This window comes from Streptomyces triticisoli, from assembly GCF_003270085.1.
Lineage (GTDB): Bacteria > Actinomycetota > Actinomycetes > Streptomycetales > Streptomycetaceae > Streptomyces > Streptomyces triticisoli.
In genome coordinates this window covers 1-44422 of sequence record NZ_QFDQ01000081.1, presented here as the reverse complement: position 1 = coordinate 44422, position 44422 = coordinate 1, and the positions used below count along the sequence as shown (strand labels likewise).

Here is a 44422-nt window from a genome sequence, read left to right as displayed (position 1 = left end):
GACCGCGCCCGGGACCGGCACCACTCCGGCGACCGCGGCGCCCAGCCCCTCCGGGCGGGCGGCCGGGACCCCGGTGCGGGCGGCCAGGGTCAGAACCAGCCGGGCGGCGGTCGCCGAGACGACGGCGGCGAGCGCGCCCCGGGCCCAGGAGTCGTCGTAGGCCCGGGTCAGGGCGGCCACCTGGGCGAGCAGGACGAGGACGAGGGTGATCACCCCGAAGGGGCCGATGTCCGACTGCTTCATGATCCGCAGCGCGTCCTCGGCGGGCTTGCCGCTGCCCAGCCCGTCCGCGGTGTCGGCGAGCCCGTCGAGGTGCAGACCGCGGGTCAGTACGGCGGGCACGGCGACGGTGGCGACGGCGGCGAGCGGCGGGCCGGCGCCCAGGAGGAGCAGCAGCAGTCCCACGGCCGCCGCGGCCAGCCCGACCACGAGCCCGGCGAGCGGTGCGCAGAGCATGCCCGCGCGTGCGGCCTCGCGGTCCCAGCGGCCGACCCGGACCGGCAGCACGGTGAGGGTGCCGAAGGCGAACCGCAGTCCGTGCGGCGGAGGGACCGGCCGGGGGGTCGTGGACATCCGGGCAGAGTACGGGACGGCCCACGGGAGTGCCGCGGGCCCCTCCGCGGGCGGGCGGCGCACCGGCGGGCGCGGCACACTACACCCATGGGGCACTGGCTGGAGCGCAACATCATCGAACCCGGCAAACTGCCCCTGCTCCTCGCCCTCGTCGCGTTCATCCTGACCTTCGTGATCACCCGGACCATCACCCGGCTGATCCGCGCCGGAAAGGGCCCCTTCGGCAACGTCAAGGCCGGCGGCCTGCACATCCACCACGTCGTGCCCGGCGTGCTCCTGACCGTCCTCGGCGGTTTCGGCGCGGTCGCCAGCAGCAACGGGAACAGCTTCGGCGCGGCGGCCTTCGCGGTGGTCTTCGGGATCGGCGTGGGCCTGGTGCTGGACGAGTTCGCGCTGATCCTGCACCTGGACGACGTCTACTGGACCGAGGCCGGCCGCAAGAGCGTCGAGGTCGTCGTCCTCACCGCGGCGGTGGTCGGGCTGGTGCTCGTCGGCTTCTCCCCGTTCGGCGTCAACAACCTGTCCCCGGCCGAACTGCAGAACCGCGGCGTGGTCATCCTCAGCGTGGCCGTGAACTTCCTGTTCGCCCTGGTGGCCCTCAGCAAGGGCAAGGGCCGTATCGCCCTGTTCGGCGTGATCATCCCGTTCATCGCGCTGTTCGGCGCGATCCGCCTGGCCCGCCCCGGCTCCTACTGGGCCAGGCGCTTCTATCGCCGCCGCCCGCGCGCCCGGGCCCGTGCCGGCCTGCGCGCCGACCGCCACGACCGCCGCTGGTCCGGTCCCCGCCGGGCGTTCCAGGACTGGATCGGGGGCAAGCCGGACGAGCGGCCGGCCCGCCTTCCGGGGCACAGATGACCCGTGCCACCGGCGGGCCGTCCAGCGGCACGGCGCCGACAGCCCGCACCCCGGCACCACCCCCAGGACCGCGGCCAGGTGCTCCTTGCCGGCCAGGTTCTCCTTCAGCGCCGCCTCCAGCGCCATCGCCGCGGTGACCGCGACCGCGGTGACGTACGCCCCGTGGCGCACCGCGAGGCCCACCACGGCGGCCGACGGGCCGGCGTCCACCACGCGCGCGTCGGTGGCGGGCAGGCCCAGCGGGAGAGGTGCGGGCCCGGCCCTCGCCCGACGGGCCCTCGACTGCTTCCCGTCCGCCCTCGGCTACTCCTCGCCCTCCTTCTCCTCCGGCCCGTCCCCGTCCCCCGGGCGTTCGGGAAGCTCCGCGGCCAGGGCGGCGGCGGACTGGACCAGGGGGAGGGCCAGGAGGGCGCCCGCTCCCTCGCCGACGGTCACCCCGTGGTCGAGGAGGGGGTCCAGGGCCAGACGGTCCAGGGCCTTGGCCTGGCCCGGCTCGCCGCTGTTGTGGCCGGCCAGCCACCAGTCCGGGGCCCGGAACGCCACCCGCTGCCCCACCAGGGCGCACGCGGCCGACACCACGCCGTCCAGGATGACCGGCAGCTTCCGCACCGCGCACTGCAGCAGGAAACCCGTGGTCGCGGTGAGGTCCGCCCCGCCCACGGTCGCCAGCAACTGCAACTGGTCGCCGAGCACGGGCCGCGCCCGGCGCAGCGCGTCCCGGATCGCCGCGCACTTGCGCATCCACGCCAGGTCGTCGATGGGCTCGCCGCCGCGCCCGGTCACCACGGAGGCGTCCGTCCCGCACAGCGCGGCGATCAGCACCGCGGCCGGTGTCGTCCCGCCCACGCTGACATCGCCGAGCACCACCAGGTCCGTACCGGAGTCGGCCTCCTCGTCGGCCACCGCCATCCCGGCCCGGAAGGCGGCCTCAGCCTCCTCCGGGGTCAGCGCGTCCTCCACGTCGACGCACCCGCTGCCGCGCCGCACCCGGTGCCGTACGACGTCCTCGGGCAGCGTCTCGGGCGCGCAGTCCAGCGCCATGTCGACCACCCGCACCGGCACGCCGAGCCGCCGGGCCAGCACGGACACCGGACGGCCGCCCTCCAGCACCGCCCGCACCAGCTGCTCGGCACCGCCCGCCGGCCGGACCGAGACACCCCGCCCGGCGATCCCGTGATCACCGGCGAACAGCACCACCCGCGGCCGTTCCACCGGCCGCACCGGCACCGCGCCCTGCGCCGCGGCCAGCCACTCACCCAGTTCGTCGAGCCGGCCCAGCGCCCCGGGCGGCACGATCCGACGCTCCCGGCGCGCCTCCGCGGCACGGCGCACACCGCCGTCGGGACGCTGGATCAGATCGGTGAAGTCGTCGAGATTCAGCGAGCTCATTCGCCGAACAGTACCGGCCCCGCTCGAACAGGGCGGTGCCACGTCGGCACCACACCCGTACGGCGTCTTTCCGCCCGGAATCCCGATCCCCTACGTTCCTTTGCGCCATCTTTGTGGTGAATTCTTCAGTGGATTGTTCAACGCACCGCTCAACGCACCGCTCAACGAACTGTTCTCGCCCCCGGGAGCCGCCCATGCCGTCCCTGCCGTACGCCCCGCGGTTCTACGACCCGCGCCGCATCGCGTACGCCTCCGAACTCGCCCAGGGCACGCGCCGCTTCCAGGAGCCGCCCCGCGAGGACTGCCCCTGGTGCGGCTCCCGGCGGCTGCGCACCCGGCTGCGCGCTCCGGACCTGCTCCAGCACAAGCCGGGCACGTTCGCGCTCCACCAGTGCCGGGACTGCGGCCACGCCTTCCAGAACCCCCGGCTCACCCCGGCCGGACTGGCCTTCTACCACCGGGACTTCGACGAGACCGACCCGGAGGGGTTCGCCGACCCGGCGCTCGCGGTCCGCCGCAGCCACCGGCGGCACCGCTGGGACGCACACCTGATGCGGGGCGTCGGGGAGCCGGAGGCCTGGCTGGACGTCGGCACCGGCCACGGCCACTTTCCCCGGGCCGCGCAGGAGGTGTTCCCGTACACCTCCTTCGACGGCCTGGACCCCACCCCGCGCGTGGAGCGGGCCCGCGCGGCCGGCCGGGTCGAGGAGGCCCACGTCGGCCACCTCGCCGACCCGCACGTCGCCGAGCGCCTGCGCGGCCGCTACGACGTGGTCAGCGTCTTCCACCACCTGGCCCATGTGCCGGACCCCCGCGCCGAGTTGCGCGGCGCCCTGACCGCGCTGCGCCCCGGCGGCCACCTGCTGGTCGAACTCCCCGACCCGCGCTGCCTGTCCGCCCTGCTGCTGGGCAAGTGGTGGCTGCCGCACGGCCAGCCGCGCCATCTGCACCTGCTGCCCCTGCGCAACCTGCGCGCGGAACTGGAGTCCCAGGGCTGCACGGTCCTGGTCACCGACCGCCGCACCCCGCACACCCCCGGCGACCTGTCGGCAGCCGTCGCCCTGGCCCTCGGCCACGCCCTGCCCGCCGCCGACGCCCCCTGGCACGACGCCCCGCCGACCACCCTCCGACGCGCCCTGCGGGCCGTGCTGTCCACCGCGACCAGCCCCCTGGTGGACGCCGCCGCCGTCCTGGACCTCCTCCTGTCCCCCCTGCTGCGCCGCATCCCCGGACTGTCCAACGCCTACCGCGTCATCGCCCGCGCAGCGTGACGGCCTGGCCCGCCACCACCAGCAGGACCTGTTCGCACTCCGCCGCGAACGCCGCGTTCAGCCGGCCCAGTTCGTCGCGGTAGCGGCGGCCGGAGGCGGTGGCGGGCACGATGCCCGAGCCCACCTCGTTGGAGACGGCGACCACCGTGCGCCGCGTCGTGCGCACGGCGTTCGTCAGCGCCGCCACCCGCTCGCGCAGGGCGCGCTCGCCGCCGTCGGCCCACTCGGCGTCGTCCCAGGCGCCGACGGAGTCCATCGCGTCCGTCAGCCACAGGGACAGGCAGTCCACCAGGAGCGGCGGCCCGTCCTCCTCCAGCAGCGGCACCAGGTCGCACGTCTCCGCGGTGCGCCAGGAACCCGGTCGCCGCTCCCGGTGCGCGGCGACCCGGGCCGCCCACTCGGTGTCCCCGCCCCGGGACCCGCCGGTGGCGACGTACAGCACACCGGGGAAGGCCTCCAGCCGCCGCTCGGCCTCCACCGACTTCCCCGAGCGCGCCCCGCCGAGCACCAGCGTGCGCCGGGGCACGTCCGGTACGTCCTCGTACGCCCCGACCACCAGCGTCGTACCGTCCGGCACCGCCCGCGCCCCCGCCGCCGCCAGCCGCCGGCCCAGCTCCGGTCCCGGCGGCACGTCGTGGTCCAGGTGGACCGCGACGACGTCCGTGGTCGGCCCCACAGACCCCACCGCCCGCAGCTTGGCCAGGGAGTCCGGGCGCCCCACGACATCCGCGAGCACCAGGTCGTACGACTCCGCCGAGCCCTCCTCCAGACCGGCCGGCGCCCCGCCCGGCGGCAGGTACAGCAGCCGCAGCCCCTCCGGGCCGGTCACCGCGTACCCCGTGCCGGGGACGTCCAGCGCCACCGCCCGCACCCGATGCCCCGTCAGCAGCGCCAGCTCCCGTCCGTCCGGCACCCGCCCGGGCTGCGGCAACCCCGCCGGCACCTCGACGGCCGGCCCGTCGTGCGGATGGGACAGCAGCACCTGCGCCACACCGCCCAGCGAACACCCCGCCCGCGCCGCCGCGAACGCCGCGCCCGGCGTCAGGTCCAGCAGCAGCGAGCCGTCCACGAGCAGCGCGGTCGCCGCCCGCGCGTGAGCGCCCAGCGCCGTCGCGCAGGCCGCACAGGAACAGTCGGGGCGGGGCAGTCCCGCGGGGGCACCGGTGCCGAGCAGAGTCACGTCCACGGACCTGATTTTCCCGTGTCGCCGCAGGTCTTGCGCATCCGGCTAGGCTGCGGGGGCAGGAATGGGAACAAGATCCGGCTTTCGCTGTGCAGTGTGCACACCAGGGAGGCGTACATGGCGGCATGGACGTGGCGGTTCGAGACGGCCGACGGGACGGAGGTCCAGCCCGCGGTGCAGCCCGAGGAGTTCACCGTGCAGGGCGACGCGGAGTCCTGGATCGGGGAGAACTGGAAGGCCCTGCTCGACGGCGGCGCGGACCAGGTACGGCTGTTCGAGGACGCCACCGAGATCTACGGCCCGATGAGCCTGCACGCCCACGAGTCCTAGGGACTTCTCCGGGCCGGGGGCGGTCGTACTCGGCCGCCCCCGCTCACTGTTCGCCCAACGTCACCTCCACCGTCCTCCGGCTGCCGCCCCGCGTGAAGGTCACCGAGGTCCGCTGCCCCGGCTTGTCGGCGGCCAGCGCCTCGGACAGCGAGGTGATGGTCGTGATGGTCGTACCGCCGAGCTCGATGATGATGTCCCCGGACCGGATGCCCGCCTTGTCCGCCGCGCCGCCCGCCTTCACGTCGACGACGGCGACCCCCGCGGGCTGGTAGTCGGCGTTGACGACCGTGCGCCCGGTGATGTCCAGCGCGGCCCGGCCGGAGTGGACGACCCTGCCGTAGCGGACGATCTGGCCGGCGATCGTCTTCACCGTCGACGCCGGGATCGCGAAGCCGATGCCGGGCGCCGCGGAGCCGATCTGGGGCTCGGTGGCGGCGAGCGTGGGGATACCGATGACCTGGCTGTCGAGGTTCACCAGCGCGCCCCCGCTGTTGCCCGGGTTGATCGCGGCCGAGGTCTGCACCATGTTGGCGATGGTCGCCCCCGTGCCGCCGCCGCTCTGCCCCTCGCTGACGGTGCGTCCGGTCGCCGACACGATGCCCTGGGTCACGCTCGACGACAGCCCCAACGGCGAGCCCATGGCCAGTACGATCTGCCCCACCTCCACCTTCGCGGAGTCGCCGAAGGTGGCGGCCCGCAGCCCGTGGGGCACCTGGTCCAGCTTCACCACGGCGAGGTCCTGCTGGGGGTAGGAGGAGACCAGGTGCGCGGTGAGCGCCGTCTCGCTGTTGGCGGTGGTCACCTTGAAGGTCCTCGCGCCGCCCACCACGTGCGCGTTGGTGACGATGTGTCCCTTGTCGTCGTACACGACCCCCGAGCCCAGCTCGCGGCCGGTCTGGATCTGCACCACCGACGGCAGCGCGTTCTTGATCACCCGCAGGTAGTCGCTCTGCAACTGGTCGACCTTCGTGGGGGCGTCGGCCCGTCGCTGTCCGCCGTCCCCGGTGGCGGAGAGGTCCTTCGTGCCCCGGGTCTTCGGGACGGCCGAGCCGGTGCACCCGGACAGCAGCGCGGCACAGCAGAGCCACGCGGCGAGGAGAGCGACCAGCCGGGAAGCACGGGCAGCGCAGAGATCCATGCCCCGAGTCTCCCCTCGGGGGTTGGCAGCTGCTCGCTAAGGAGTGTGCACGAGGTCGGTTTAGCTCGATCGTGTGATGGTCGGCTTCCGGGCTTGCGGTGTGCTGGGCCGGTCGGGGTAGCGTTGCGGTGCGATCTGGGACGCCGGGTGCGGTGCCAGCGTGCGGGGCCCCTGCTCCACCAGAGAGATGGTTCAGGGCCTCCCCGTCGCCTCTGGCCGCATCCATATAGCCAGGTCGTGAGGGACTCCGCCCGCCCGGCCCGGACCACGGACACGATCCGTGTCGCCGCCCGGGATGCGAAAGCGGACGACCAGTGCGCCCACAACCGTTCGGGGCGTGCCAGTGCGCGGACTCACTCCCGCTCACTGCCCAGGAACGGTGAGGGACCGGCTTGCCGTACTCACCCGAACGAGCGCCCGCAGGCTCTCAGCCGCGCACCCCGCACAGGTGCAGCAGCGCCGCCACCGCGCGGTACGGGTCCGTGCGCCCCGCCCGCTCCTCGGCCGCCAGCAGCGTCTCGGCATCGGCCGGCGTCTCGGCGTCGTCCGCCGCCGTGTCCGTGAAGACCCGCACCCCGTACCAGGTGTGCAGCGGCGCCCCGATCCCGGCCAGCGTCGCCGTCAGGTCCGCCAGCCGGTCGGCCCGTACGTCCAGCCCCAGCCGGTTCCGGTACGCCGTCGTGTCGAACGAGGTCAGCGTCGTCGCCCAGTCCCCGGACAGCCCCGGACGCAGCGCCAGCGCGTCGCCGTTGCGCACCAGCAGCGACAGCAGGCCGCCCGGCGCGAGCATCCGCGCCAGCCCCGCCAGCAGCGGGTCCGGCTCCTCGACGTACATCAGGACGCCGTGGCACAGCACCACGTCGAAACTGCCCGGCAGGAAGTGCACCCCGGTGTCCTGGCCGTCGCCCTCGACGATCCGCATCCGCGCCCGTATGCCCTCCGGCTCGGCGGTCAGCGCCTCGCGGGCCACGGAGATCATCGTCGGGTCCCGCTCGATCCCGGTCACCTGGTGCCCGGCCCGGGCCAGCCGCAGCGCCTGCGTGCCCTGGCCCATCCCCACGTCGAGCACCCGCAGCCGCTGCCCGACCGGGAACCGCCCGGCTATCTGCTCGTCGAGCTGCCGGGCCACCAGCTCCTGTCGTACGACATCGCGCAGCCCGCCCAGCTTCTGCAGCCACGTGTTCGCGGCATCCCCGGAGAAAGCGGTCGTGCTCAGGGCCGCTCCCCGCGCTTGACCTGCGGCTTGGGCAGCCGGAGCCGGCGCATCTGCAGGGAGCGCATCAGGGCGTAGGCGACCGCGCCCCGCTTGTTCTGGTCCGGGAATCGCTCGTTCAGGCGCTTCTTCAGCCGGAAGGCGGTGGCGATCGAGTCCAGCACGATCATGACGATCACCACGAGCCACAGCAGCAGCGCGATGCTCTGCACCTCGGGCTTCTGGATGATGCTCAGCACCAGGATGACCACGGCCATCGGGAGGAAGAACTCCGCGATGTTCAGCCGGGAGTCGACGAAGTCCCGCGCGAACCGGCGCACCGGGCCCTTGTCCCGCGCTGGGAGGTAGCGCTCGTCGCCACTGGCCAGCGCCTGGCGCTGCCGCTCCATATGGGCACGGCGCTCGTCGCGCTGCCGCTTGGCGGCCTCCTTGCGCGTCATCGGCGTGTTGGCGACGCTGCGGCGCCGGGTCTGGGCCTCACTGCGCTTGGGCGTGGGCCGGCCCTTGGGGGCCTGAGGGTCACGGGGCTGCTTGGAGTCGGTCACCGGCGCCTTGTCGGCGGCCCGGGCCTTCTCTTCCTTGGCACGGCTACGGAACACAGGACCCAAGGGTACGGGCTCGACCCGCATGGACCCCAGCCCGGTGGGGAACGATCCGGCAACACCGATCGTCTGTAGAGAGACAGGCAGAGAGACAGGCAGAGGGACAGCAGAGGGACAGAAGGGACGATCCGCCCGCCCTGGCCCGGCGGTCCTCGGGGATGAGATCCTCCCTGCGCCGGAGCGGAAGCGGACACAGTCGTCCTTGGGGATGACCGCATCCGTTCCCGAACAGTGCGGTAATGGAGGCAGGGCCCGTACTGTGGGTTCTGTCGCAAGCTGTGTGAGCTGGAGTCCGTCAGAAGGGGGCGCGCGAAGCCCATGAGCGGTGTCATGAAGCGTATGGGGATGATCTTCCGCGCGAAGGCGAACAAGGCCCTTGACCGGGCCGAGGACCCGCGCGAGACCCTCGATTACTCGTACCAGAAGCAGCTGGAGCTGCTGCAGAAGGTGCGGCGCGGTGTCGCGGACGTGGCGACCAGCCGCAAGCGCCTGGAGCTCCAGCTCAACCAGTTGCAGCAACAGTCCGGCAAGCTGGAGGACCAGGGCCGCAAGGCGCTCGCGCTGGGCCGCGAGGACCTGGCCCGCGAGGCGCTCTCCCGCCGCGCCGCGCTCCAGCAGCAGGTGACGGACCTGGAGACGCAGCACTCCACCCTCCAGGGCGAGGAGGAGAAGCTCACTCTGGCGGCCCAGCGCCTGCAGGCCAAGGTCGACGCCTTCCGTACGAAGAAGGAGACCATCAAGGCGACCTACACCGCCGCCCAGGCGCAGACCCGGATCGGCGAGGCGTTCTCCGGCATCTCCGAGGAGATGGGCGACGTCGGCCTGGCCATCCAGCGCGCCGAGGACAAGACCGCGCAGCTGCAGGCCCGGGCCGGCGCGATCGACGAGCTGCTCGCCTCCGGCGCCCTGGACGACCCCTCCGGCATGGCCAAGGACGACATCCAGGCCGAGCTGGACCGGCTCTCCGGTGGTACGGATGTAGAGCTGGAGCTGCAGCGCATGAAGGCCGAGCTGGCCGGAGGCACGTCCGCCGAGCGGCAGGCCATCGAAGGCGGCCAGGACCAGGAGCAGCCCCAGCAGCAGCCGCAGGACACCCCCCGCTTCGACAAGCAGTAGGACGACAAGCAGCAGGGCAAGCAGTAAGCCACGTCGAGGCACGCCACGTCACCGACAGCCGGGGCCACGCCGAGGAGGGCGGACATGATCGTACGGATCATGGGAGAGGGACAGGTGAGACTGGCCGACAGCCACCTCGCCGAGCTCGACAAGCTGGACGACGAACTCCTGGCCGAGATGGAGAACGGCGACGGCCCCGGCTTCCGCCGCACCCTCTCGGCCCTGCTGTCCAAGGTCCACGAGCTGGGCGAGCCCCTGCCGGACGACTCCCTGGAACCGTCCGAGCTGATCCTCCCGGCCGCGGACGCGACCCTGGAGGACGTACGGGACCTGCTGAGCGACGACGGCCTGATCCCTGGGTGAGGGTCACCCAGGGGGACGTGGCGCTCCTGACCCCCGCAGGAACCCCGGACCGTACGCGAACGTGACCACCACCCCCCTCGACCGCGCCCGCTGCCGTCTCAAGGCGCACCCCCTCGCCCTGGACGCGGCCCTCGCGGCCGGAGTGCTGGTGTGCATGGTGGCCGGCTCCTTCGTGGACCCCCACGGGGAGCGCGGCGTCAGCTGGGCCGTCCGCCGGCCCGAAGTGCTCAGCCTGGTCCTCATGGCCCTCGGCGCCGCCGCGCTCGTCCTCCGCCGCCGCGCCCCGCGCACGGTCCTCGCCGTCACCGGCACCGTCTCCCTCGTCGAGTGCGTCACCGGCGACCCCCGCGCCCCCGTCGCCATGTCCGCCGTGATCGCCCTGTTCACCGTGGCCGCCACCACCGACCGCCCCACCACCTGGCGTCTGGGCCTGACCACCATGACCGTGCTGACCGGCGCCGCCATGCTCGCCGGGCCGCAGCCCTGGTACGCCCAGGAGAACCTCGCCATCTTCGCCTGGACCGGCATGGCCGCCGCCGGCGGCGACGCCGTCCGCAGCCGCCGCGCCTTCGTGCACGCCATCAGGGAGCGCGCCGAACGCGCCGAACGCACCCGCGAGGAGGAGGCCCGCCGCCGGGTCGCCGAGGAACGCCTGCGCATCGCCCGCGACCTGCACGACGTCGTCGCCCACCACATCGCCCTGGTCAACGTGCAGGCCGGAGTCGCGGCCCACGTCATGGACAAACGGCCCGACCAGGCCAAGGAAGCCCTCGCCCACGTCCGGGAGGCCGGCCGCTCCGCGCTGAACGAACTGCGCGCCACCGTCGGACTGCTGCGGCAGTCCGACGATCCCGAGGCCCCCACCGAACCGGCCCCCGGCCTGGACCGCCTCGACGAACTCGTCGGTACCTTCCGCAGCGCCGGCCTGCACGTCGAGGTCGCCCGCACCGACCAGGACACCACCCTGCCGGCCGCCGTCGACCTGGCCGCCTTCCGGATCGTCCAGGAGGCCCTCACCAACGTCCAGAAACACGCCGGCACGACGGCGAAGGCCGAGGTCAGCGTCGTACGCGTCGGACCGCACGTCGAGATCACCGTGCTGGACGACGGAGCCGGCACGCGCGGCGGCCCGCAGCAGGGCGGACCGCAGGAGAGCGGCGGGCACGGGCTGCTCGGCATGCGCGAGCGGGTCACCTCCCTCGCCGGCACCCTCACCACCGGGCCCCGCTACGGCGGCGGCTTCCGCGTCCATGCCATCCTGCCGGTCGACGCCCGCACCAGCGCCCCGGAGGAGCCCGCATGACGATCCGTGTCCTGCTCGCCGACGACCAGGCCCTGCTGCGCAGCGCCTTCAAGGTCCTCGTCGACTCCGAGCCGGACATGGAGGTGGTCGGCGAGGCCTCCGACGGCGCCCAGGCGGTACGGCTGGCCAAGGAGCGGCGGCCCGACGTCGTACTGATGGACATCCGCATGCCCGGCACCGACGGCCTTGCCGCCACCCGCATGATCAGCGCCGACCCCGCCCTCGACCAGGTGCGCGTGGTCATCCTCACCACCTTCGAGATCGACGACTACGTGGTGCGGTCACTGCGCGCGGGCGCCTCGGGCTTCCTCGGCAAGGGCAGCGAACCCGAGGAACTGCTGAACGCCATCCGCATCGCCGCCCAGGGCGAGGCGCTGCTGTCCCCGGCCGCCACCAAGGGCCTGATCGCCCGCTTCCTCGCACAGGGCGACCCGGCCGGCGACGACCACGACCCGGCCCGCTCGGCCCGCCTGGACACGCTGACCGTCCGGGAGCGCGAAGTGCTCGTCCAGGTCGCCGGCGGACACTCCAACGACGAGATCGCCGGACGTCTGGAGGTCAGCCCCCTGACCGTGAAGACCCACGTGAACCGGGCCATGGCCAAGCTGGGCGCCCGCGACCGGGCACAGCTCGTCGTCATCGCCTACGAGTCGGGCCTGGTACGGCCCAGGGCGGAGTGAGCGTACTGCGCTCGGAGTAGGAGCCGGGCGCGGAAATGGACCAGGGGCCTACGGATCGCCGCCCGCCCATGCCCGAAGGTGTAGGGGTGGCGCCCACTGTGCGCCCGCGCCGTTCGTATCGTTCATGACCCTGTGCCGCTCGTGCCGCTTGTGCCGTTCACAGAATCGAGACCCTCACCCATGTCCTGGCTGTCCAGATTCAGCCTCGCGCAACGGGCCCTGATCGGGCTGATGTCGATCGTCGCGCTCGTCTTCGGGGCGATCGCCATACCCCAGCTCAAACAGCAGCTGCTGCCCAGCATCGATCTCCCCATCGTGTCCGTGCTGGCGCCCTACCAGGGCGCGTCCCCGGACGTGGTGGAGAAGCAGGTCGTCGAGCCCCTGGAGAACAACCTCAAGGCGGTCTCCGGCATCACCGGCGTCACCTCCACGGCGAGCGAGGGCAACGCCGTGATCATGGCGTCCTTCGACTACGGCAACAACACCAAGCAGCTCGTCGCCGACGTCCAGCAGGCCGTCAACCGGGCCCGCGCCCTGCTCCCGGCCGACGTCGACCCGCAGGTGGTGGCCGGCTCCACGGACGACATGCCCACCGTGGTCCTCGCCGTCACCTCCGACAAGGACCAGCAGGCCCTCGCCGACCAGCTGGACAAGACGGTCGTACCGGAGCTGAAGAACATCGACGGCGTCGGCCAGGTCACCGTCAACGGCGTACGGGACCTGCAGGTCACCGTCGTCCCCGACGACAGGAAGCTCGCCGCGGCCGACCTCACCTCCGCCGCCCTCGGCGAGGCCCTGAGGGCGGGCGGCGCCACCGTCCCGGCCGGCTCCTTCGAAGAGGACGGCGCCAACCGCACCGTCCAGGTCGGCGGCGGCTTCACCTCGCTGCGGCAGATCCAGGACCTGATGGTCACCGGCACCGGCACGGGCGCCGGCGCGGGTTCGGGCGCGAAGAAGCCGGTGCGCCTCGGCGACGTCGCCACCGTCAAGCAGGAGCCGGCCAAGGCCGACTCCCTCACCCGCACCAACGGCAGGCCCAGCCTGGCCGTCGTCGTCACCATGGACCACGACGGCAGCGCGGTCGCCATCTCCGACGCGGTCAACGACAAGCTGCCCGACCTGCGCGAGACCCTCGGCTCCGGCGCGAAGATCACCGTCGTCAGCGACCAGGGCCCGGCCGTGGCCAAGGCCATCGAGGGACTGACCAGCGAGGGCGCGCTCGGCCTGGTCTTCGCGGTCCTCGTCATCCTCGTCTTCCTGGCCTCGGTCCGCTCCACCCTGGTGACCGCGGTGTCCATCCCGCTGTCCATCGTCCTCGCGCTGATCGTGCTGTGGACCCGCGACCTGTCGCTGAACATGCTGACGCTGGGCGCGCTGACCATCGCCATCGGCCGGGTCGTCGACGACTCGATCGTGGTCCTGGAGAACATCAAGCGCCACCTCGGCTACGGCGAGGAGCGCCACACGGCCATCATGACCGCCGTGCGCGAGGTGGCCGGCGCGGTGACCTCCTCCACGCTCACCACGGTCGCCGTGTTCCTGCCGATCGGCCTGGTCGGCGGCATGGTGGGCGAGCTGTTCGGCCCGTTCAGCCTCACCGTCACCGCGGCCCTGCTGGCCTCGCTGCTGGTGTCGCTGACGGTCGTGCCGGTGCTGTCGTACTGGTTCCTGAGCGCGCCCAAGGGCACGCCCGCCGACGCCGAGGAGGCCCGCCGCCTGGCCGAGGAGAAGGAGGCCAGGAGCCGCCTGCAGCGCCTCTACGTCCCCGTCCTGCGCTTCGCCACCCGGCGCCGCCTGACCAGCGTGCTGATCGCGGTCGTCGTCCTCATCGCCACCTTCGGCATGACCCCGCTGCTGAAGACGAACTTCTTCCACCCCGGCGACCAGAAGGTCCTCAGCATCAAGCAGCAGCTGAAGCCGGGCGCCGGCCTGGCGACCACGGACGCCGCGGCCCGGAAGATCGAGGACGTGCTCGCCGGCGTCAAGGGCGTCAAGGACTACCAGGTCACCATCGGCTCCTCCGGCTTCATGGCGGCCTTCGGCGGCGGCACGGACACCAACCGGGCCTCCTACCAGGTGATGCTTCAGGACTCGGCGTCCGCCGACGACGTACGCGCCCGCATCGAGAACCGCCTGGGCAAGCTGTCCGGGATCGGCGCCACCACGGTCGCCGCCGGGGACGGCTTCGGCTCCCAGGACCTGAAGGTGATCGTCAAGGCGGGCGACGCCGACGTGCTGCGCCAGGCCTCGGAGCAGGTCCGCAAGACGGTCGCCGGCCTCGACGACGTCGCCGACGTCACCAGCGACCTGTCGCAGAGCGTGCCGCGCATCTCGGTGCGGGCCAACTCCAAGGCGGCAGCGGCGGGCTTCACCGACCAGACCCTCGGCATGGTGGTCGCCCAGTCGGTCAGGGGCACCCCGGCCGCGAAGGCGATGCTGGACGACACCGAGCGGAACGTCGTCATCAGGTCGGCGAAGCCGGCGCAGACGCTGGACCAGCTGAAGAACCTGCGTCTCGGCCCGGTGAAGCTGGGTGACGTCGCGACCGTCGAGCTCGTCGACGGGCCGGTGTCGATGACCCGGATCGACGGCCAGCGCGCCGCCACGATCACGGCCAGGCCGACCGGGGACAACACCGGCGCGGTCAGCGCGGACCTCCAGTCCAAGCTCAGCGACCTGAAGCTGCCCGCGGGCGCGAAGGCCGAGATCGCGGGCGTCACCGCCGACCAGGACGAGGCCTTCACGAACCTGGGCCTGGCCATGCTGGCGGCCATCGCGATCGTCTTCATGCTGCTGGTCGCGACCTTCCGCTCGCTGGCCCAGCCACTGATCCTGCTGGTCTCCGTCCCGTTCGCGGCAACCGGCGCGCTCGGCCTGCTGATCGCCACCGGTACGCCGATGGGCGTCCCCGCGATGATCGGCATGCTGATGCTGATCGGCATCGTGGTCACCAACGCGATCGTGCTGATCGACCTCATCAACCAGTACCGCGCGCGGGGCCACGGCATCGTCGAGGCGGTCGTGGAAGGCGGCCGCCACCGCCTCCGCCCCATCCTCATGACGGCCCTGGCCACCATCTTCGCTCTGCTCCCGATGGCCCTGGGCGTCACCGGCGAGGGCGGCTTCATCGCCCAGCCGCTCGCGGTGGTCGTGATCGGCGGCCTCCTCACGTCGACCCTGCTGACCCTCCTGCTGGTCCCGACGCTCTACGCGATGCTGGAGCTCCGCAAGGAGCGCCGCGCGAAGAAGCGGGCGGCCAAGCGCGAGGCGAAGGCGAAGACGGAGGAGCTGGAGCCCGCGGGCGTCTGACGCCGTGTGACAGTGCGAACGGCCGGGTCTCCTGGGAGACCCGGCCGTTCTCCTACGCCTTGAGGGCGTTGACGAACGCGTCCCAGGCGCCGACCGGGACGACGACCACGGGGCCGTGGGGGTTCTTGCTGTCGCGGACGGGGACGGCACCGGGGAAGTCCTCGGCGATCTCGACGCATTCGCCCCCGTTCGCATTGCTGTAACTGCTCCGGCGCCAGCGGGCGGAGATCAGCTCAGGGCTGTGTCGCATGGCTTGTAGTCCTCCATCGCCTGTCGGATCAGCTCCGCCGAGGCGGCCGGCGAGAGGGCGTTGGCGCGGAGCACCTCGTAGTGCCGTCGCCACTTCTTCACCGAATCCCGGTCCTCATACAGGTGACCGACCTCGATGCCCTCTTCGTAGGCCACGGTTGAGCCGTTGGGAAGGGTCAGCAGGGTCAGGGCACCGCCCATCAGATAGTGAGCACCGGCACTGAAGGGCATCACCTGGACCTTGCTGTCCGGAGTATCCAGCTGTTCGAGCAGCGAGGCCAGTTGCCCGTACATGCCTTCCCGGCTGCCGACGGGGCGCCGGAGCACGGACTCGTCGATGATGGCCCACCGCAGCGGGGGCCGGGCCGAGCGGATCCTCTCCTGTCGGGACATCCGCGCGTTGACACGCTCCTCCACCTGCTCCGGCAACAGCTCCTCCCGCAGACTGAGTTGAGCGCGGGCGTACTCCCTGGTCTGCAACAGCCCCGGGAGAGCCTGCGTCCCATAGTTCTCGACGACCTCCGCCTGCGCCTCGAAGTCCATGAACCGCCGGTACTGGTCCGGGTGGGCCTCGCGCTTGGCCAGCTCGTACAGCCCGTGGAAGTGCTTCTCCGTGCCGAACGCGGCGTCGAGCCGGTCCGGCAGGTCCGGCGGCGGCATCAACTCCGCCGTCTCGACGCGCGCCAGCGTGCTCTTGCTGGAGTTGAGGATGCCCGCGAGCTGAAGCAGCGACAACTTGGCGGCCTCGCGGTGACGGCGCTGCTCGGCGCCGAAGTAGTGGCGGGCGGAGAGATAGGGAGTGAGGGTCTGCGGCTTGAACGTCATCGGTCACGCCTCTCTGACGGATCGTCCCGTTCCCCACGCTGGGACGCGGCGCTCCTGTCACCACCCCGTGCCTCAGCGCGACGATTACGGCACAGAAGGTAATGACCGGAGATCCGGCCCCGCAGCGAAATGGACGGATCCCACCGAAGGGAGCGACGCGATGATCCGCGACGGACGGGACGGTACGCCGCTGCGGTTGCTGCCGTGGACGACACCGGAGGGCGCCCCGTGCTACTTGAGCACCGACGACCCCCGCAGCCGCCTGTCCCTCCTGGCCGACGAACTGGAGGCGGACCTGCTCGGCTCGGCCGAGTTCGTCCTGTCCGAGGCCAGGCCGCTGCTCGCCGACGAGGCCTCCAGGGCACGGGAGTTGCGCTTCACGCGCGTACAACTCGCCGCAGCGCTGGCGGACGCACTGAGAATCGCGAAGAGCCGGGGCGCGCGGCTGCCGGAGAACTGAACCCCACCCGCAGGTTCGAGTGCCACCGGGACCGGCGCGACTTCCCGGCCGACGAGGACGTCCTCGAGCGAGGTGGGGACTGAGGGCCAGGTTGGTCTTCCAGGCCGAGGGTGTCCAGCAGGGGCTGGAACGTGGGGATCTCGTTGCTCTTGTCGGCGATCCGCTCTCCGAGTGCGGCCAGTGGCCGGGCGTCGGCCAGGATGCCTGCCGCAGTCGCTGTCAGTATCGCGGTCAGTGGGTGGATCCAGCTCCGCCGGCCACACGGATCGAGCTGACGGACAGTCATAAACCAAGCCAGAGTGCCTAGTTCACCAATGATCTGCTCTGGCGTAAGCGTTCAAGATCGCTTAGGGTTGCCATCACTGGAGCGGCACAACGCGCCAGTTCGTTCTGGTTTTCTGTTTTATCCATCTGTGGGAAACAAGTATGGGTATCGCCAAGAAGGTCAGTGCGGTTGTGGCCGCATCGCTCTGTGTGCTCGGGGCCGGTACGTCGGCCTGGGCGGCGACCACGTCGACGAAGCTGAGTAATGGCACGCTCTACTCGACCGTGGAGAACAGAAGAAACGTTTCTGGAAACTCCAGCCTTTTCTACTCGTCGGTGAAGTACACCAAGACGGGGGGCGGCACGATCAGCGCCGTGTTCGCTATGGACGCCAGCGGCAAGATCTACAACTCTTCGTCGTACAGCATCTCGGCGGGGCAGACCAAGTCGCACAGCTTTGGCGGTTTGCCTGTGCCCTCGGGCTGCCGTGCGACCGGCGGCCTGATCGTGTCGGGCCAGGGCACTTTCTGGACGCCGTCTCTCAACCCCTGCTGAGTTGAAACACGGGTGTCCGATCCCGATTCGTCGGGGTCGGACACCCGACGCCAGAACGAGGAACTCCATTGATCAGCGCTTCTGTCGGGGCACTTGCGGGTGTCGTGACCGTTTTCCTGGTGTTCGCGGTGTTGCTCGCGTTGCCGGCTGTGTTTCTGGCGAGGACGAAGAATGCCTCTGTCGCGCAGAGTGCTGCAGCAGCAGTTTTCTTTGCGGGTGCCCTCGCTGTGACATTGACACCAGGTAACGTTGGTGACGCCGCTACGAATCTGGAGTGCATCACGGGAACGTCTCTGCGTGGGTCGCTGGAAACCACCCAGGGGCAACTTAATGCACTGCTCTTTCTCCCCGCGTGCTTTTTCCTCGTCATCTCCACCCGTCGGCCGCTGGTATCACTGGCGATCATCAGTGTTACCGTTCCAGGCGTTGAACTCGCACAGGCTGCTTTCCCGTTGGGGCGGACATGCACCTACTCTGACATCACTCTGAATTGTGTGGGTGCCGCGATCGGCTTCACTGCGGGGTTGGTCGTGGTGTGGGCCAAGTCGCGGAAGTCTCCCTTCTCTCGCCGCGATTTCCGCCTCGGTGGGGTCGCGGCAGGATCGGCGCTACTCGTCATGTTTGCCCTCTTCCAGGGTGCGGTCACGCCTGTCGAAGGAGCGTCCGAAGCCTTGGGCGTCACCTCTGCTCAGGACCGTTGGGCTCGCGAAGCCGCCGCTGGTGTGTTCGGTGAACATACGCGGGTTGCACAGGTTCAGTTGCGCCCGGCTACCCCTGATGAACCCGTCGTGATTGACGTAACTACTGATGCAGGTTTCCTGAACCTTTCGTGGACAGCTCGCAAGATACTCGCCGCAGACTCCTTCGAGCGGCAGGACGACGGTGGGATGCTCAGTTCCGCGCAGGCAAAGGCGGTGGGTGAGCGTTTCGCAAAGCGTTGGTTCGCGGAAGAGGTAAAGAATAGCGAAGTCGCCTGGGACCCGCTGGGAGGCGGAAACGGACCTTATTCGCTCAGCTACCGCCGCTATCGCAATGGCGTTCTGATGCCCATGCGGCTTGACATCACAGTCACTTCATCGGGTCGTATCATGGCGATCACGGTGAGATCGATGAAGGACCCTGATCTGCCCAAGCCGGTATTGGACCGCGAGGAAGCTCAGCGCCGGGCAGAAGGCCTGACCAAGATGAAAGCCATGGGCGAATCCTTCCTTCTGGCTGAGAGAGTTAATGGGGTGTGGCGGCCTCTTTGGCTGGTCAACGTTGGCGAGAACGGCGAAGCGCGCGAAGCTCCCCGCATCGATGCGATCACTGGTGAACGGGTCCAGCCCGATCCCGTAATGGAGCAGGGGGTTCCCTCTGACTCGTAGTGAACCACCCCAATTGGAGAGGAGGCTCGACCTGACCTACGTCCTGCCCGACCGAGTGGAAGGGTGGCAGATGGCCACGCTTCCACCCGGCGCGTCGTCAGTCCCGTGCGGTTCGCGCACCGGCGCAGCAGCATCGCCTTGGTATGCTCGATCAATCTCTTCTCCCCCAGCCGAACAGACCCCCTCGGACACGGGTCAGGCCCCGCCGTAAAGCTGTTGCAGGTCGACGAGGATCACCTCGCCCCGGGCTGCCGCGGCCTGCAGGGCCGGGGTGAAGCCGACGCTGCTGTAGCAGGCGGGGCGGGTGTGGGTGGTGTCGATGCCGCGGGCGGACAGCAGGTCCAGGATGTGGCGGAGTCGTTCGAGGTGGCGTACGTCCATGACCTTGTTCCACTTGGCCTCGCCGATCGACAACAGGATGCCCTGGTCCTGGCCGACCGCGCCGTGCACGACGACGTCGACCTCGTGCGAGGTGCGGGCGGCCGGGTCGGGGGCGCTTCCCGCGGAGATGTCGATCGGCAGCCCGCCGGAGGTCTCCAGGGCCGCGTGCCAGGAGGTCCACTCCCTGCGCAGTCGTTCGAGGTGGGGGCCGACGACTTGGCTGAGGCAGGTGTTCTGGGCCCGCTTCCAGACCGCGGCGGTTGGAGACGTATATATCTAAGAAGCACGTCTCTAAAAACGTCGCCGCATCCCGGAAACACGGGTCGGTGCCGCCCTCGTGCGTGCAGCACGATGCCCCGGCCGCCGTGGGACGGCCGGGGCATCGTGTTGTGACGGTGGTGTCGGGGTTACGGCAGCGCCAGCATCCGTTCCAGCGCCAGCTTCGCGTAGCCCTCCGTTTCCTTGTCGACCTCGATGCGGTTGACCAGGTTGCCCTCGGCGAGGGACTCCAGGGCCCAGACCAGGTGGGGGAGGTCGATGCGGTTCATGGTGGAGCAGAAGCAGACCGTCTTGTCGAGGAAGACGACCTGCTTGTCCTCGGGCGCGAAACGGTTCGCCAGGCGGCGGACCAGGTTCAGCTCCGTGCCGATGGCCCACTTGGAGCCGGCCGGGGCGGCCTCCAGGGTCTTGATGATGTACTCGGTCGAGCCGACGTAGTCCGCCGCGGCCACCACCTCGTGCTTGCACTCGGGGTGGACCAGGACGTTCACGTCCGGGATGCGCTCGCGGACGTCGTTGACCGAGTCCAGGCTGAAGCGGCCGTGCACCGAGCAGTGGCCCCGCCACAGGATCATCTTCGCCGCGCGCAGCTCCTCGGCGGTCAGACCGCCGTTCGGCCGGTGCGGGTTGTAGACGACGCAGTCGTCCAGGGACAGGCCCATGTCCCGCACGGCGGTGTTGCGGCCCAGGTGCTGGTCGGGCAGGAACAGGACCTTCTCGCCCTGCTCAAAGGCCCACTCCAGCGCCCGCTTGGCGTTCGACGACGTACAGATCGTGCCGCCGTGCCGGCCCGTGAAGGCCTTGATGTCGGCGGAGGAGTTCATGTACGACACCGGCACGACCTGCTCGGCGATGCCAGCCTCGGTCAGCACGTCCCAGCACTCGGCGACCTGCTCGGCCGTGGCCATGTCGGCCATGGAGCAGCCGGCCGCCAGGTCCGGCAGGACCACCTTCTGGGCGTCGGTCGTCAGGATGTCCGCGGACTCCGCCATGAAGTGCACACCGCAGAACACGATGTACTCGGCCTCCGGGCGCGCCGCCGCGTCCCGCGCCAGCTTGAAGGAGTCTCCCGTGACGTCGGCGAACTGGATGACCTCGTCGCGCTGGTAGTGGTGGCCGAGCACGAAGACCTTGCTTCCGAGCTTCTCCTTGGCCGCACGGGCGCGCTCCACCAGGTTCGGGTCGGACGGGGAGGGCAGGTCACCGGGGCAATCGACGCCGCGCTCGCTCTTCGGGTCGGCCTCGCGGCCGAGCAGCAGCAGGGCGAGCGGCGTCGGCTGGACGTCGAGGTCCTGGGTCTGGGCGGTGGTCACGACACGCACCCTTTCTACTTTTCGTCGAATTGACGCTATTCATCATAGCGGCTTCGTGTCACTTTGACGATGGTCATAGTGTCGATGTGACATGAATCCCGGCTGCCAGGCCAGCAGGCCACCGGGTCGGCAGGCCACCGGGTCGGCAGCCCGAGCCCCCGACCCGGCCCCGTCCCTCCCCAGGCCGCTGTCCGTCCCCCCGCGCGTGTGCGAGCATGAAGAGGACGAGCCTGGAGAAGATGAAGAAGCACGCGCCCGGCCCGGAATGAATCCGCCGTCCCGCCGGTTGCACTCGTCGGCAAGCAGTCTCCGTACAACCCGGGAGAGATGTAGATGTCCGTATCGGACGAGACCACCACCGTCACCGACGGCATCATCCTGACCGACGCCGCCGCGTCCAAGGTCAAGGCCCTGCTCGACCAGGAAGGCCGTGACGACCTCGCCCTGCGCGTCGCCGTTCAGCCCGGCGGCTGCTCCGGTCTGCGCTACCAGCTCTTCTTCGACGAGCGGTCCCTCGACGGCGACGTGGTGAAGGACTTCGACGGCGTCAAGGTCGTCACCGACCGCATGAGCGCCCCGTACCTGATCGGCGCCACCATCGACTTCATGGACACGATCGAGAAGCAGGGCTTCACGATCGACAACCCGAACGCGACGGGCTCCTGCGCCTGCGGCGACTCCTTCAGCTGAGCAGCAGGCCACGGTACGACGTCGGAAGGCGGCAGCCCCTGGGGAAGGGGCCGCCGCCTTCCGTGTTCCGTACGCCCACCCGCCTTCAGCGGGCGGGCGACGGCTGCGACTCCGGCAGCCGCGCCCCCGGCTGCTCCCGGGGGATCTCCCGCCCGTCCGAGCCGACCACCTTCCGGTCCCCGAGCGGCCGGTCCAGCCGTACGGTCTCGTGGTACACCTTGGCGATCAGGATGCAGACCTGGCCCCGCCGCGAGGTCTCGGTCACCGTGACCGTCACCCGGCCGGAGTCCTCCTTCACGGACGCCCTGTACTTCTGGCACACCCCGCCGTCGAAGCGGACGGTCAGCTCGTCGCCCTCGGTGCTGTAGCCGGTCGCCTTCACGTCCCGCGTCACCAGGGGGCCGCCCGGATCGCTCGGCGCCGGGCTCGGCTGCCCGCCCGGCGCGGCCGACGAGGTCAGGTACTTCGGGTCGACGGCCGGGTACGTCACCGTGAAGGGATCGCCCTGCCCGCCCGGCGCCCGCACCTCGAACAGCCAGGACGGCACGAGCGTCCGCCGGCCGTCGGAGGAGTGCGAGGCCAGCCCGAACACGGCCTTGTCGACCGTGAAGGCGTCCTGGTGAGCCGGGGCTGGGTCCACAGGATCCGAGGCCCCCGCCTCGCACGGCGCCTCCGGGCCGTCCTCCAGCGGTACGGGACTGGCGCAGCCGCCGATGCCCACGCGGTGGCCGACCCCCGGGACCGCGTTCATCAGGTCCAGCGTCCCGCGCGCGCTCAGCACGGGATACGTGTCGCCCTTCACCGGCGCCTTCAGCCGGCCGCTGCCGCCGGTCACCTCGCCCTGCCGGCCGATGCTCAGGCCCGTCGTCCAGCCGTACGTGGGCAGCCCGCCGACCACCGGATCGGCGTTGACCACCCGCTGGTCGCCCACGATCTGGCTCGCGTCCACCTTGGCGCCGTCCTGGCCCAGCGCCTTGAGGACCGGCGCCGCCGCCTTCCGGGCCGCCGCCGCGCCCACCGGGTGGACGGGCGGAGTCACGGGGTCCGGCACCGGCGTGCACAGCGCGCCCTTGCAGTTGTCGGTGCCCGGCATGTACCGGCTGAACGTCCACACCCCCGGCGCCTGCCGGTTCACCCGCAGCACCGGCCCGGAACCGTCCTTCCCGGACCCGACCCTCCACGCCTGCGCGTCGGCCACCGGCGTACCCTCCACGCCCAGCGACTCGGCGAGCCGGGCCACCTCCTCCCGGGTGACCTCGCCCCGCGCCCGGTACACCGGCGCCGAGCCGGGCCCGCCGGGCAGCGTGCCGCCGGCCCGGTAGGTCGCGCCGTAGGGGTTGGGCTCCCCGGGCGCGATCCCGTTCGTGTCGCCGCTACCGCTACCGCTACCGCTACCGCCACCGCCGCCGGTGCCCGCGGCGGAGTGCTCGTCGAGGACCAGCGGAGGGGGAGTGCCGCCCCCGCCGGGCGCCGCCGCCCCCGTGCGCTCACCCGTACCCGCGGCGAGCAACGACCCACCGCCGCCCACCAGCAGCACCGTGGCGGCGACCGAAGCGATCACCACCGGCGACCGCCCACGCACCCGCCACCCACCGGAGCGGCTGCCCTCGTCCGGGACCCCGGTGACATCAGGGGCCGCCGTGCCCTCGAAGACCGCAGCATCCTCAACCTCGGCAGCATCCTCAACCTCGGCAGCCTCGGCAGTCTCACCGGCTTCGGGGGCCTCCTCAGCCTCCGATGCCTGAGCGGCCTCCGAGGCTCCGGAACTCCCGGCAGTCTCGGCCTCGGCCTCGGACCCGGCCTCGGACCCGCTCCCGGGCCTGGAAGCCACGGGTTCCGGGGCCTCGGACTCCGGGGTTTCCGGCGCCGGCGTCTTCCTCTGCTCCGGGGCTTCCTCGGCGGTGTCCGCGGCCGCGTCGTCGTGGTCGGGTCGCTCGGTGTTCACCGCATCGCTCCTTCGGCTGGGTCGTATCCCGCATCCCTCAGACGGGGGACGGCGATGGGACGCAGCGGGGGAGCGCGCGGTTCCCCTCGAGTGCGCCGGCCCAGCCGGTCAGTCCCCGTACTCCGACATGGCGTCCAGCAGTCGCGCGGAGGAGGCGGGCACGTCCACGCCGTGGATACGGGACGGCGGCACCGGCAGCGCGGTGGCCCGGTCGGGCGCCGCCCAGCGGGGGACCATCCGGGCGCAGTCCCCGCGCAGCGAGGCCAGATCGCCTTCGGGATCGGCCGGAGCGGAGGGAGCATGGACGGAGAGGGCCTTGGGGTTCGTCATGGGCGAACCGTAGGCACGGAAGAGTCGCCCGAGACAGGTCTACCATCGGGTAATTTTGTCCGCTTCGGTGTTCCCACCGGGTTCCCGCCGGGTTCCCACCGGCCGGGTGGCGCGCATCGCGGCACCGGGTAGCGTGAACTGTCAATCCTCCCTGACTCCAGGAGCGTCCACGCCGTGCGCATCGCAGTCACCGGCTCCATCGCCACCGACCACCTCATGACCTTCCCCGGTCGTTTCTCCGACCAGTTCGTCGCGGATCAGCTGCACACGGTCTCGCTCTCCTTCCTGGTCGACCAGCTTGACGTACGGCGTGGCGGGGTCGGCGCCAACATCGCCTTCGGCATGGGCCAGCTCGGCACCCGCCCGGTCCTGGTCGGCGCCGCGGGCCCCGACTTCGGCGAGTACCGTGCCTGGCTGGACCGGCACGGCGTCGATACCGCCTCGGTCCGCATCTCCGAGACCCTGCACACCGCCCGCTTCGTGTGCACCACCGACGCCGACCACAACCAGATCGGCTCCTTCTACACGGGGGCGATGAGCGAGGCCCGCCTGATCGAGCTCAAGACCGTCGCCGACCGCGTCGGCGGTCTCGACCTGGTGCTGATCGGCGCGGACGACCCGGAGGCGATGCTCCGGCACACCGAGGAGTGCCGCTCGCGCGGGATCCCGTTCGCCGCCGACTTCTCCCAGCAGATCGCCCGGATGGACGGCGACGAGATCCGGATACTGCTGGACGGGGCGACGTACCTGTTCTCCAACGAGTACGAGAAGGGCCTCATCGAGTCCAAGACCGGCTGGAGCGACACCGAGATCCTCTCCCGCGTCGGCCACCGGGTCACCACCCTCGGCTCGCGCGGCGTGCGCATCGAGCGCGTCGGCCAGGAGCCGGTCGAGGTCGGCTGCCCGGACGAGGAGCGCAAGGTCGACCCGACGGGCGTCGGCGACGCCTTCCGCGCCGGCTTCCTCTCCGGGCTGGCCTGGGGCGTCTGCCTGGAGCGCGCCGCCCAGGTCGGCTGCATGCTCGCCACCCTGGTCATCGAGACGGTCGGCACCCAGGAGTACCAGCTGCGCCGCGCCCACTTCATGGAGCGCCTCACCAAGGCGTACGGCGACGAGGCGGCCGACGAGGTCCGCGCCCACCTCGTCTGACGGGACGGCAGGGACCGTACGGGGACTACGAGACCCGGCGGACGACGTAGGCCGAGCCCTCGTCCGCCGGCTCCTCGCCGACGTACTCCTGGCCCCGCATCTCGCACCACGCCGGAATGTCCAGCCGCGCCGCCTCGTCGTCGGCCAGGACCCGGACCGTGGAGCCGACGGGCACCTTCCCGAACACCTTGGCCAGCTCGATCACCGGGATCGGGCAGCGCCTGCCGAGGGCGTCCACGACCAGCGCGTCCTCCCGCACGGCGGCCGGCTCCCCGGTCGGCGCCCCGAGCTTCTCCCGGACCTCCGCCACCACGCCCGGCAGGACCGCGAGGAACCGTTCGACGTCCTCCTCCGGCGTCCCGGGCGGCAGCGACACCCGTACGTTGCCCCCGCTCAGCACGCCCATCGCCTTCAGGACATGGCTCGGCGTCAGGGTGCTGCTCGTGCACGACGAACCGGAGGAGACGGAGAACTCCTCACGGTCCAGCTCGTGCAGCAGTGTCTCCCCGTCCACATAGAGACACGAAAAGGTGACGAGGCCGGGCAGCCGGCGCACCGGATCGCCCACCACCTCCACGTCCGGCACGAGCCGCGGCACCCGCGCCCGGATCCGCTCCGTCAACTCCCGCAGCCGTACCGCCTCCGCCGCCGCCTCCGCCCGCACCGCCCGCAGCGACGCCGCCGCCGCCACGATCGCGGGGATGTTCTCGAACCCGGCCGCCCGCCCCGACTCCCGCTCGTCCACCGGCCCCTGAGGCGCGAACCGCACCCCCTTGCGCACCACGAGCAGCCCGACCCCGGACGGCCCGCCCCACTTGTGCGCACTCGCCGTCAGCAGCGACCAGTCCCCCTCCACCGGACCCCAGCCCAGCGACTGCGCCGCGTCCACCAGCAGCGGTACGCCCGCCGCCCGGCACACCTCGGCCACCTCGGCGACCGGCTGCTCGGTGCCCACCTCGTGGTTGGCCGACTGCAGACAGGCCAGCGCGGTGTCCTCGCTCAGCGCTTTCTCGTAGGACGCGACGGCCACCGCGCCCCCGCGGTCCACCGGCACCTGCGTGACCGTCCCGCCGTCCGCCTCGTGCGCCTCGGCGGAATGGAGCACCGAAGAGTGTTCGACCGCTGACACGATCAGGTGGCGTCCGACGCGCCGCCGCCCCGCCAGCGCCCCCGCGATCCCGCTGTGCACGGCCCGCGTCCCCGACGAGGTGAACACCAGCTCGTCCGCCCGGCACCCCACCGCCTCCGCGGCCGCCTCCCGAGCCGCGTCCAACAGCAACCGGGCCCGCCGTCCCTCCCGGTAGAGTCGAGCAGGGTCAGCCCACCCTTCATCCAGGGCGGCGAGCAGAGCCTGCCGGGCAACGGAGTGAAGAGGAGCACTGGAAGCAGCATCGAAGTAGGCCACACGCCCACGCTAAGCGCCCCGCAGGGGCGCGGGAAACCATGCGAGAAACCACGACGCACCAGCAGCCGCCGCAAAAGCCGCATACCCACCTCAATGGGCGTCCCAATCCTCCTTCGCAAACCGTCCTGCTCGGGGACATCCCACCCCTTCGGGCCGACCCGCGGCGCGTACGGCACCCTCCCCGCACCCCGCCCGAAGGCGTCCAGTAGGGTTTGGTCCGCATAAACATCCAAACCCCTGCCCGACGCAGGGCGGCGACCGACCAGCGAGAAGGCAGGCCGCAGCCAACCGCGCGGGCGAGACTCTCGGGAAGGCGCTACGTGAGTCCCAACGGCTCCGACCGCTCGCCGCGGCGCCCGATGCGGCGGAAGCTGCTGCAGGCACTGACTGCGGGCCTGGTCCTGGCGACCGCTACCGGTTGCACATACAAGGACTTTCCCCGGCTGGGTATGGCCACTCCGGCCACGGAAGAGGCTCCGATCATCCTCTCCCTGTGGCAGGGGTCCTGGGCGGCCGCGCTCGTCGTCGGCTGCCTGGTGTGGGGTCTGATCCTGTGGAGTGCTTTCTTCCACCGGCGCAGTCGCACCAAGGTGGAGGTACCTCCGCAGACCCGGTACAACATGCCCATCGAGGCCCTGTACACGGTGGTCCCGCTCCTCATCGTCTCGGTGCTCTTCTACTTCACGGCCCGTGACGAGTCGAAGCTCCTGGACATGTCCAAGAAGCCGGACGTCACGGTGAACGTCGTCGGCTACCAGTGGTCCTGGGCCTTCAACTACATCGAGCCCGTCCCCGGGGTGACCGGTGACGCGAAGACCAACAAGAACCTGGCCGGCATCCCGGACCGGTTCAAGAACGACTTCCCGGCCAACGCCGGCGGTGTCTACGACTACGGCATTCCGGGCACGCGGAACCCCCAGAACGGCAACCCCGGCCCGACCCTGTGGCTGCCGAAGGGCAAGACCGTCCGCTTCGTCCTCACCTCGCGCGACGTCATCCACTCCTTCTGGGTGCTGCCGTTCCTGATGAAGCAGGACGTCATCCCGGGCCACACCAACTCCTTCCAGGTGACCCCCACCATGGAGGGCACCTTCCGGGGCAAGTGCGCCGAGCTCTGCGGCCAGGACCACTCCCGGATGCTGTTCAACGTGAAGGTCGTCTCGCCCGAGCGCTACGAGCAGCACCTCAAGGACCTCGCTAAGAAGGGGCAGACCGGTTACGTTCCCGCAGGCATCGCGCAGACGAGCCACGAGAAGAACCGGGAGACGAAGAAGCTGTGAGCATCCTCAACGAACCTCAGGGTGCCGCGGCAGCTGAAAACTCTTACGAGAGCGAGCTGCCGGTCAGGCGCAAGCAACCGGGCAACGTCGTGGTGAAGTGGCTGACGACCACGGACCACAAGACGATCGGAACGCTGTATCTGGTGACGGCGTTCGCGTTCTTCGTCGTCGGTGGCGTGATGGCGCTCCTCATGCGTGCCGAGCTGGCCCGTCCGGGCCTGCAGGTGATGTCGAACGAGCAGTTCAACCAGGCGTTCACGATGCACGGCACGATCATGCTGCTAATGTTCGCGACGCCGCTGTTCGCCGGCTTCGCGAACTGGATCATGCCGCTGCAGATCGGCGCCCCCGACGTCGCCTTCCCGCGGCTGAACATGCTGGCCTACTGGCTGTACCTGATCGGCTCGCTCATCGCGGTCAGCGGTTTCCTCACCCCGCAGGGCGCGCCCGACTTCGGCTGGACCGGCTACACGCCGCTGTCGGACGCGATCCACACGCCGGGTCTGGGCGGTGACCTGTGGGTCATGGGTCTGGCCATGCAGGGCTTCGGCACCATCCTCGGCTCGGTCAACTTCATCACCACGATCATCTGCATGCGCGCGCCGGGCATGACCATGTTCCGCATGCCGATCTTCACCTGGAACGTGCTGCTGACCGGTGTGCTGGTGCTGCTGGCCTTCCCGGTGCTGGCCGCCGCGCTGCTGGCGCTGGAGGCGGACCGCAAGTTCGGCGCCCAGATCTTCGAGTCGTCCAACGGCGGTGCGCTGCTGTGGCAGCACCTGTTCTGGTTCTTCGGGCACCCCGAGGTGTACATCATCGCGCTGCCGTTCTTCGGCATCGTCAGTGAGATCATCCCGGTCTTCTCCCGCAAGCCGATGTTCGGTTACATGGGTCTGATCGGCGCGACCATCGCCATCGCGGGTCTGTCGGTGACGGTGTGGGCGCACCACATGTACGCGACCGGTGGTGTCCTGCTGCCGTTCTTCGCCTTCATGACCTTCCTGATCGCGGTCCCGACCGGGGTGAAGTTCTTCAACTGGGTCGGCACCATGTGGAGGGGCTCGCTGTCCTTCGAGACACCGATGCTGTGGTCGATCGGCTTCCTGATCACCTTCCTCTTCGGCGGTCTGACCGGTGTCATCCTGGGCTCGCCGGTGCTGGACTTCCACGTCACCGACAGCTACTTCGTGGTGGCCCACTTCCACTACGTGGTCTTCGGCACGGTCGTCTTCGCGATGTTCGCCGGCTTCCACTTCTGGTGGCCGAAGTGGACCGGCAAGATGCTCGACGAGCGTCTGGGCAAGATCACGTTCTGGACGCTGTTCATCGGCTTCCACGGCACCTTCCTGGTCCAGCACTGGCTGGGCGTGGAGGGCATGCCGCGCCGGTACTCCGACTACCTGGCGGCCGACGGCTTCACCGCGCTGAACACGCTGTCGACGATCTTCTCCTTCGTGCTCGGCCTGTCGGTCCTGCCGTTCTTCTACAACATCTGGAAGACGGCCAAGTACGGCAAGCCGGTCGGCGTCGACGACCCGTGGGGCTACGGCCGCTCCCTGGAGTGGACGACCTCCTGCCCGCCCCCGCGGCACAACTTCATCACCCTGCCGCGGATCCGCAGTGAATCCCCGGCGTTCGACCTGCACCACCCGGAGATCGCCGCGCTCGACCAGCTCGAGAACGCCGGTCGCGGTGAGAAGGCCCTCGCTGCTGGAAAGGAGGCAGGCAAGTGAAGATCCAGGGCAAGATGTTCATGTGGCTGAGCGTCTTCCTGCTCATCACGGCCATCGTCTACGGCGTGTGGTCGAAGGAGCCGATCGGCACCACCACGCTCTTCATGGCCTTCGGCCTGGCCATCATGATCGGCTTCTACCTGGGCTTCACGGCCCAGCGGGTCGACGCGGGTGCCCAGGACAACAAGGAGGCCGATGTCGCGGACGGCTCCGGCGAGCTGGGCTTCTTCAGCCCGCACAGCTGGCAGCCGCTCGGCCTCGGCCTCGGCTGGGGGCTGGGCTTCCTCGGTATCGCGGTCGGCTGGTGGCTGCTGTACTTCTCGGTGCCGATCATCCTGCTCAGCGTGCTGGGCTGGACTTTCGAGTACTACCGCGGTGAGAACCGCACCCAGTAACCCTCGCTGAACACCGGTGGCCCGGACATTCCTGACGGAGTGTCCGGGCTGCTGCGTTTGCCAGGGGCCCTCACTCGAATGGGTGATTAATCGTGCCGGAGTTGGCGAAGCTTTTTAGCGTGAGCCCATGCGCACCACCACTCCGTACACCGGCGGCACCGTCTGCGTCCTGCTGGTAGCAGCCCTGGGGGCGACCGTCACCGCCTGCGACGCGGACGGCAACCCGCTGGCCGCCGCCCCCTACGACGCGGCGGACCAGATCTCGTTCAGCGGCCCCCAGGAAATCGGCAGGAAGGTCGACCCGGCCAAGCCCCTGGAGGTCACCGCCGAGGGCGCGGACGGCCGGATCACGGACGTCACCGCCGTGGACGCCACGGGCCGCTACGTCTCCGGTGAACTCGCCGCCGACGGCAGCCGCTGGCACAGCACTTCACCGCTCGCCGCGGGTGCCCACTACACGGTGACCGTGAGCACGGAGAACGGCGGCGGCAAACCCGGCCGCAAGGTCCTCGCCTTCGACACCAGTGAGCCGGCCGACCCCAAGCGCCTGAACGTCGAGTTCGGGCCGCAGGAGGGCACCTACGGCGTCGGCCGGCCCATCACGGCCGAACTGGACCAGCCGGTCACGGACAAGGGCCAACGGGCCATCGTGGAGCGCGCCCTGAAGGTCGACTCCACGCCCGCCGTGCAGGGCTCCTGGCACTGGGTGAACGACAAGGAGCTCCACTACCGCCCCCAGTTCTACTGGCCTGCCCACGCCACCATCGAGGTGCGCAGCAACCTGGAGAACATCAAGATCAGCGACCGGCTGTGGGGCGGCACCGCCAAGCCGCTGAGGGTCACCATCGGCGACCGCGTCGTGGCCGTCACGGACGCCGCCAAACACCGGCTGACGGTCTACAAGAACGACGAGAAGATCAAGGAGATCCCCATCACCACCGGCAAGTCCGGTTTCGAGACCCGCAACGGCATCAAGGTCGTCCTGGCCAAGGAGTACTTCGTACGGATGAAGAGCAGCACCGTGGGCATTGCCGCCGGTTCCGCGGACTCCTACGACCTGCCCGTGTACTACGCCATCCGGGTGACCTGGAGCGGCGAGTACGTCCACGCCGCCCCCTGGTCCGTCGGCTCCCAGGGCATGGCCAACGTCAGCCACGGCTGCACCGGCATGAGCACCCCCAACGCCAAGTGGTTCTTCGACACCATCCGTGAGGGTGACATCGTCCAGGTCGTCAACTCCGACGGCGACCCGATGGAACCCTTCGACAACGGCTTCGGCGACTGGAACATCCCCTGGCAGAAGTGGCTCCAGGGCAGCGCCCTGACCACAGCGGACGCCCCCAGGGCAAACCAGCCCAGACTACGTCCCCAGAGCCTGTAGATGCCTTGCAGAGCCTGAAAGCACGGGGCGCGCAACGGGAAGGGGCGCGGGGCTGTGTCGACATGCGGCTCTGCCGCGTGGGCGCGCCCAACCCAGGACGGCCCGCAGCCGCAGGACAACGGGCCGTCCCGAGCTCGTAGGCGCAGCTCAAGAGCTCAGGCGCTGCTCAGAGCCTTCTTCTGCAACAGAGAAGCCAACGCGGCAGCGAACTCCACCGGCTCCACCGGCAAGGTGACCGCCGCGTCCGCCCGGCTCCACGTCGCCAGCCACGCGTCCTGCGGCCGAGCGATCAGCAGCAGCACCGGCGGGCAGTTGAAGATCTCGTCCTTGATCTGCCGGCACATCCCCATGCCACCCATCGGCACGGCCTCGCCGTCCAGGACGCAGACGTCGATCCCACCCCTGTCCAGCTCCTTGAGCACCGCGGCGGGCGTGGCGCACTCGAGGAACTCCACCACAGGGGCGTCCGGAGCCGGCCGGCGGCCGCAGGCCAACCGCACCTGCTCCCGGGTGTTGGCGTCGTCGCTGTAGACCAGCACCGTGGCGGTCGCCTGCATTGTTCCTCCGCGTCGTTGATCGGGAACTCGTCGGGAACCTACGGGTACCGATGGCGCGGATGCTACCCCCTCCCACCCCCGCCCGACAGCGGTTGGAACAGCTCTTCGATGGGCCGTACGGGCAGGGCACACCCCCCGGACACTCCGAACAGCACCCCCGGGGGTGAGGGCGAGATAAGCGACCGACATAATGTCGGCGTGGCGACAGCAACGACAGTAGAAACCGGGCACGCGCACCCGTCGGTCAACCGACCGAACCTCACCAGCGTCGGAACCATCGTTTGGCTGAGTTCCGAGCTGATGTTCTTCGCGGCCCTCTTTGCGATGTATTTCACCCTGCGCTCGGTGACGGGTCCGGCGTACTGGAAGGAGATGGTGGGCGCTCTCGACGTCCCCTTCTCGTCGGTGAACACCACGATCCTGGTGCTCTCCTCACTCACCTGCCAGCTCGGCGTCTTCGCCGCCGAGCGCGGTGACGTGAAGAAGCTCCGGATGTGGTTCATCGTCACCTTCATCATGGGATCGATCTTCATCGGTGGCCAGATCTACGAGTACACCGCGTTGGTGGCGGAGCACGGGATCTCCATCTCCTCCGGCCCGTACGGCTCGGTGTTCTACCTGACCACCGGCTTCCACGGCCTGCACGTGCTGGGTGGCCTCTTCGCCTTCCTGCTGGTGCTCGGCCGTACCTACGCAGCCCGGAGGTTCACCCACGAGCAGGCGACAGCGGCCATCGTCGTGTCCTATTACTGGCACTTCGTCGATGTCGTCTGGATCGGACTCTTCGCCACGATCTACCTCATTCAGTAGCCGACGAGCCGATCCAAGTCCGCAAGCATCGACGTAGAAGATCCTGACACCGGGGTAATCGTGAAAAAGCTCTCCGCACGACGACGCCATCCGCTGGCGGCGGTCGTCGTCCTACTCTTTGCGCTGGCGGCCACTGGGGGGCTGTACACCGCGTTCGCGCCCGCGAGCAAGGCGAAGGCCGACGACACCGCCCAGTCCCTCGCTATCGAAGAGGGCAAGAAGCTCTACCTGGTCGGCTGTGCCAGCTGCCACGGCACCGGTGGTGAGGGCACCACCGACGGTCCGACCCTGGTGGGCGTGGGCGCCGCGGCGGTCGACTTCCAGGTGGGCACCGGCCGTATGCCGGCCCAGCAGCCGGGCGCGCAGGTCCCGCGCAAGAAGGTCAAGTACAACCAGGCCGAGATCGACCAGATGGCCGCGTACATCGCCTCGCTCGGCGCCGGCCCGGCCGTGCCGACGAAGAACCAGTACAACCCCGCCGGGGCGGACGCTGCCGTGGGCGGTGAGCTGTTCCGCAACAACTGTGCCCAGTGCCACAACTTCACCGGCAAGGGCGGTGCGCTGACGTACGGCAAGTACGCCCCGGGGCTGGAGGGTGTGAGCAACAAGCACCTCTACGAGGCCATGCAGACCGGCCCGCAGAACATGCCGTCCTTCCCCGACAGCGTGCTGTCGGAGCAGAACAAGAAGGACATCATCGCTTACCTCAACGAGGTCAACGGTCCCGAGACCACGACCCCGGGTGGTATGGAACTGGGCGGTCTCGGACCGGTCGTCGAAGGCCTGTTCGCCTGGATCTTCGGGATGGGCAGCCTGATCGTGATCGCCATCTGGGTCGCCGCTCGGACCGCAAAGGCCAAGAAGTCATGAGTAGCCACGACATTCCAGAAGAGAACCTGCCCGCAGAGCAGGCCACCCACGAGCGCGGGCGCGGCGCGGTCTCCGTGGCGGACGAACGGAACCCGTTCGCCGACCCGGGTCTGCCGCCCCACGAGCACCGGATCCAGGACGTCGACGAGCGGGCCGCCAAGCGGTCCGAGCGCACCGTCGCCCTGCTGTTCACGGTGTCGATGCTGGCCACCCTCGGCTTCATCGCCTCGTACGTGACGATCCCGGTCGACAAGTCGACCTACATCTTCCCGATCGGGCACATCAACGCGCTGAACTTCGCGCTGGGCCTGACGCTGGGCGTGGCGCTGTTCGCGATCGGCGCGGGCGCGGTCCACTGGGCCCGCACCCTGATGTCCGACGTGGAGGTCGCCGACGAGCGTCACCCGATCGAGGCGTCCCCCGAGGTCCGTGCCAAGGTCCACGCGGACTTCAAGCAGGGCGCCAAGGAGTCGGCGCTCGGCCGCCGCAAGCTGATCCGCAACACGATGCTCGGCGCGCTCACCCTGGTGCCGCTGACCGGCGTCGTACTGCTGCGCGACCTGGGCCCGCTGCCCGGGACCAGCCTGCGCCACACGCTGTGGGCCAAGGGCAAGCGCCTCGTCAACATGAACACCCACCAGCCGCTGCGCCCCGAGGACCTCACGGTCGGCTCGCTCACCTTCGCCATGCCCGACGGGCTGAAGGAGACCGACGAGAACTTCCAGACCGAGATCGCCAAGGCCGCCCTGATGATCGTCCGGCTCCAGCCGGGCGACATCAAGGACAAGCGGGAGCTCGACTGGGGGCACGAGGGCATCGTCGCCTTCTCGAAGATCTGCACCCACGTGGGTTGCCCGGTCTCCCTGTACGAGCAGCAGACGCACCACGCCCTGTGCCCGTGCCACCAGTCCACCTTCGACCTCTCCGACGGTGCCCGAGTGATCTTCGGTCCCGCCGGCCACGCCCTGCCGCAGCTGCGCATCGGTGTGGACAGCGAGGGTTACCTCCAGGCGCTCGGCGACTTCGAGGAGCCCGTCGGTCCTGCATTCTGGGAGCGCGGATGAGTACATCAGCGAACACGAATCCATCTGCCGCTGACGCGGCGGGCCGCTCGCGCGGGAAGGCACCGGCCGGCGAGAAGTTCGCCGACTGGGCCGACGGTCGGCTCGGGATCTACTCCCTGGCCAAGGCCAACATGCGCAAGATCTTCCCCGACCACTGGTCGTTCATGTTGGGCGAAGTGTGCATGTACAGCTTCATCATCATCATCCTCACGGGTGTGTACCTGACCCTGTTCTTCCACCCGTCGATGAACGAGGTGGTGTACCACGGGTCGTACGTCCCGCTGCAGGGACAGCTGATGAGCGAGGCCTTCAGCTCGACCCTGGACATCTCCTTCGACGTCCGCGGTGGTCTGCTCATCCGGCAGATCCACCACTGGGCCGCGCTGATCTTCGTGGCCGGCATGTTCGTGCACATGATGCGCGTGTTCTTCACCGGCGCGTTCCGCAAGCCGCGTGAGGTCAACTGGCTGTTCGGCTTCCTGCTGCTCGTCCTGGGCATGTTCACCGGCTTCACCGGTTACTCGCTCCCGGACGACCTGCTCTCCGGCACCGGTGTCCGCTTCACGCAGGGCGCGATCCTGTCCGTGCCGGTCATCGGCACGTACATCTCGTTCTTCCTGTTCGGCGGCGAGTTCCCCGGTCACGACTTCGTGGCGCGGTTCTACTCGATCCACATCCTGCTGCTGCCGGGCATCATGCTGGGCCTGATGGTGGCTCACCTGATCCTGGTCTTCTACCACAAGCACACGCAGTTCGCGGGCCCCGGGAAGACGAACAACAACGTCGTCGGCATGCCGCTGATGCCGGTGTACATGGCCAAGGCCGGGGGCTTCTTCTTCCTGGTCTTCGGTGTCATCGCGGCCATCGCGGCCATCGTGGAGATCAACGCGGTCTGGGTGATCGGCCCGTACCGTCCGGACATGGTGTCCACCGGCGCCCAGCCCGACTGGTACATGGGCTTCGCCGAGGGTCTGATCCGCTTCTTCCCGGGCTGGGAGATCAACTTCTGGGGTCACACGCTCGTCCTGGGCGTGTTCATCCCGCTGGTCCTCTTCGGTGTGGTCCTGGCGGCGATCGCGCTCTACCCGTTCATCGAGGCCTGGATCACCGGCGACAAGCGCGAGCACCACATCCTGGACCGCCCGCGCAACGCCCCGACGCGTACCGCGTTCGGTGTCGCCTGGATCACGATGTACCTGATCACCCTGGTCGGCGGCGGCAACGACCTGTGGGCCACGCACTTCCACCTGTCGATCAACGCGGTCACCTGGTTCGTCCGGATCGGCTTCTTCCTCGGACCGATCGTCGCGTTCGTCGTCACCAAGCGGATCTGCCTCGGCCTGCAGCGCCGCGACAAGGAGAAGGTGCTGCACGGTCGCGAGACCGGCATCATCAAGCGCCTGCCGCACGGTGAGTTCATCGAGGTCCACGAGCCGCTCAGCCAGGAGCAGCTCTACACCCTCACGGCGCACCACCAGTACGAGCTGGCCGAGATCGGCCCGACGGTCGACGAGAACGGCGTCGAGCGCAAGGTGGGTGTCACGCAGAAGCTGCGCGCCAAGCTCAGCAACGCGTACTACGGCGAGGACAGCCAGGTCCAGAAGCCGACCGTCGAGGAGTACAAGGAGATCACGAGCGGCCACGGCCACCACTGATCACCGACCGCTGAGCGTTGCCACACGCCACAGTCGAGAGGCCCCGTCCGAGCTTCGGACGGGGCCTCTCGCCGTGCGCCGGGCTGGATAGGGTGGAACCTGTTCGAGATTCACGTCCCGCAGTACGGGACACCGACCCAGGAGCGGCTGATGAGCGCTGTGACCCCCGCTGGAGGCGACACCGCGGCGGGCCGTTCCTGGCCCGTCCTGCTGAACGGCCTGCTGGAGGGCCGGGACCTCACCGCCGACGAGACCGCCTGGGCGATGGACCTGATCATGCGCGGCGAGGCGACCGACGCGCAGATCGCCGGGTTCGTGGTGGCCCTGCGGGCCAAGGGCGAGACGGTGGAGGAGATCACCGGTCTGGTCCGCGCGATGTACGAGCACGCGAACGTGATCGAGGTGCCGGGCGAGACCGTCGACATCGTCGGCACGGGCGGCGACGGCGCGAAGACGGTGAACATCTCCACGATGTCCTCGATCGTCGTGGCCGGCACGGGCGCCAGTGTCGTCAAGCACGGCAACCGGGCCGCGTCCTCCGCGTCCGGGGCCTCCGACGTGCTGGAGAAGCTCGGCGTCAATCTGGAGCTGACCCCGCGGCGGGTGGCCGAGGTCGCCCAGGAGGCCGGGATCACCTTCTGCTTCGCCGTCAAGTTCCACCCGGCGCTGCGCCACGCCGGTGCCGCACGCGGCCAGCTGGCCATCCGCACGGTGTTCAACGTGCTCGGCCCGCTGACCAACCCGGCCAGGGTGCGGGCACAGGCCGTCGGGGTCGCGGACCCGCGCATGGCGCCGGTCGTCGCCGGGGTCTTCGCCGAGCGCGGCCACTCCTCCCTGGTCTTCCGGGGCGACGACGGCCTGGACGAGCTCACCACGACCTCCACCTCCCGGGTGTGGATCGTCCGGGACGGCAAGGTCACCGAGGAGCGCTTCGACCCGCGTGACGTCGGCATCGAGCTGGTGCCCGTGGACGCCCTGCGCGGCGCGGACGCCTCCTACAACGCCGAGGTCGCCCGGCGCGTGCTGGACGGGGAGAAGGGGCCCGTACGGGACGCCGTCCTGCTGAACTCGGCGGCGGCGCTGGTGGCGTTGAAGCCGGGCCCGGGCACGCTCGCCGAGCAGCTCCGGGCCGGCATGGACCGCGCGGCGGAGTCGATCGACTCCGGGGCGGCCAAGCGCACACTGGAACGCTGGGTGGCGGCCAGCAACGCGTAACGGCCGGAACGGGCGTACGGTCCCGCAATCCGGACACGGGTTGCGGGACCGCGATCAGTTCACGTACGTTCCACCACAGGTCATGAGTGACAGCCATGTGGCCCCGGCCGGCTGTCCGGCAACCCTCCGTCCGTGGCGGGGTGCCCCGGGTGAGGACCAGGCCGTGGGCAGCGAGGCCCACGGCAAGCGCGGACCCCTCGCACTCTTCCGAGTGGACAGTCCAGGGGTCCTGGGGTCGTACGAGGGAGCCTTCCGTGAGCAAGCGAATGCGCTAGGGCGTAGAGCCCCGCCTCCGCACCCCCTTTTCACCTCTCTCCACGCTTGAGCCGTGCCGTGCAGTGCCGCGCCGTGCCGTGCCCGCTCGCGTGGTGAATCCGCCTGCCTTCACGGGAGTTCGCCCATGTCTGTCTCCACCGTCGCCGTCGACCAGTCCGTTTGTGCTCCTCTGCCTGTTCTGGGAGGAGATGTCACCGTTCCCCTCGTCACCGGCGGCGAGGTCACCTACGCCGCGCTCGACTACGCCGCCAGCGCGCCCGCCCTGCAGCGGGTCTGGGACGACGTGGCGGCGTACGCGCCGTACTACGGCAGCGTGCACCGCGGCGCCGGGTACCTCTCCCAGCTCTCCACCGACCTGTTCGAGAACGCCCGGAGGACGGTCGCGGACTTCCTCGACTGCCGCAGCGGGGACCAGGTGGTCTTCACCCGGTCCACCACCGACTCCCTGAACCTCCTGGCCCGCGCGCTCCCGGCCGGCTGCCAGGTCTTCGTCTTCGAGACCGAGCACCACGCCGCACTGCTGCCCTGGCAGCACGCACGGGTCACCTGCCTGGACGCCCCGCGCACCCCGCAGCAGGCGGTGCGGACGCTGGAGCAGGCCCTGGCCGACCGCGACCCCTACGGCCCGGCCCTGGTCTGCGTCACCGGCGCCTCCAACGTCACCGGCGAGCTGTGGCCCGTACGGGAACTGGCCGCCGCCGCGCACGCCCACGGCGCCCGCATCGTCCTGGACGCCGCCCAGCTGGTCCCGCACCACCCGGTCTCGGTCCGTGACCTCGACGTCGACTGGGTCGCCTTCTCCGGCCACAAGCTGTACGCCCCCTTCGGCGCGGGCGTGCTGGCCGGCCGCGCCGACTGGCTGCGCGAGGCCGAGCCGTACCTGGCGGGCGGCGGCGCGAGCCGCAGGGTCGCGCGGCGCACCGACGGGGGAGTGGACGTCCAGTGGCACGACAGCGAGGCCCGCCACGAGGCCGGCTCCCCGAACGTCATCGGCGCCCACGCCATCGCCTCCGCCTGCAAGGCACTGACCGAGGCGGGCTTCGACACGCTGGTCGCACGCGAGCAGCACCTGATCCGCAAGGTCCGCGAGGGGCTGGCCGGGATCCCGGAGGTGAGGATCCTGTCCCTCTTCGGCGACGACGCCCCGAGAGTCGGCGTGCTCTCCTTCGTGGTCGCGGGCTGGAACAGCTCCCACTTCGCCGCCGCGCTCTCCGCCGAGTACGGCATCGGTGTCCGCGACGGCCTCTTCTGCGCCCACCCCCTGCTCCACACCCTGCTCGACGGGGACCCGCGGACCCGGGGCGAGTGCGGCGGTCCCGACGCCGCCGTCCGCGTCAGCTTCGGTGCGGGCACCCCCGACGAGCACGTGGACCGCTTCGTGACGGCGGTGCGGGAACTGGTCACAAACGGCGCGAAGTGGCGCTACCGCACGGAAAACGGCCGCTGCATCCCCACGGTCGGGTAAGTGACGGCAGGGGCGCGGGGAACTGCGCGAGCAACCACGAACAGCCCGCACCCGCGCACATTCCGCGCCCCGCAGACGCTTACGCGCCGGCGCCCCTCACGAGTCCAGCCCGATGGCGAACGCGGCCTCGAGGTCATGCTGCGAATACGTGCGGAAAGCAACATGCGTGTCCGTGGCCTCGACCCCGGGGATCTTGCTGATCCGCCCCGGAATGACCTCCGCCAGATCCTCGTGCTGCCGCACCCGCACCATGGCGATCAGGTCGTACGTCCCGGTCACGGAGAACACCTCGCTCACGCTGTCCAGCGAAGCGATCCGCTCGGCGATCTCGGGGATCCGGTCCACGCTGGTCTTGATGAGGACGATCGCGGTGATCACGGCTGTTTCTCTCCCTCGGGGGCCGGAGCAGGGGCGGCCTTCACTCTAGTCTCCCGGCCGAATCCGGCCCATGCGCAGACGAAACCGAGGACGAAGCCCACCACATGGGCCAGGTAGGCCACGCCCGGCCCCTGCGCCGCGCGCCCGGCGGCCAGCCACTGCAGGGCCGCCCAGAACGGCAGCACGACCCACGCGGGAAACCGCAGCGGCAGGAAGAACAGGAACGGGAGGAGACTGGTCACCCTGGCCCGGGGGAACAGGTAGAGAAACGCGCCGAGGACCGCAGAGATCGCCCCCGAGGCCCCCACCAGGGACTGCCCGGAGGCGGTGTTGGCGGCCGCGTAGCCCACCAGGGCGAGGTAGCCGCAGCCGACGTAGAACAGCGTGAACCGGACGTGGCCCATGCGCTCCTCGGTCATCGCCCCGAAGACGTAGAGGAAGAGCATGTTGCCGAGCAGATGCACCCAGCTGCCGTGCACGAACAGGGCCGTCGCCGGGGTGAGAGCGGCCCGGGGGACGCCGGTGAACAGCTCGGCGGGGATCACGCCCCAGTGCCGGAAGTACGCCCGCTGGGCGAGCAGCAGCGCGTCGCCGGTGCCGTAGCCGGGGTTCAGGCCCGCCGCCGGGCCGGTCACGAAGACCAGGCAGCACAGGACGATCAGGGCGCACGTCACCGGCGCCCGCGCGGTCCGTACGGCCCCGACCGCCCTGACTGCCCTCAGCAGCCGGACCGCCCGGACGGCCACCGTGTTCCTGTTGCCGGTCATGTGCACAGAGCATGGCGTAACCGGACGCAACCTCATGGACCGCCTCGCCGTCATGGACACACCCAGCGACGAGTCGCCGCCAGGCCGTAGGGTTACGTGCCACACGTTCCGGGGAAGCCGGCGCGTCACGGAAACTAGAAGGAAAGCGAACAGTCACGATGACGGTTCCCCTGCCGACCGCCACCACGCGGTGGCGCTGCACCCTCTGCGGCAACCTCACCCGCTTCGACGTGACGCGCTCGTCGAAGGTCGTCGAGTACGTCCACCTCGATCTGGCCGGAGAGCCCAGGGTCGAGGAGCGCGAGGTGGTCAGTGAGACGGTCGAGTCGGTGCGCTGCCGCTGGTGCAACGCCGTGGACCAGGTGGAACTCGTGGACAGGCCGGGCGCCGGCTCCTGAGCGGAGCGGGCCTCGTACGGACGGTCCCCCACGGGGGTCCCGCAAGCATTGGGGTTGACGGATGGTGGAGTCACAAGGCGGGGGGCCGGGCGACGGCGCCGCCGAGGTGCTCGACCGTCCGCTGCCCGACGGGGTGCGCCGCCGGGTCGTCCAGATCGTCTCCGACGCCTTCGGCGGGCTGAGGACCGGCGAGCTGCCGGCGCAGCTGCGGCAGTACGCCCGGTTCACCCCCAGCCGCCGGGCGAAGTTCGCGGGCAACGCGATGGCGGCGGCGCTGGAGACCGATCCGGTGTTCCGCCAGCGCATCGGGGAGAAGTTCAGAGAAGGCCAGCCGGAGCTGTCCGGCGCCCTGGACTCCGGCTCGCCGCCCCCGGCCGCGGACCCGCTCGACGTGGCGGCCGCGGCCTATGTACTGCGGCCGGCGGGCTGGGTGAAGCTGGTGACCGCGGCCGGCGAGGAGGCCCAGCGGGCGGACGCCGAGCGCGCCGACGAGGAGAGCCGGGCCGAGCTGGAGCGGCTGCGCGCCGAGCTGGCGGCGGCCCGTGAGCAGACCCGGGCCGACACCGAGCGGCTGCGCGCCGAGCTGGACACCGTCCGGAAGGAGACCGAGTCGCTGCACCGCAAGCTGCGGGCCGCGCTCAGCGACGTCAAGCGGGGTGAGGCCGCGCTGCGCAAAGTGCGCGCCGAGCTGGAGGCCGTGCGCGCCGAGGGTCAGGCGCAGGTGTCGGCCGCCGAGAGCGAGACCCGGCGGCTCAAAGCGCGCCTGGGCGAGGCGGAGGCCGCGCTGGAGGCCACCCGCAGGGCGGCCCGCGAGGGGCGCAGCGTCGAGGACATGCGGATACGGCTGCTGCTGGACACCGTGCTCGACGCGGCGCAGGGGCTGCGCCGGGAGCTGGCGCTGCCGCCGGTGTCGGTGCGGCCGGCCGAGACCGTGGACGCGGTGGAGCCGGGCCGGATGACCTCCAAGGACATCGCCGCCCGTGCGCTGTCCGAGCACGACCCGGCGATCCTCGACCAGTTGCTCGCGCTGCCGCAGGCGCATCTGGTCGTCGACGGCTACAACGTCACCAAGACCGGCTATCCCCAGATGCCGCTGGAGAAGCAGCGGCTCAGGCTCCTCGGCCAGCTCTCGCAGCTCGCCGCGCAGACCGGCGCGGAGGTCACCTGTGTCTTCGACGGGGCCGAGCTGGCCGCGCCGGTGCTGCTCGCGCCGCCGCGCGGGGTGCGGGTGCTGTTCTCCAAACCGGGCGTCACCGCGGACGAGTTGATCCGTCAGCTGGTGCGGGCCGAGCCGCCCGGCCGGCCGGTCGTCGTCGCCTCCACCGACCGCGAGGTGGCCGACGGGGTCGCGAAAGCGGGTGCGCGGCCGGTCGCGTCGGCGGTTCTCCTCAAGCGTCTGTCGCGCGGCTGAAAACGGGCATAAAGCAATATGCGCTTCAACGGCAGCGTACGGGTTCAAGGCGGGAATTACTGGGACTGTCACGCGACTCAGCGTCAATCTGACTTCACTTCTGGTGAGTTGAAGGCAAAAAAAGCATTGCGTGCCGGGATTTTTCGGCGGAGGATTTGAATTCGTCACGATGAGGTCACTAGGGTCAGGCGTCGAACCTCCGAGCGGGTGATCACTCAGAAGAAGGAGCTCGCTTTCGTGGCGTCCCACCGTCGACCCAAGCAGCCGAGCCGCGCCCGTGTGAGCGTGCTCACCACCGTGGCAGCGGCGGCCGTAGCCGTCAGCGCCCAGGCCGCGAACGCCGCCCCGAGTGCGAAGCCCAGCAAGGACGAGGTCAAGTCCCAGGTCGACAAGCTCTATCAGCAGGCGGAGCAGGCCACCGAGAAGTACAACGGGGCCAAGGAGAAGCAGGAGAAGCTCCAGAAGGAGATCTCCACCATCCAGGACAACGTCGCCCGCGGTCAGCAGGAGCTCAACCAGCTGCGCGACCACCTCGGTTCGGTGGCGGCCGGCCAGTACCGCACCGGCGGGATAGACCCCTCGCTCCAGCTCTTCCTGTCCGCCGACCCGGACGACTACCTGGAGAAGGCCTCCACGCTCGACCAGTTGAGCGGCCAGCAGGTCGAGTCGCTGAAGAAGATCCAGGACAAACAGCGCGAACTCGCCCAGGAGCGGGCCGAGGCCAGCGCCAAGCTGAAGGACCTCGCCGCCACCCGCACCGAGCTGGGCAACAAGAAGAAGGAAGCCCAGACCAAGCTCGCCGAGGCGCAGCGGCTGCTCAACTCCCTCACGGCCCAGGAGAGGGCCCAGCTCGCCGAGAAGGAGAACCGCGCCACGCGCGCCAGCGAGCGCCAGGTCCTCTCCGTCAACGTCCCGGCCGGCTCCGGCCGCGCCGCCGCCGCCTTCGCCGCGGCCCAGAGCAAGCTCGGCTCGCCCTACGTCTACGGTGCCGCCGGCCCCTCCTCCTTCGACTGCTCGGGCCTGACCTCCTGGGCGTACGCCCAGGCCGGCGTCAGCCTCCCGCGCACCTCCGAGTCGCAGACCGGCGCGGGCACCAGGATCTACTCGATGAGCCAGCTCAAGGTCGGCGACCTGGTCTTCTTCTTCAACGACCTGCACCACGTGGGTCTCTACGCGGGCAACGGCCAGGTGCTGCACGCCCCGCGCCCCGGCACCGTCGTGCGCTACGAGTCGTTCAACACCATGGGCGGCCCGTTCATGTTCGGCGTCCGGGTCTAGCCCGCGGCCCTTCACTTTCCCGGGTCAGGGACGCGGTGCCCCCCGTTCGAGGGAATCGCCCTGGCGCCGGACGGTCGTCCGCCCCGCCTGTGACCTGCGTCAGAGGCGGGGCCTCACCCTGTCACGGCCGCGCAGGCCGTTGGTCGGCTCCGCTGCCGGGGGGCTACTGTCTGCCGCGTTTCCCTGTCCGCCAGTGGAAGGAGCGCGGCTTCCCGTGGGGTCCCATCGCCGCCTTGTACCGTCCTCCGGGTTCGACCGGGGCTCCGCCGTCGCCGGTCTTCTGACCGCCGCGACCACCGCCCTGGGCGCCGTACCGGCCGGCTCGGCCGTCGCCGCGCCGCACGGCGACGCCCGGGCCGAGGTCGACCGCCTCCACCAGGAGGCCGAGAAGGCGACCGAGGCCTACAACCAGGCCGGCGAGCGCGCCGGCCTCCTGCGCGACCGGGTACGCGACTCCCAGGACCGCATCGCCCGGCAGCAGCAGCGCGTCAACGACCTCAGGGAGTCGCTCGGTGCCGTCGCCGGAGCCCAGTACCGCTCCGGCTTCGACCCCTTCCTCGCCCTGCTGTTCTCCCACGACCCGGCCGACTACCTCGACCGGGCCGCCGCCCTCGACCGGATCAGCGCCCACCAGGCCGGCGAACTGAAGGACCTGCGGCGGACCCTGCGTGAAATCTCCCAGGAGCGCGCCGAGGCCACCCGCGCCCTCGCCGAACTCGACAGGAGCCGCAGGGCGGCCGCCACCCACAAACGCACCGTCGAGCGGAAACTCGCCGAGGCACGGCGGCTGCTGGACTCCCTGTCCCCGTCGGAGCGGGAGGCCCACGACCGGGCCTCCCGCTCCCGCCGCGACGGCCTCCTCCCCGGCTTCGACGACGGCCCGGCCGCCTCCGCCCGCGCGGCCGCCGCCGTCGCCGCCGCCCGCTCCGCGCTCGGCCGCCCCTACGTCTGG

General features: G+C 70.4%; 43 protein-coding genes and 1 riboswitch. Of the genes, 27 read left to right on the top strand and 16 right to left on the bottom strand.

Annotated elements, in window-relative coordinates:
- Positions 1 to 573 (bottom strand): adenosylcobinamide-GDP ribazoletransferase (locus DEP02_RS14640; protein WP_112467760.1); only part of this gene is annotated, 573 nt, incomplete at its 3' end.
- A gap of 87 nt (positions 574 to 660) precedes the next feature.
- On the opposite strand from DEP02_RS14640, the gene DEP02_RS14635 reads away from it, so the two are divergent.
- On the top strand, positions 661 to 1428 hold the full coding sequence (locus tag DEP02_RS14635) for a hypothetical protein (protein WP_112467759.1): 768 nt from the start codon (positions 661 to 663) through the stop codon (positions 1426 to 1428).
- 303 nt (positions 1429 to 1731) lie between these two features.
- Here the strand turns inward: DEP02_RS14635 and cobT are convergent, their stop codons facing one another.
- Entirely contained in the window at positions 1732 to 2817 is a 1086-nt protein-coding gene (gene cobT / locus DEP02_RS14630) for a nicotinate-nucleotide--dimethylbenzimidazole phosphoribosyltransferase (RefSeq protein ID WP_112467758.1), read from the bottom strand.
- A gap of 194 nt (positions 2818 to 3011) precedes the next feature.
- On the opposite strand from cobT, the gene DEP02_RS14625 reads away from it, so the two are divergent.
- Positions 3012 to 4088, top strand: coding sequence for a class I SAM-dependent methyltransferase (locus tag DEP02_RS14625; RefSeq protein WP_112467757.1), 1077 nt, complete (start codon positions 3012 to 3014; stop codon positions 4086 to 4088).
- Here the strand turns inward: DEP02_RS14625 and DEP02_RS14620 are convergent.
- Positions 4069 to 5274: a bifunctional adenosylcobinamide kinase/adenosylcobinamide-phosphate guanylyltransferase gene (locus tag DEP02_RS14620; protein ID WP_198668442.1), complete on the bottom strand. Its 1206-nt coding sequence runs from the start codon at positions 5272 to 5274 to the stop codon at positions 4069 to 4071. The genes DEP02_RS14625 and DEP02_RS14620 overlap by 20 nt on opposite strands.
- A gap of 114 nt (positions 5275 to 5388) precedes the next feature.
- Here DEP02_RS14620 and DEP02_RS14615 point away from each other — a divergent pair, with 114 nt between their 5' ends.
- Entirely contained in the window at positions 5389 to 5601 is a 213-nt protein-coding gene (locus DEP02_RS14615) for a hypothetical protein (RefSeq protein ID WP_112467763.1), read from the top strand.
- A gap of 43 nt (positions 5602 to 5644) precedes the next feature.
- On the opposite strand, the gene DEP02_RS14610 is transcribed toward DEP02_RS14615, so the two are convergent.
- The 3 genes from DEP02_RS14610 to DEP02_RS14600 all read right to left on the bottom strand — a co-directional run bounded on the left by DEP02_RS14610 (position 5645) and on the right by DEP02_RS14600 (position 8551).
- A complete protein-coding gene (locus DEP02_RS14610) occupies positions 5645 to 6739 on the bottom strand; it encodes a S1C family serine protease (protein WP_112467756.1) in 1095 nt (364 codons plus the stop codon).
- A 427-nt stretch (positions 6740 to 7166) separates the two neighbouring features.
- Positions 7167 to 7868: a class I SAM-dependent methyltransferase gene (locus DEP02_RS14605; protein WP_112467755.1), complete on the bottom strand. Its 702-nt coding sequence runs from the start codon at positions 7866 to 7868 to the stop codon at positions 7167 to 7169.
- Positions 7869 to 7951: 83 nt separating this feature from the next.
- Positions 7952 to 8551, bottom strand: a complete 600-nt coding sequence (locus DEP02_RS14600) for a DUF3043 domain-containing protein (RefSeq protein WP_232839116.1) — start codon at positions 8549 to 8551, stop codon at positions 7952 to 7954.
- A 342-nt stretch (positions 8552 to 8893) separates the two neighbouring features.
- Between DEP02_RS14600 and DEP02_RS14595 the strand changes: the two genes are divergently transcribed.
- From DEP02_RS14595 to DEP02_RS14575, 5 genes are all read left to right on the top strand, one after another.
- Positions 8894 to 9670, top strand: a complete 777-nt coding sequence (locus tag DEP02_RS14595; protein ID WP_112467753.1) for a PspA/IM30 family protein — start codon at positions 8894 to 8896, stop codon at positions 9668 to 9670.
- Between the two features lie 84 nt (positions 9671 to 9754).
- Entirely contained in the window at positions 9755 to 10033 is a 279-nt protein-coding gene (gene pspAA / locus DEP02_RS14590; RefSeq protein ID WP_112467752.1) for a PspA-associated protein PspAA, read from the top strand.
- 61 nt (positions 10034 to 10094) lie between these two features.
- A complete protein-coding gene (locus DEP02_RS14585; RefSeq protein ID WP_112467751.1) occupies positions 10095 to 11336 on the top strand; it encodes a sensor histidine kinase in 1242 nt (413 codons plus the stop codon).
- Positions 11333 to 12016, top strand: a complete 684-nt coding sequence (locus tag DEP02_RS14580; RefSeq protein WP_112467750.1) for a response regulator — start codon at positions 11333 to 11335, stop codon at positions 12014 to 12016. The genes DEP02_RS14585 and DEP02_RS14580 overlap by 4 nt, the downstream gene beginning before the upstream one ends.
- A gap of 180 nt (positions 12017 to 12196) precedes the next feature.
- A complete protein-coding gene (locus tag DEP02_RS14575; protein WP_112467749.1) occupies positions 12197 to 15325 on the top strand; it encodes an efflux RND transporter permease subunit in 3129 nt (1042 codons plus the stop codon).
- A gap of 52 nt (positions 15326 to 15377) precedes the next feature.
- Here the strand turns inward: DEP02_RS14575 and DEP02_RS14570 are convergent, their stop codons facing one another.
- Positions 15378 to 15575, bottom strand: a complete 198-nt coding sequence (locus DEP02_RS14570) for a DUF397 domain-containing protein (protein WP_112467748.1) — start codon at positions 15573 to 15575, stop codon at positions 15378 to 15380.
- Positions 15554 to 16399 (bottom strand): helix-turn-helix domain-containing protein, encoded by an 846-nt coding sequence (locus DEP02_RS14565; protein WP_112467747.1) that lies wholly within the window; start codon positions 16397 to 16399, stop codon positions 15554 to 15556. The genes DEP02_RS14570 and DEP02_RS14565 overlap by 22 nt, the downstream gene beginning before the upstream one ends.
- Before the next feature lie 160 nt (positions 16400 to 16559).
- Between DEP02_RS14565 and DEP02_RS14560 the strand changes: the two genes are divergently transcribed.
- The 3 genes from DEP02_RS14560 (at position 16560) to DEP02_RS14550 (ending at position 19045) form a co-directional block, all read left to right on the top strand.
- The gene (locus DEP02_RS14560; RefSeq protein ID WP_112467746.1) at positions 16560 to 16859 is read left to right on the top strand and encodes a hypothetical protein; all 300 of its coding nucleotides are present in this window, start codon (positions 16560 to 16562) and stop codon (positions 16857 to 16859) included.
- A 426-nt stretch (positions 16860 to 17285) separates the two neighbouring features.
- On the top strand, positions 17286 to 17678 hold the full coding sequence (locus tag DEP02_RS14555) for a hypothetical protein (RefSeq protein ID WP_112467745.1): 393 nt from the start codon (positions 17286 to 17288) through the stop codon (positions 17676 to 17678).
- A gap of 68 nt (positions 17679 to 17746) precedes the next feature.
- A complete protein-coding gene (locus DEP02_RS14550; protein WP_112467744.1) occupies positions 17747 to 19045 on the top strand; it encodes a VanZ family protein in 1299 nt (432 codons plus the stop codon).
- 195 nt (positions 19046 to 19240) lie between these two features.
- Here DEP02_RS14550 and DEP02_RS14545 read toward each other — a convergent pair whose 3' ends face one another.
- Both DEP02_RS14545 and nadA read right to left on the bottom strand, forming a co-directional pair.
- Positions 19241 to 19495: a hypothetical protein gene (locus tag DEP02_RS14545; RefSeq protein WP_112467743.1), complete on the bottom strand. Its 255-nt coding sequence runs from the start codon at positions 19493 to 19495 to the stop codon at positions 19241 to 19243.
- Between the two features lie 338 nt (positions 19496 to 19833).
- On the bottom strand, positions 19834 to 21018 hold the full coding sequence (nadA, locus tag DEP02_RS14535; RefSeq protein WP_112467762.1) for a quinolinate synthase NadA: 1185 nt from the start codon (positions 21016 to 21018) through the stop codon (positions 19834 to 19836).
- Between the two features lie 333 nt (positions 21019 to 21351).
- On the opposite strand from nadA, the gene erpA reads away from it, so the two are divergent.
- Positions 21352 to 21708, top strand: coding sequence for an iron-sulfur cluster insertion protein ErpA (gene erpA / locus DEP02_RS14525; RefSeq protein ID WP_112467740.1), 357 nt, complete (start codon positions 21352 to 21354; stop codon positions 21706 to 21708).
- An 85-nt stretch (positions 21709 to 21793) separates the two neighbouring features.
- Here erpA and DEP02_RS14520 read toward each other — a convergent pair whose 3' ends face one another.
- Positions 21794 to 23653 (bottom strand): hypothetical protein, encoded by a 1860-nt coding sequence (locus tag DEP02_RS14520; protein WP_112467739.1) that lies wholly within the window; start codon positions 23651 to 23653, stop codon positions 21794 to 21796.
- Between the two features lie 108 nt (positions 23654 to 23761).
- A complete protein-coding gene (locus DEP02_RS14515; RefSeq protein ID WP_112467738.1) occupies positions 23762 to 23983 on the bottom strand; it encodes a hypothetical protein in 222 nt (73 codons plus the stop codon).
- Between the two features lie 174 nt (positions 23984 to 24157).
- Here DEP02_RS14515 and DEP02_RS14510 point away from each other — a divergent pair, with 174 nt between their 5' ends.
- A complete protein-coding gene (locus DEP02_RS14510) occupies positions 24158 to 25132 on the top strand; it encodes a carbohydrate kinase family protein (RefSeq protein WP_112467737.1) in 975 nt (324 codons plus the stop codon).
- A 25-nt stretch (positions 25133 to 25157) separates the two neighbouring features.
- Here DEP02_RS14510 and DEP02_RS14505 read toward each other — a convergent pair whose 3' ends face one another.
- The gene (locus tag DEP02_RS14505) at positions 25158 to 26537 is read right to left on the bottom strand and encodes a cysteine desulfurase/sulfurtransferase TusA family protein (protein WP_112467736.1); all 1380 of its coding nucleotides are present in this window, start codon (positions 26535 to 26537) and stop codon (positions 25158 to 25160) included.
- Between the two features lie 320 nt (positions 26538 to 26857).
- Here DEP02_RS14505 and ctaC point away from each other — a divergent pair, with 320 nt between their 5' ends.
- The 4 genes from ctaC (at position 26858) to DEP02_RS14485 (ending at position 31326) form a co-directional block, all read left to right on the top strand.
- Positions 26858 to 27817 (top strand): aa3-type cytochrome oxidase subunit II, encoded by a 960-nt coding sequence (ctaC, locus tag DEP02_RS14500; RefSeq protein ID WP_112467735.1) that lies wholly within the window; start codon positions 26858 to 26860, stop codon positions 27815 to 27817.
- Positions 27814 to 29550 (top strand): aa3-type cytochrome oxidase subunit I, encoded by a 1737-nt coding sequence (gene ctaD / locus DEP02_RS14495; RefSeq protein ID WP_112467734.1) that lies wholly within the window; start codon positions 27814 to 27816, stop codon positions 29548 to 29550. The genes ctaC and ctaD overlap by 4 nt, the downstream gene beginning before the upstream one ends.
- Positions 29547 to 29945 carry a cytochrome c oxidase subunit 4 gene (locus DEP02_RS14490; RefSeq protein ID WP_112467733.1) on the top strand — a complete coding sequence of 133 codons (399 nt, stop codon included), beginning with the start codon at positions 29547 to 29549 and terminating at the stop codon, positions 29943 to 29945. The genes ctaD and DEP02_RS14490 overlap by 4 nt, the downstream gene beginning before the upstream one ends.
- Before the next feature lie 127 nt (positions 29946 to 30072).
- Positions 30073 to 31326: a L,D-transpeptidase gene (locus tag DEP02_RS14485; RefSeq protein WP_112467732.1), complete on the top strand. Its 1254-nt coding sequence runs from the start codon at positions 30073 to 30075 to the stop codon at positions 31324 to 31326.
- Positions 31327 to 31481: 155 nt separating this feature from the next.
- Here the strand turns inward: DEP02_RS14485 and DEP02_RS14480 are convergent, their stop codons facing one another.
- Positions 31482 to 31883, bottom strand: a complete 402-nt coding sequence (locus DEP02_RS14480; RefSeq protein WP_112467731.1) for a response regulator — start codon at positions 31881 to 31883, stop codon at positions 31482 to 31484.
- A gap of 198 nt (positions 31884 to 32081) precedes the next feature.
- On the opposite strand from DEP02_RS14480, the gene ctaE reads away from it, so the two are divergent.
- The 6 genes from ctaE to DEP02_RS14450 all read left to right on the top strand — a co-directional run bounded on the left by ctaE (position 32082) and on the right by DEP02_RS14450 (position 39238).
- Positions 32082 to 32693, top strand: a complete 612-nt coding sequence (gene ctaE / locus DEP02_RS14475; protein WP_232839115.1) for an aa3-type cytochrome oxidase subunit III — start codon at positions 32082 to 32084, stop codon at positions 32691 to 32693.
- Positions 32694 to 32753: 60 nt separating this feature from the next.
- Positions 32754 to 33563, top strand: a complete 810-nt coding sequence (gene qcrC / locus DEP02_RS14470) for a cytochrome bc1 complex diheme cytochrome c subunit (protein ID WP_112467729.1) — start codon at positions 32754 to 32756, stop codon at positions 33561 to 33563.
- The gene (qcrA, locus tag DEP02_RS14465) at positions 33560 to 34627 is read left to right on the top strand and encodes a cytochrome bc1 complex Rieske iron-sulfur subunit (RefSeq protein WP_112467728.1); all 1068 of its coding nucleotides are present in this window, start codon (positions 33560 to 33562) and stop codon (positions 34625 to 34627) included. Before qcrC ends, qcrA begins: the two co-directional genes overlap by 4 nt.
- Positions 34624 to 36282 (top strand): cytochrome bc1 complex cytochrome b subunit, encoded by a 1659-nt coding sequence (gene qcrB / locus DEP02_RS14460; RefSeq protein WP_112467727.1) that lies wholly within the window; start codon positions 34624 to 34626, stop codon positions 36280 to 36282. The genes qcrA and qcrB overlap by 4 nt, the downstream gene beginning before the upstream one ends.
- Positions 36283 to 36432: 150 nt before the next feature.
- Complete coding sequence (trpD, locus tag DEP02_RS14455; RefSeq protein ID WP_112467726.1) at positions 36433 to 37497, top strand: anthranilate phosphoribosyltransferase; 1065 nt, start codon at positions 36433 to 36435, stop codon at positions 37495 to 37497.
- 78 nt (positions 37498 to 37575) lie between these two features.
- Positions 37576 to 37692: riboswitch (SAM riboswitch) on the top strand.
- A 205-nt stretch (positions 37693 to 37897) separates the two neighbouring features.
- Positions 37898 to 39238, top strand: a complete 1341-nt coding sequence (locus DEP02_RS14450) for an aminotransferase class V-fold PLP-dependent enzyme (RefSeq protein WP_112467725.1) — start codon at positions 37898 to 37900, stop codon at positions 39236 to 39238.
- Between the two features lie 96 nt (positions 39239 to 39334).
- Here DEP02_RS14450 and DEP02_RS14445 read toward each other — a convergent pair whose 3' ends face one another.
- Together DEP02_RS14445 and DEP02_RS14440 are read right to left on the bottom strand one after the other, a co-directional pair.
- Positions 39335 to 39616 carry an Lrp/AsnC family transcriptional regulator gene (locus DEP02_RS14445; protein ID WP_073952588.1) on the bottom strand — a complete coding sequence of 94 codons (282 nt, stop codon included), beginning with the start codon at positions 39614 to 39616 and terminating at the stop codon, positions 39335 to 39337.
- On the bottom strand, positions 39613 to 40383 hold the full coding sequence (locus tag DEP02_RS14440) for a rhomboid family intramembrane serine protease (RefSeq protein ID WP_112467724.1): 771 nt from the start codon (positions 40381 to 40383) through the stop codon (positions 39613 to 39615). The genes DEP02_RS14445 and DEP02_RS14440 overlap by 4 nt, the downstream gene beginning before the upstream one ends.
- Before the next feature lie 158 nt (positions 40384 to 40541).
- On the opposite strand from DEP02_RS14440, the gene DEP02_RS14435 reads away from it, so the two are divergent.
- From DEP02_RS14435 to DEP02_RS14420, 4 genes are all read left to right on the top strand, one after another.
- On the top strand, positions 40542 to 40781 hold the full coding sequence (locus DEP02_RS14435; RefSeq protein WP_112467723.1) for a hypothetical protein: 240 nt from the start codon (positions 40542 to 40544) through the stop codon (positions 40779 to 40781).
- Positions 40782 to 40842: 61 nt separating this feature from the next.
- Positions 40843 to 42192: an NYN domain-containing protein gene (locus DEP02_RS14430; protein WP_112467722.1), complete on the top strand. Its 1350-nt coding sequence runs from the start codon at positions 40843 to 40845 to the stop codon at positions 42190 to 42192.
- Between the two features lie 237 nt (positions 42193 to 42429).
- Positions 42430 to 43470: a C40 family peptidase gene (locus DEP02_RS14425; protein WP_112467761.1), complete on the top strand. Its 1041-nt coding sequence runs from the start codon at positions 42430 to 42432 to the stop codon at positions 43468 to 43470.
- 214 nt (positions 43471 to 43684) lie between these two features.
- The coding region (locus DEP02_RS14420; RefSeq protein WP_112467721.1) for a coiled-coil domain-containing protein at positions 43685 to 44422 on the top strand (738 nt) is incomplete at its 3' end.

Coding starts and splice junctions, on each gene's coding strand:
- DEP02_RS14635 (WP_112467759.1), top strand. CDS start 661: ATGGGGCACTGGCTGGAGCGCAACATCATCGAACCCGGCAAACTGCCC.
- cobT (WP_112467758.1), bottom strand. CDS start 2,817: ATGAGCTCGCTGAATCTCGACGACTTCACCGATCTGATCCAGCGTCCC.
- DEP02_RS14625 (WP_112467757.1), top strand. CDS start 3,012: ATGCCGTCCCTGCCGTACGCCCCGCGGTTCTACGACCCGCGCCGCATC.
- DEP02_RS14615 (WP_112467763.1), top strand. CDS start 5,389: ATGGCGGCATGGACGTGGCGGTTCGAGACGGCCGACGGGACGGAGGTC.
- DEP02_RS14610 (WP_112467756.1), bottom strand. CDS start 6,739: ATGGATCTCTGCGCTGCCCGTGCTTCCCGGCTGGTCGCTCTCCTCGCC.
- DEP02_RS14595 (WP_112467753.1), top strand. CDS start 8,894: ATGGGGATGATCTTCCGCGCGAAGGCGAACAAGGCCCTTGACCGGGCC.
- pspAA (WP_112467752.1), top strand. CDS start 9,755: ATGATCGTACGGATCATGGGAGAGGGACAGGTGAGACTGGCCGACAGC.
- DEP02_RS14580 (WP_112467750.1), top strand. CDS start 11,333: ATGACGATCCGTGTCCTGCTCGCCGACGACCAGGCCCTGCTGCGCAGC.
- DEP02_RS14575 (WP_112467749.1), top strand. CDS start 12,197: ATGTCCTGGCTGTCCAGATTCAGCCTCGCGCAACGGGCCCTGATCGGG.
- DEP02_RS14570 (WP_112467748.1), bottom strand. CDS start 15,575: ATGCGACACAGCCCTGAGCTGATCTCCGCCCGCTGGCGCCGGAGCAGT.
- DEP02_RS14565 (WP_112467747.1), bottom strand. CDS start 16,399: ATGACGTTCAAGCCGCAGACCCTCACTCCCTATCTCTCCGCCCGCCAC.
- DEP02_RS14560 (WP_112467746.1), top strand. CDS start 16,560: ATGATCCGCGACGGACGGGACGGTACGCCGCTGCGGTTGCTGCCGTGG.
- DEP02_RS14555 (WP_112467745.1), top strand. CDS start 17,286: ATGGGTATCGCCAAGAAGGTCAGTGCGGTTGTGGCCGCATCGCTCTGT.
- erpA (WP_112467740.1), top strand. CDS start 21,352: ATGTCCGTATCGGACGAGACCACCACCGTCACCGACGGCATCATCCTG.
- DEP02_RS14515 (WP_112467738.1), bottom strand. CDS start 23,983: ATGACGAACCCCAAGGCCCTCTCCGTCCATGCTCCCTCCGCTCCGGCC.
- DEP02_RS14485 (WP_112467732.1), top strand. CDS start 30,073: ATGCGCACCACCACTCCGTACACCGGCGGCACCGTCTGCGTCCTGCTG.
- DEP02_RS14480 (WP_112467731.1), bottom strand. CDS start 31,883: ATGCAGGCGACCGCCACGGTGCTGGTCTACAGCGACGACGCCAACACC.
- qcrA (WP_112467728.1), top strand. CDS start 33,560: ATGAGTAGCCACGACATTCCAGAAGAGAACCTGCCCGCAGAGCAGGCC.
- qcrB (WP_112467727.1), top strand. CDS start 34,624: ATGAGTACATCAGCGAACACGAATCCATCTGCCGCTGACGCGGCGGGC.
- trpD (WP_112467726.1), top strand. CDS start 36,433: ATGAGCGCTGTGACCCCCGCTGGAGGCGACACCGCGGCGGGCCGTTCC.
- DEP02_RS14450 (WP_112467725.1), top strand. CDS start 37,898: ATGTCTGTCTCCACCGTCGCCGTCGACCAGTCCGTTTGTGCTCCTCTG.
- DEP02_RS14440 (WP_112467724.1), bottom strand. CDS start 40,383: ATGACCGGCAACAGGAACACGGTGGCCGTCCGGGCGGTCCGGCTGCTG.
- DEP02_RS14435 (WP_112467723.1), top strand. CDS start 40,542: ATGACGGTTCCCCTGCCGACCGCCACCACGCGGTGGCGCTGCACCCTC.
- DEP02_RS14430 (WP_112467722.1), top strand. CDS start 40,843: ATGGTGGAGTCACAAGGCGGGGGGCCGGGCGACGGCGCCGCCGAGGTG.